Consider the following 55090-nt stretch of genomic DNA (forward strand, 5'->3'; position numbering starts at 1 on the left):
GCGGGCTCGGAAGTCGCCTTCGGCGACCTGTCAGAAGTCGCCTTCGGCGACCTGGAGGACGGTGAGGCCCAGCGCCCGCCAGGCCTCCACGACCTGGTCGCGGTCGTCCAGGACGCAGGTCACGTCGTAGGCGTCGCGCACGTGGGCGTCGAAGAGCTCCAGCTTGACGATGGAGTCGCGCCGGTTGTCGCCGTGCGCGCGCATGTGCAGCCCCTCGAACGGGACGGCCACGTGCTTCTTCAGCCACGTCTCCGTCTCGGCACGGCATTTGTCCGAGCGCCCGGACAGGAACACCACCCGGTGGCCTGCCGCGTGCATGGCGCGGACGACGGTGATGACGGGGGCGTTCGGCAGGTCCTGGTGCACCCGCGTGTGGTCGTAGGGACCGCGCCCGGAGATGATGGCGGTGGTGCCGTCGATGTCGACCAGGACGGCCTTCGGCGTGCCCTGCCGGGGCTCGTAGGGCACCAGATCGAGCGAAGGCCGCTCATCGGGAACCGGCAGCGGCAGCTTCCGGCCCGCCAGGAACCTCATGTGCAGGTCGCGGATGCGCTCCTCGCCGACGGGTTCCGCGCGGGCGGCGTCCCGCTCCAGGCACGTCTCCAGCGGGACGTGCGTGAAGTCGTGCACCTCGAACTCCGCGCCCGCGCCCCGCGCCAGCTTCGCCAGGGCGCGGACGTTCCACTGCGGCAGGTTCGTGTCGTCGCAGACGACGTCGTAACCGCTCCGCAGGAGGCGGGTGAGCGCCTCGTCCCGGACGGCCAGGACCCGCTGCTCGGTCACGCCCTTGAGATGGACGCCGTCGTCGAGCATCCGGCGCAGCTCGTCGCGGTTGACCCGGGCGCGGTGCTCCCGGTCCTCGGCCGCCCACGCGCGGGCCCAGGTCGTCTTCCCCGAGGCGGGCAGGCCGCGGGTGATGTGCAGGGTGGTCATGTCAGGAGACGTCCTCTGAGGGGGTGAAGGGCCGGTCGTCGCCGGCGGGCCTGAGCGTCTGCCAGATCCGCGCGGACGGGTCGCGGCCGTCCAGGACCTGGAACAGCCAGCCGCGCAGCGGGGAGCGCGAGGCCACCGCCGCGTAGTCCTTGCGGCTCCACCCGTCGGGCAGCGCCGCGACGATCGCCGCGTGCTCGGCCTCGATCCGCGCCAGCAGCTCGCGCCGCCGCCCGTCCAGGTCGCGCGCGAGCGCGTTCACCCAGCCGTGGAACTCATCGGGCAGGCCCTCGCAGACGGCAGCGGTGTCCTCGCCCGCGCCCAGGCGCTCCCACACGACCCGGGCGTTCAGGCCGGTGATCATGCGGTGCAGCGCGAGGTAGTCCTCCTGCTTGAGCTTGACCATGAGGTCGCCGCGGCCGGGCAGCCGCACGATCAGCCCCTCGGCGCCGGGCCGGGGCGGCGCCGCCAGCGCCTCGCGCAGGGTGCGGTGGGCGAACGTCTCCGCGGCCGGGCCGGGCCAGCCGTCCACCTCGACCACGCGGCCGGTGGCGATGTCCACGCCGCCCAGCAGCACCAGGTCGTCCAGGCCGCCGTAGTCGCAGACGATGCGGTTGGCGGGGTAGATGATCTCGAACAGGCAGGTGACGCCCTCGGGCACCTTCATCCGGTCGGCGTACCGCTCCCGCCACACCGCGGTGGCGTGCAGCGCCTGGTCGCTGGCGAACGAGCCGCGCGTGGCGACGGCGTGCCCGTCCGGCGTCGGGTAGAGCAGGCCGAGCGACCCGTCCGCCTTGTCGGAGACGACCGCGGGCTCGTCGAGGTCGAAGGAGCCCTCGGGGTACTCGGCGTAGTTGAAGAACTTGGGGTAGGGGCGGGCGGCGACGCGGCCGTCCCCGTCCACCACCAGGCCGCGGCAGAGCCGGGTGACCTCGGTCCAGGCACGCTCGTACTGGGTCTTCTCGGTGTAGTTGAGGATCCGCAGCGGCAGCTCCGGATGGGTCTGCTCCTTGACGTATCCTCCGGCGACCGCCTCCGCCAGCCGGACGGGATCGAGCAGGTCGTCGATGTGGGGGCGCATCACGCCATAGTGCCGCAAAGAGCATCTTCAACTCATCCGATTAACCCCACCCGCCGAGCGGCGGGCGATCGAGTAAGATCGCGGCACTTTCCCGGAAGGCGACCCCATGCGCACAGGTGCCGCGACCCTCGTCCTCGGCGCCGTCCTCGTGAGCACCGACTCCGCGGCGCAGGCCGCCGCCCGGGGCCGCGGCGCCGAGCTGGCGGTGCGCGTCGCCGTCCTCACCGCCGAACCGCGGCGCGGCGCTCCGGTCGAGGCCGAGGTCCGGATCTCGGCCACCGGCGCCGCCGCGCGCAACACCATGCTGTTCCTGGCGGCCGGTCCTCCCGCCCGGCTCCGGGTCTCGGGGGTCTGCGCGCCCGCCGCGCCGGGCTACTGCGGGCTCGGCACGGTGGACTCCGCGGGGAGGGCGGTGCCCTTCACCGTCGAGGTGCCCGCCGGGAGCTCCCCGCTCACCCTCGACCTCGGCGCCTTCACCTGGGCCGACGGAAGGTGGCCCGCCGGGACGCACTCCGGGATCACGTTCGCGCCGTCACCGCCGGAGGGCGCGCCCTCGCCGCCGCCCACCGCCGACCCGCCGCCCGCGGCCCCCGTGGCGGCCGATCCCGTTCCCACCGACCCGCTCTGGCTTCCCCCGGTGCCGCCCGACGCGTCGCTTCCGGCGGCCCCGACCGGCTCTCCCGGCCCCTCGGGGCGGCCGGCCGCGGCGTCCTCCCCGCCGCCTCCCGGAGCCTCGACCACACTCGTCGTCGCCGAGGAGCCCGGTGCGGGCCAGAGCATCCGCCTGGGGGTGCTGCTGGCCGCCTGCGTCCTGACCTCCGCGCTGGCGTTCCGGCGCGGCGCGCGCATCCGGCGGCGGCCGGGGGGCTCCGGAAGGGGCTGAGGGGCGGGGGTCAGGACTTGGTGACCTCGACCATGTCGAAGTCCTCCTTGGCGGCGCCGCAGTCGGGGCAGCGCCAGTCCTCCGGGATGTCCTCCCAGCGGGTGCCCGGGGCGATGCCCTCGTCCGGCCAGCCCTGCTCCTCGTCGTAAATGAGGCCGCATACCAGGCATTCCCAGGTCTTGTATGGCATTACAGCTCCTCGAAGTCGATCTTCTCCCGAACACCGCAGTCCGGACAGCACCAATCATCGGGCACGGATGACCACGGGGTCCCGGCGGGGAATCCCTCGCGCGGCTCGCCTTCGGCCTCGTCATAGGCATATGCGCAGACCGGGCACCGGAACCGGCTCACGCGGCCACTCCATAACGATCGTGTCGCCCGGGCTGGATGTTGGCCCTGGCGAGGTCCCCGCCGTAGTGGGCCCGGACCCGCCCGTCCATGACGCGGCGCCACAGCGGCGGCACGTAGGCCAGGACGATCATCGTGGCGTAGCCCGAGGGCAGCTCGGGCGCCTCGTCGAAGTGGCGGAGCGCCTGGTAGCGGCGGGTGGGGTTGGCGTGGTGGTCGCTGTGCCGCTGCAGGTGGTAGAGCAGGACGTTCGAGGCGATGTTGTTGCTGTTCCAGCTGTGCTGGGGCGTGCACCGCTCGTACCGTCCGCCCGCGGTCTTCTGGCGCAGCAGGCCGTAGTGCTCCAGGTAGTTCACCACCTCCAGCAGCGAGAACCCGAAGGCCGCCTGGACGGCCAGCAGCACCGCGACGCCCGGCCCGAAGACCGCGATGAGGACGGCGAACAGCACGGCGGTCATCGCCCAGGCGTTGAGGACGTCGTTGCGCCACGTCCACGGGCCCCGCCCGGTGCGGGCCAGCCGGGCCTTCTCCAGAGCCCAGCCCGACTTCAGGCTTCCCAGCACGCTGCGCGGCAGGAAGCGCCAGAACGACTCGCCGAGGCGGGAGCTGGCCGGGTCCTCGGGGGTGGCGACGCGCACGTGGTGGCCCCGGTTGTGCTCGATGTAGAAGTGCCCGTAAGCGGTCTGCGCGAGTGCGACCTTCGACAGCCACCGTTCGAGCGCCTCCTTCTTGTGGCCGAGCTCGTGCGCGGTGTTGATGCCGATGCCGCCGACGGCTCCGACCGTCAGCGCGAGCCCCAGCCTGTCGACGGCCGACAGGTCCCCGTACGTCCACACCGCGCAGGCCATGACGAGGCCGGCGTACTGCAGCGGCAGGAACAGGTAGGTGCACCAGCGGTAGTAGCGCTGCGCCTCCAGCCACTCCAGCACGCTCTCGGGCGGGTTCGCGGCGTCCTTGCCGACCAGCTGGTCCAGCAGCGGGAAGATCCCGAACAGCAGGATCAGCCCCGACCACCAGAAGACCCCCAGGCCGGTGAGCGCGACGAGCCCCCAGGCGGCGAAGGGGAAGGCTGGGACGATCAGCCCGAGCAGCCACAGGTACTTCTTCCCGTCCGCCCAGGGCGGCGCCCCGGCCTTCTCCGGTGCCGCGGTGTTCTCCATGACGACCTCCACTGGACGTTTTTTTATAAACTGTCCAGTATTGAGACAGAAGTGGGGAGAACTGTCAAGAGCCGTTAGGATCACCTGCGATGACCGGATACCGGGAGTCCGTCCGCTCCCTCCTCAAGGACCGGCTGCTCGACGCCGCCTACGAGCGGGTGACCGCCGACGGCTGGGACAGGCTGCGCATGGCGCACATCGCCGCCACCGCGGGCGTCAGCCGCCAGACCGTCTACACCGAGTACGGCTCCAAGGACGCCATCGGCCAGGCGCTGGTGATGCGCGAGGTCGAGCGCTTCCTCACCGGCATCCGCGAGCACCTGGACGGCCACCGCGCCGACCCCCGCGAGGCGGTCCGCGACGCGGTGCTCTTCACCCTCACCGCCGCCGCGGACAACCCCCTGCTGAAGAGCATCCTCACCAGCTCGCGCGGCGGCGAGGACGACCTCCTGGCCCATCTGACGACCCGGTCCGAGCCGCTCCTGGACACCGCGGGCGCCATGCTGGGCGACTACGCCGCCCGCGCCTGGCCGTTCATCGAGCCCGCGGCCCGCGACCTGGCCGTCGAGACCGTCGTCCGCCTCACCGTCAGCCACATCGTCCAGCCGGGCGCCCCGCCCGAGACCACCGCCGCCCGCGTCGCCCTCGTCCTGGCCCGCATCGCGCTCCTTCCCGAGGAGTGACGCCGGGCCTCCGGCGGGCACGCGAAAAGGGGGACCGGGGACGTCCGACGTCCCCGGTCCCCCGCCGTGCCGCCGCGGGCTACCCCTGGATCGAGGACGCCTCGTCGAGCAGGGCCAGGTCGCGGGCGGTCAGCTTCAGGTCGGCGAAGGCCAGCAGCGGCGGCAGCTGCTCGGGGGTGCGCGCGCTGGCCAGCGGGGCGGCCACCGTCGGCTGGGCGGCCAGCCACGCCAGCGCCACCGTCGCCGGTTCCACGCCGTGCCCGGCCGCCACCTCGTCGAGCGCCTCGAGCACCTTCACGCCCCGCTCGGTCTCCAGGTGCCCGGCGACGGAGGCCGGGCGGCCGCTGTCGGCGGTGGCGCCCGGGCGGTACTTGCCCGTGAGGAAGCCCGACGCCAGGGCGAAGTAGGGCAGGCACGACAGGCCGTGCTCGGCCGCCAGGTCCGCGCGGGGGCCCTCGTAGGTGTCGCGGGAGACCAGGTTGTAGTGCGGCTGGATCGCCACGTACTTGGACAGGCCCTCCCGGTCGGAGAACTCCAGGGACGCCTTCAGCCGCTCGGGCGAGATGTTCGAGACGGCGATGTGGCGCACCTTCCCCGAGCGCACCAGCGCGTCCAGGGTGGTGATGATCTCCTCCACCGGCACGCTCTCGTCGTCGGCGTGCGTGTAGTACAGGTCGATGCGGTCGGTGCCCAGGCGGCGCAGCGACGCGTCCGCCGCCCGCCGGATCGTCTCGGGGCTCAGGCCCTTGAACTCGGGGTGCTGGCCGACCTTGGTGGCCACCACGACGTCGTCCCGGTTGCCGCGCGCGGCCGTCCAGCGTCCGATGATCTCCTCGGACTCGCCGCCGGAGTGCCCGGGCACCCACGCCGAGTAGGAGTCGGCGGTGTCGATGAAGTTGCCGCCGGCCGCCGCGTAGGCGTCCAGGACGGCGAAGGACGTCTGCTCGTCGGCCGTCCAGCCGAAGACGTTCCCGCCCAGGTTGAGCGGGGAGACGAGCAGATCCGAGGTACCGATGCGATGCAAGGTCATAACCGCTCGAACCCCATCGGGCTCGCCGTTCATTCCCCGTCGGGGGATCTTCTTCGGCGCCCGCGGCGCGGCCTTCAGGTGAGCTCGTCCGCCAGCAGGTCCATGAGCAGGCAGTCGTGCCAGGTGCCGTCGGGTCCGCGCTCGTACCGGCGCATCACGCCCACCGGGCGGAAGCCGACCTTGCCGTAGGAGGCGATCGCCGCGGCGTTGTCGGCCGCCGGGTCGATGATGAGGCGGTGGTGGCCGTGGTGGGCGATCAGGTGCCGTGCCATGGTGCGCACGGCGTCGGTGCCCAGGCCCCGCCCCCGGATGCCCGGGTCGATGAAGACGTCGAGCCCCGCGCTGCGGTAGTCGGGGTCCTTCTCCTGGTACCACTGGATCGCCCCGGCGACCCGGCCCTCGTAGAGGATCGCGAACACCTCGACGTCCGGATCGTCCAGGCCGGCGCGCACCTCGGCCTCCAGGGACGCGCGGTCGGCGCCGCCGCCCCACCAGCGCCTGATCTCCGGCTCGTCCCGGATGGCCGCCAGCCGCGGCACGTCGTCCCCGGTGGCCGGGCGCAACGTCACCCTCTCCCCGCGCAGGTCCATCTTCCCCCCCCCGGAAAAGTCCTGCCCGCAGGGCCCTCAGGAGAGTCTGATCCTGATGCCCACGGTGCCCTCGTCGCCGCGTCGGAGGCGGCTGCCGAACAAGGTCAGCGTACCCATCAGGCCGTATTTGCTGCGGATGAGCGTGCGGTAGACGGCGGTGTCCTCCTGGCTGCACACCTCGGCCGTGCCCGGCAGCGCCTCGCCCGTGGGGTTGCCCCGCACGTCGCAGGGCGCCACCAGCACGTCGGGGCGGTTGCGGACGCGTTTGACCTTGCCCGAGTCCGCCACCGTCCAGACGCCCAGCGCGTCGCCGTCCCTGACGACCCACACGGGGGTGGGCACCGCCCGCCCGTCCTTGCGGTAGGTCGTCACCAGCACGTACTTCTCGCTCGCGAGCCGTACCAGCGGAGATTGATCCATCTCCGCATCATAGATCCCCCCGGTCGGCGGCCAGCCGGGCGTGCAGGTGGGTGTCGTGCAGCAGCCCGTCGCCGCCGCGGAACGCCGCGCGGTGCACGCCCTCCAGCAGGTAGCCGTTCTTCTCGGCGACCCTGCAGGAGGCGTCGTTGCCCACCGAGTGCGCCAGCGTGATCCGCTCCAGGCCCAGGACGCCGAACGCCCAGCCGGTGACGCAGCGGACCGCGGTGGTGGCCGCGCCCCTGCCGCGCGCCCAGGGGGCGACGCGGTAGCCGATCTCGGCGGCGGAGTTCTCCGCGTCGAGGTCGAAGACCATGACGTGGCCGGCGTACCGCTCGGTGGTGGACTCCAGGATCGAGAAGACGGCCCTGCCCTCCCAGGCGGCCCACTCGCGCAGCTGCCCGCGCGCCTCCTCCTCGGTGGACATCCGGTTGAGCCTGGGGGTGTACAGCCGCACCTCCGGGTCCGCCGTCAGCTCCAGCAGGTCGGCGGCCTCGCTCTCGCGGGGCGGCCTCAGGTGCCACAGTCCGGCGGTGATCTCGGTGCGCTCGATCTTCTCCACGTCAGGGATTGTGCCACCACCGCCCGGTTCGGGGTCGGGCGTCGACCTCCGGGAGAATTGCGGTTCACCCTACGAGCATTTCTTCCGCCTTTCTGTGAGCAAATAATGACCTGCACGACATCACCGTCGATAATCTCCGCGACGAGTCACGAGAAAACGCCGCGCTCCCCCGGTCACCGCCTCGCCGCCCAGCCATACCTGCATGTCAGACACTACAGACAAAGCGGAACTATCATGACTCGTACGATTCGCAGGAATACGTAGTCAGATGATCCAATGCCCGCGAAAAACACGGCGCGGAATCACGGATCTCTTTCGCGGCGCCCCGCCCACGGCCCTATTTTGAGAGGTCGCTAGAAGGAGGCAGCGGCATGTCGTCGACGACCACACGGGGCTGGCAGATCCCGGGTTACACCGAGCTCGGGGAACTGGGCTCCGGCGCGTTCGGGCGGGTGATCCTCGCCGAGCGCAAGGAGGACCGGGAGCAGGTCGCGGTGAAGTACCTGTCGGAGCCGCTGGTCACCGACGAGCGGTTCCGCTCGGAGTTCCGGGCCGAGGCGCGGCTGCTGTCGGGCCTGGACTCCCGCCACGTGGTGCGGCTGCGCGAGTACGTCGAGACCCTCGACGGGGCGGCCATCGTCATGGACTTGGTCGACGGGGTGTCGCTGCGCCAGCTGCTGGACCGCAGCGGCGCCACCGTCCCCGAGGCGGCGCTGGCCGTCCTCAAGGGCTCGCTGCTCGGGCTGGCCGACGCGCACGCCGCGGGCGTCGTCCACCGCGACTACAAGCCCGAGAACGTCCTGGTCTCCAAGGCGGGCGTCTCCACCCTGGTGGACTTCGGCATCGCGGTGCGCTCGGGCAGCAGGCCGCGGGCCGCCGGGACCCCCTCCTACATGCCGCCGGAGTTGTGGGAGAACGGGACCGCCATCCCCGCGGGCGACATCTACTCGGCCACCGCGGTGTTCTTCGAGTGCGTGACCGGCCGCCGCCCCTTCCGCGCGCCCTCCATCGAGGCGCTGGCCGTGCAGCATCTGAAGGCCGCCATCCCCGACAAGGACGCGCCGGGGCCGGTGCGCTGGCTGATCCGGCGCGGGCTGGCCAAGGACCCGGTGGAGCGCCCGCAGAGCGCGGTGGCCTTCGTCGAGGAGCTCCAGGTGGTCGCCGAGGCCGCCTACGGCAAGGAATGGGAGCACCGCGCCCTGGTCTTCCTGGCCTCCGCCGTCGCCACCGCGCTGAGCACCCCGGAGCAGAACCACACGGTGCCCGAGATCGGCGGCCCCGGCCAGGTCTCGCACGTGGTGACCCGGCTGCGCTCCGTCCGGCGGCGGCCGTCCCTGTCCGCCCTGCCCGTCCTGTCCTACCGGCCGTCCCGCGCCGTCCTCGGCAGGACCGCCGGGGTCGTCCTCGTGGGCGGGGCGCTGGTGGGCGGGGTGCTGGTCGCGGTGAACGACTCCGAGTCCACCGACCGGCGGTCCCAGCCCGCCCCGACCTACACCAGCACCGACGAGGTCAAGCCCCCGCCCGCCGCCGCGCCCGCCGCCGCCCCCGGCCGCACCACCACGGTGCCCGCCGTCGTCGGGCTGGGCCAGATCACCGCGCTGCAGCGCGTCCGGGAGGCGGGGCTGGTGGCCCGGGTCGAGGGCGCGGACTCCCGGCGGCCGCCCGGCACCGTCATCGCCTCCACCCCCCGCTCGGGCGCGCGGGTTCCGCGGGGCTCCACGATCGTGCTCACCGTCGCCCAGGTCGCCCCGGGCGAGCAGGTGAGCATCCCGCCGATGCGGGGGCTCACCTACGAGGAGGCCGTCAGCGCGCTGAAGACGCTCAAGCTCGTCGCGGCCTGGACCGTCAAGGAGACCGACGAGGTCAAGCAGGGCCTGGTGCTCGCCACCGACCCGCCGGCCGGGAGGCTGCTCGACCAGGGCGGCCGGGTGCTGCTCACCATCGCCAAGGCGCCGCCCCCCGCCAAGGTCAAGCTCCCCGACCTCGCCGGCAAACCGGTCGAGGAGGCCGAGGCGGCGCTGCGGAAGCTGGACCTGAAGGTCTCCCGCACGCCGCAGGAGACCCGCGAGCACCCGCCGGGGCTGGTGCTCTCCAGCACGCCGAACGCGGGCTCGACCGTCACCGCCGGATCCACGGTGTCCCTGGCCGTCTCCCTGGAACCCGACCAGGTGCTGGTGCCCGACGTCACCGGGCTGACCCCCGCGGAGGCCTCCGCCGTGCTGCGCCGCGCCGACCTCGGGATGCTCCGCACGACACGCGAGACCTCGGACGTGCCCGAGGGCCGGGTCGCCGCCTCCACCCCCGCCGCCGGACGGCCGGTCGACCCGGGCAGCCGGGTGACCGTCCACGTGGCGCGGGCGCCCCGCGTGCAGGTGCCGTCGGTGCGCGGGCTGGGCTGGGAGGAGGCGGCGCGGCAGCTGAGCACGGCCGGGCTCGAACCGGTGCGCCACCCGGTGCCCAGCGACCTGGCCGAGGGCACCGTGCTGGGCACCGACCCGGGGGCGGGCGCCCAGGTCGCGCCGGGCTCGCGGGTGACCGTCGACGTCGCCAGGCCCGTACCCGTGACGGTGCCGGACCTGACGGGACTGGGCGCCCAGCGCGCCCGCGCCGTGCTCCGCCACCGCAACCTGGTCGGCCAGGCGAACGGCGAGGACTGCGCGGGCTGCACCGTCAAGGGGCAGTCACCGGCCGCGGGCACGGCCGTGCCCAAGGGCACGACCGTCACCTTCACGCTGGCCGCGCCGCCACCCTCGCCCAAGCCCGAGCCCAAGCCCGAACCCGAGCCCACCAGGGAGCCCAAGCCCTCGGAGGCCCCGCCGGCCACCGAGCCCGCCGGCTGACGGGCGGCCGCGGTCAGACGTTGCGCCGGTACTGGCCGCCCACCTCGAAGAACGCCTCGGTGATCTGCTGGAGGGAGCAGACGCGGGAGGTCTCCATGAGCTCGGCGAAGACGTTGCCGCCCTCGCGGACCACCTGCTTCAGCCGTGCCAGGGCGGCCTCGGCCTCCGGCCGGCGGCCGTCCTGGAAGGAGCGCACCCGCTCGAGCTGCGAGCGCTTCTCCTCCTCGGTGGCACGCGCCAGCTCGATGACGGGCGGGGAGGCCGGGGCGTCGGGGGCGCGGAAGGTGTTGACGCCGATGATCGGCAGCGTCCCGTCGTGCTTGCGCTGCTCGTACAGCAGCGACTCGTCCTGGATGCGGCCGCGCTGGTAGCCGGTCTCCATCGCGCCCAGCACGCCGCCGCGCTCGCTGATGCGGTCGAACTCGGTCAGGACGGCCTCCTCGACGAGATCGGTGAGCTGGTCGATGACGAACGAGCCCTGCAGGGGGTTCTCGTTCATCGCCAGGCCCCACTCCCGGTTGATGATCATCTGGATGGCCAGGGCCCGGCGCACCGATTCGGTGGTGGGGGTGGTGACGGCCTCGTCGTAGGCGTTGGTGTGCAGGCTGTTGCAGTTGTCGTAGATGGCGATGAGCGCCTGCAGGGTGGTGCGGATGTCGTTGAAGTCCATCTCCTGGGCGTGCAGGGAGCGGCCCGAGGTCTGGACGTGGTACTTCAGCTTCTGGGAGCGCTCGCCGGCGCCGTAGCGCTCGCGCATGGCCACGGCCCAGATACGGCGGGCGACGCGGCCGAGGACGCTGTACTCGGGGTCCATGCCGTTGGAGAAGAAGAACGACAGGTTCGGCGCGAAGTCGTCGATGTCCATGCCGCGCGCCAGGTATGCCTCGACGTAGGTGAAGCCGTTGGCGAGGGTGAAGGCGAGCTGGCTGATGGGGTTCGCCCCGGCCTCGGCGATGTGGTAGCCGGAGATGGACACCGAGTAGAAGTTGCGCACCTGGTTGGCGATGAACCACTCCTGGATGTCGCCCATCATCCGCAGCGAGAACTCGGTGGAGAAGATGCAGGTGTTCTGGCCCTGGTCCTCCTTGAGGATGTCGGCCTGCACCGTGCCGCGCACCGTGGACAGCACGCCGGAGCGCACCTCGGCGGCCTCCCGCTCGTCCGGCTCGCGCCCGTGCTCGGCGCGGAAGGCCTCCAGGCCCTGGTCGACGGCGGTGTTGAGGAAGAACGCCAGGATCGTCGGGGCCGGTCCGTTGATCGTCATCGACACCGACGTCGTCGGCGCGGCCAGGTCGAACCCGTCGTAGAGGGCCTTCATGTCCGCCAGCGTGGCCACCGACACCCCGGAGGTGCCGACCTTGCCGTAGACGTCCGGGCTCTCGCCGGGGTCGCGCCCGTACAGGGTGACGGAGTCGAACGCCGTGGACAGGCGGGTCGCCTCGCCGTCGGCCGAGAGCAGCTTGAAGCGCCGGTTGGTGCGGAACGGGTCGCCCTCGCCGGCGAACATGCGCGCCGGGTCCTCGCCGTCGCGCTTGAACGGGAACACCCCGGCGGTGAACGGGAAGAAGCCGGGCAGGTTCTCCGCCCGCAGGAAGCGCAGCAGGTCGCCGTGGTCGGCGAAGCGCGGCAGCGCCACCCGCGGGATCGGGTTGCCCGACAGGGACTCGCGGGTCAGCGCCACCCGCACCTCCCTGCCGCGCACCGTGAAGACGTGCTCGTCGCCGGTGTAGGAGGCGGCGCGCGCGGGCCACTCGGCCAGGAGGGCGGCGCACTCCGGCGCGACGTCCTCCTCCGCCGCGGCGATGAGCTCCTCGACCTGCCCGGCCGCGTCCGCTCCGGCGGCCTCCAGCGCGGCCCGCGCGGTGCCCAGGTGCTGGACCCTGCGGACGGCCTCGGCCTGCCGCTCGGTCGCGGCGTGGTAGCCGCGCACGGTCTCGGAGATCTCCGCCAGGTAGCGCACCCGGGCGGGCGGGATGATCTGCGCGGTGCGGGTGCTGGCCTTGACCTCCACCCGGGGCAGCACGCCTTCGGCGACCGGCAGCCCCTTGTCGGCCAGCAGCCCCAGCAGGTGCTGGTAGAGGGCGGTGACGCCGTCGTCGTCGAAGGTCGCGGCGCTGGTGCCGAAGACCGGCATGTCCTGGGGCCGCGCGCCGAAGTCCTCGCGGTTGCGGATCATCTGCCGCGCGACGTCGCGCAGCGCGTCGGCGGCGCCGCGGCGCTCGAACTTGTTGATCGCCACCACGTCGGCGAAGTCCAGCATGTCGATCTTCTCCAGCTGCGACGCGGCGCCGAACTCCGGCGTCATCACGTACAGCGAGACATCGACGTAGGGCACGATCGCGGCGTCGCCCTGGCCGATGCCGGGGGTCTCCAGGATCACCAGGTCGTGGGTGGCCCTGCAGGCGGTGACGATCTCCTCGATGTGCTCGGGCAGCTCCCGGCCGCCCCGGGTGGCCAGGGAGCGGAAGAAGATCCGGTCCCCGTCCAGGGAGTTCATCCGGATGCGGTCGCCCAGCAGCGCGCCGCCGCCGCGCCGCCGGGTCGGGTCGACGGCCAGCACCGCGACGCGCAGCTTGTCCTGCTGGTCCACGCGCAGCCGGCGCAGGAACTCGTCCGTCAGGGAGGACTTGCCCGAGCCGCCGGTGCCGGTGATGCCCAGGACGGGCGCCGGGCGGGCCGCGGCGGCGCCGGCCAGCGCGGGGTCCGGCGGCAGGCCCGCCTGGAGGCCGGTGAGGGTGCGCGCCAGCGCGGCGCGGTCCCCCGCCAGCACCGCCTCGGCGGCGGCCGGGGCCCGGGCCAGGTCGACGTCGCACTCGCGGACCAGCTCGTTGATCATGCCGGGCAGGCCCAGGCGCTGCCCGTCCTCGGGGGAGAAGATGCGCACCCCGGCCGCCGACAGCCGCTCGATCTCGGCCGGGATGATCACTCCGCCGCCTCCGCCGAAGACGCGGACGTGCCCCGCCCCCGCCTCCCGCAGCGCCCGGGCCAGGTACTCGAAGTACTCCACGTGGCCCCCCTGGTAGGAGCTGACGGCCACGCCCTGGACGTCCTCCTCCACCGCGGCCGCCACGACCTCGCGCACCGAGCGGTCGTGGCCCAGGTGCACCACCTCGGCGCCCTGGGACTGCAGGATGCGGCGCATGATGTTGATCGAGGCGTCGTGCCCGTCGAACAGCGCGGCCGCCGTCACGAACCGCACCGGATGCCGCGGCCTGTGCATCTCCATCGTGAAGCCTCCGCCTCAGTCGTTCCCAGTAGAGCTTTGAAGTCCAATATTTGGAAGCTAAAATAATTCGGGTGCGGCCGGTACGTCAACCGGCCCCTTCCCCTACGGTGGTGCCGTGTCCTTCGATCCCCTCGCCGAGGCCCACCGCCAGTGGAGCGCCCGCTGGCCCGACCAGGCCGACCACATGGCCGCGGTCACCTCGGTCATGCGCGCCCAGCAGCTGCTGCTCAGCCGCATCGAGAGCCTCCTCAAGCCGCACGGGCTGACCTTCGCCGCCTACGAGGCGCTGCGCCTGCTGGCCTTCAGCAGCACCGGCTCGCTGCCCATGGGCAAGATGGGGCGGCGCCTGCTGGTGCACCCCGCCAGCGTCACCAACGTGATCACCCGGCTGGAGGCGCGCGGCCTGGTCACCCGCGCCCCCGCCCCGCACGACCGCCGTGTCGTGCTGGCCTCCCTCACCCCCGAGGGCCGCGCCCTGGCCGAGGAGGCCACCGAGACCCTGCACCGCGACCGCTTCGCCCTGGCGGAGCTCAGCGCGCGCGACGCGCGGGCCGTCACCGACGCCCTCCACGCGCTGCGCGTCTCCCTCGACGACATCGACTGAGCCCGCCTTCCCGCGGGGCCGCCCCCGGGCCCCCGGACCATCGATACCCGAGAGGGAGGTGTCGACCCCCCTGAGGACCAGACGGCGTTTGGTCCTCGCGACCGGTCCGCTCCCGGCCGTCGGCTCCGTAGCGTCGGGGTCTCCCGCCCCGTTGAGGAGACCCATGACGACGACCGAGTTGCCCCCCGCCCGGACCAAGGGCAGCGACTTCACACCGCTGGCCAGGCAGGTGCGCGAGAGCGGGCTGATGCGCCGCCGCACCGGCTACTACACCGCCTCGATCGCCCTCAACCTGCTGGGCACCGCCGCGGTCTGGGTCGGCGTGGCGATGACCGGCTCGTGGTGGTCGGTGCTGCTGGCGGTCCCGGCCGCCCTGCTGTCGGCGCGGACGGGCTTCCTCGGCCACGACGCGGGGCACAAGCAGATCGCCTCCTCCGCGCGGACCAACCGCAGGCTGGGGCTGCTGCTGGGCGACCTCATGCTGGGCATGAGCCACGGCTGGTGGAACGCCAAGCACAACCTGCACCACGCCCACCCCAACCACGCCGAGCGCGACCCCGACGTCGGCGCGGGCCCCCTGGTGTGGACGCCCGAGCAGGCCGCCGAGCGGCACCCGGCGCTGGCCTGGCTGAGCCGCAACCAGGCATGGCTGTTCTTCCCGATGCTGACGCTGGAGGGCCTGAGCCTGAAGGTCTCCAGCATCGGCGACCTGAAGAACCGCGACCCGCGCGACCGCTGGATCGAGGGCGCCCTGCTCGCCGCCCACCTGGTGGGCTACCTCGCCCTGGCCTTCCTGCTGATGCCCCCCGCCGTCGCCCTGGTCTTCATCGCCGTCCACCAGGCGGTGCTCGGCGTCCACCTGGGCTGCGCCTTCGCCCCCAACCACAAGGGCATGCCGATGCCCGGCCCCGACGACGACTGGGACCACCTGCGCCGGCAGGTGCTCACCTCCCGCAACATCCGGGGCGGCCGGATCACCGACTGGATGCTCGGCGGCCTCAACTACCAGGTCGAGCACCACCTCTTCCCCGGCCTGCCCCGCCCCGCCCTCAGCGAGGTGCAGCCCATGGTCCGCGCCCACTGCGCGAAGCTGGGCCTGCCCTACACCGAGACGGGCCTGATCGACTCCTACGCCCAGGCGCTGCGCCACCTGGACTCCGTCGCCTGACCTCAGGCGACCGGAAGCACGTCACGGCCCCGCTCCCCCTCCGGGCGGGGCCCGAAGATGCGGCGCTCGTCCGCGCGGATGGGCACGTCGTTGATGCTCGCCTCCCGGCGCCGCATGAGGCCCGCCTCGTCGAACTCCCACTGCTCGTTGCCGTAGCTGCGCCACCAGCGGCCCTCGGCGTCGTGCCACTCGTACTGGAACCGCACGGCGATCCTGTTCTCGCCGTACGCCCACAGCTCCTTGCGCAGGGCGTAGTCGCGCTCCTTCTCCCACTTTCGGGTGAGGAACTCCACCACCCCGGCCCTTCCGGTGACGAACTCCGAGCGGTTCCGCCAGCGGGTGTCCGGGGTGTAGGCGTGCGCGACGCGCTCGGGATCCCGGGTGTTCCAGGCGTCCTCGGCCGCCTGGACCTTGGCCCGGGCGGTCTCCTCGGTGAACGGGGGCTGCATGCGCTGCTCCTTCGACGGATAGAGAACGTGCGTTCTCCGGTAGCCTAGAGAACGAACGTTCTCCAAGGCAAGGGCGCAGCACATGGACCAGGCGGACCACGAGACACGCATCCTGGACGCCGCCGAGCGGCTCTTCTACGCCCGCGGCATCCAGGCCGTGGGCATGGACGAGCTGCGCACGGCGGCCGGGGTCTCGCTCAAGCGGCTCTACCAGAGCTTCCCGTCCAAGGACGAGCTGGTCGCCGCCTACCTCGACCGGCGCGACGAGCGCTGGCTGTCCTCGCTGCGCACGTTCGTCGGCGACGGCGGGGTCATCGAGCTCTTCGCCTGGCTGGTCCAGTGGTTCTCGACCGAGGACTTCCGCGGCTGCGCCTTCCTCAACGCCTTCGGCGAGCTGGGCGGACGGGTCTCCCCGCCGGTCCTGCGGCACAAGGACCGGCTCCACGCCCTCCTGCGGGAGCTGGCGGTCCGGGAGGGCGCGCCCGACCCCGATCTGCGCGCCGACCAGCTGCTCATCCTGGTGGACGGGGCGACGGTCACCGCGATGCTGGGCCGCACGAACGCCGCGGGGGCCGCCCTCCGGCTGGCGCTGGCCGACGTGCGAGGATGACCTATCCGATTCGCGGCTTTTGGTAATGAAGCAGGTGACAAGGTGCGCGCTGAGCAGCACGAACCCCTCCCCGAGGGCAGGGCGGAGCTCTGGAAGGAGTTCTTCAACGGGGAGCACAACCAGAAGTTCTTCGCGGGGGTCGTGGGCCTGGTCATCGAGGACGTGCGGGCCGACTACGCGCGGATGCGGCTGCCCTACCGGCCGGAGCTGAACCAGCCGGCGGGCGTGGTGCACGGCGGGGCCATCGCCACGCTCATCGACACCGTCGTGGTCCCGGCGGTGGCCAGCCCCTACGACCGGGTGCCGGTCATGCTCACCATCGACATGCAGCTGCGCTACCTGAGCGCGGCGCGGGAGCGCGACCTGATCGCCGAGGGGTGGATCACGCGGCGCGGCAGGTCCACGGTGTTCTGCCAGGCCGAGGTGCGCGACACCGAAGGCGAGCTGATCGCCGAAGGCTGGCATGTCTATCGGGTGATTCCTGCCAAGAACGGGTAAAACCTCCTCGTCGACGAGGAGGAGGCGGGCGTGCCGGACGGGAACTGGCCATGGATCATCGCGATCGGCGCCGTCGTCGTGCTGGTCACCTTGTACATCGTCGTCCGCGTGCTGGGGCGGCTGCACAGGCTGCGGGGGTTCGTGCGCTCGCCGGACTCCCCCGGCACCGCCAAGGCCGCCTACTACGCGGCCTGGGTGTACGCGCTCAGCCCGATCGACCTGCTGCCCGACCCGATCCTCATCGACGACATCGGCGTCGTCCTGGCCTGCGTCGCGGCGCTGGAGCAGATGGCGCGGCGGCGGCGCGGCGCGCTCAGACCGTGACCGCCGCCGACCTGGCGATCCGCCCGCGCACCGCGCCGAGGAACCGGCCGTCCGGGCCGAGGGCGCGCACCTCCACCTCGTCGCCGTCCTCCAGCCAGGTGCGGACCGAGCCGTCGGGCAGCACGAGGCCCTGCTCCCCCCCGCCGGTCAGCTCGATCAGCGACCCCGCCTGTTCCGGCTCGGGGCCGCTGACCGTCCCGGAGGCCAGCAGGTCGCCGGGGCGCAGGCAGGCGCCGTTGGCGGTCAGATGCGCCAGCATCTGGGCCGGGCTCCAGTGCATGGCGGCGTACGGCGGCCGGGAGACCACCTCGCCGTTCAGCCGCACCTCCAGCGTCAGGTCCAGGCCCCGGTCCTCGCGCTCGCGCAGGTAGGGCAGCAGCGGCGTCCGGCCGGAGGGGGCGGGCACGCGGAAGCCGTCCAGCGCGGCGAGCGGCACCACCCACGGGCTGACCGAGGTGGCGAACGACTTGCCGAGGAACGGCCCGAGCGGCACGTACTCCCAGGACTGCAGGTCGCGGGCCGACCAGTCGTTGACCACGCAGATCCCGAAGACGTGCTCGGCGAAGTCCTCCACGGGCACCGGCACGCCCATCGGGCTGGGCGTGCCGACGACGAAGCCCAGCTCGGCCTCGAAGTCCAGCCGCCGGGTCGGGCCGAAGAACGGCGCGACCGAGCCCTCCGGCCGGAACTGCCCCGACGGGCGGTGGATCTCCGTCCCGGAGGCCACGACCGTCCCGGCGCGCCCGTGGTAGGCGATCGGCATGTGCATCCAGTTGGGGGTCAGCGGATGCCTTCCCGGGCGGAAGATGCGCCCCACGTTGGTGGCGTGGTGCTCGGAGGCGTAGAAGTCCACGTAGTCGGCGACGGTGAAGGGCAGGTGCAGCGTCGCCTCCGACATCGGCACGTACGGGCCGCCCACCCCGGCCAGCAGCGCCTCGCGCACCGTGTGCCACACCTCGGGTCCGGCCACCAGGAACGGGTCGAGGGTGCCGTAGGCGAACAGCGCCGGATGCGGCACGCGCGCCTGCGACAGGTCGAGGATCCGGTTCTCCACCGCGACGCCCACGCGGCGGATCCCGGGCCGGTCCAAGGTGGTGAAGACCCCGTAGGGCAGCGTCTCAGCGTCGAACATTCGTCCATGTCCATGCGTAGTCGGGGTCCGCGCAGGCCGCTCCGCCCTCGCCCAGCTCCAGCGGGGCGAAGGTGTCGACCATCACCGCGAGCTCGTTCACGGCTTCGAGGCCCAGCGCACGTTCACGCACCCCCGGATGCGGGCCGTGGGTGTGCCCTCCCGGGTGCAGCGAGACGGACCCCCGCTCGATCCCCGAGCCCCGGCGTGCCTCGTAGTCTCCTCCGCAGTAGAACATGACCTCGTCGCTGTCGACGTTGGAATGCGCATAAGGGACTGGAACGGCCAGCGGATGGTAGTCGACCTTGCGCGGCACGAAGTTGCAGACCACGAAGTTGCGGCCCGCGAACACCTGGTGGACGGGGGGCGGCTGGTGGACGCGCCCGGTGATGGGCTCGAAGTCGTGGACGCTGAGGGCGTACGGGTACAGGCAGCCGTCCCAGCCGACCACGTCGAAGGGGTGCGTGGCGTGGACGTGGACCGTCCCGCCGCCCCGGTGCCTGACGTGGACCTCCACGTCCCGCCCCTCCCGCAGCAGCGGCTCGGCCGGGGCGCGGAGGTCGCGCTCGCAGTACGGGGCGTGTTCGAGGAGCTGGCCGTACCGCGACAGGTAGCGGGACGGCGGGGCGATGTGGCTCGCCGCCTCGATGCAGTAGAGCCGCACCTGCCCGGACGGGACCCAGCGGTGGATCATCCCCCGGGGAAGCACCACGTAGTCGCCCGGCCCGGCGCTCAGCGCGCCGAACACCGTCTCGACGACCGCCTCCCCCTCTTCCACGTAGACGCACTGGTCGCCGATCGCGTCCTTGTAGAGGGGCGACGGCTCGTCGGCCACGGCGTAGGAGAGGCGCACGTCGGCGTTGCCCAGCAGGACGCGCCGCCCCGTCACCGCGTCCACGCCGTTCTCCCCCTCGGGGAAGAGCGCGTAGGGGCGCAGGTGGCGGGGCAGCAGGGGGTGGTTGCGGCGGTAGTCCTCGGCGGGGGGCTCCCAGGGGCGGGCGTCCGTCAGCGCGGAAGGGCTGTCGCGGTGGTAGAGCAGGGAGGAGTCGGAGCTGAAGCCCTCCTCCCCCATGAGCTCCTCGTGGTAGAGAGACCCGTCGGGGGCCCGGTGCTGGGTGTGCCGCTTGTCCGGGACCTCGCCGAGTCTCCGGTAGTACGCCATGGGCCGCTTCCCTCGTCTCCAGGGTCCGCGCGGGGTCTAGAGGTTCCCCCGTCTCGCCTGCTCCCGTTCGATCGCCTCGAAGAGCGCCTTGAAGTTGCCCTTCCCGAACCCGAGCGAACCATGCCGCTCGATGAGTTCGAAGAAGACCGTCGGCCTGTCCTGCACGGGCTTGGTGAAGATCTGCAGGAGGTAGCCGTCCTCGTCGCGGTCGGCCAGGATGCGCAGCTCCCGCAGTGTGGAGACGGGCACCCGGGTCTCGCCGGCCCACTCGCCGAGGGTGTCGTAGTAGGCGTCGGGCGTCTCCAGGAAGCGCACACCGCGCGCCCGCATCTCCCGGACGGCCGTCACGATGTCGGAGGTCGCCAGGGCGATGTGCTGGACGCCGGGACCGCCGTAGAACTCCAGGTACTCGTCGATCTGCGACTTGCGCTTGCCGAGGGCGGGCTCGTTGAGGGGGAACTTCACCCGGTGGTCGCCGCTGGCGACGACCTTGGACATCAGCGCCGAGTACTCGGTGGCGATGTCGTCGCCGATGAACTCCTTCAGGTTGGTGAAGCCCATGACGCGTCGGTAGAAGTCCACCCACTCGTCCATCTTGCCGAGCTCGACGTTGCCGACGCAGTGGTCGACGGCCTGGAAGTAGTGGCCCGCCGGCTCCGGGACGAGCGGGTCCGCCGGGACGAAGCCCGGCAGGAAGGGACCCGAGTAGCGGGACCTGTCGATCAGGGTGTGGCGGGTCTGGCCGTAGGCCGCCAGGGCGGCCATGCGCACGACGCCGTGCTCGTCGGACAGCTCGTACGGCTCCTCCAGGACGCGCGCGCCCTGGCCGCGGGCGTACGCCACGGCGGCGTCCACGTCGGTGACCTCCAGCGCGAGGTCGCCGACCCCGTCGCCGTGCGCCGCGACCGAGGCGCCGACCTCGGTGCCCGCGCGCACCTCCCCCGTGATGCGGAAGCGGGCGCTGCCCGAGGCCAGGACGTACTCCGCGTGGTCGCGGCAGCCCGTCTCGGGGCCCCGGTAGGCCACGCAGCTCATGCCGAACGCGGTGGAGTAGTAGTGGGCGGTCTGCCGGGCGTTGCCGACGAGGAACCTGACGTGGTCCAGGCTCCGCACCGGGAAGGGATCCGCGGAGAAGTCGTGGGGAACGGCCCCGACGAGGACGTCCTCGTCGACGGGCCTGCTCAGCTGGGTCATCTGGCGCGCCTCCTCGCCCCTCGGATGCCATCACCTTGACTCCGGCCTACCCACGATGACAAGGTTTCCGTCATCAGCTGTACAGAATGGTAAGTAAAAGTCGGTTCAGGTGGTCACAAGATGCCCGATCAGCCAACCACCCTCGACCAGCTCGACATCCGGCTGCTGCGCGCCCTGGCCGACCACCCCCGCGCCGGGTTCCTGGAGCTGTCACGGATCACCGGCACCTCGAGGGTGACCGTCCAGGCGCGGCTGGAGCGGCTGGAGGAGGCCGGCGTCATCCGCGGGCACGCCCCGCAGGTCGACCTGCCGAAGGCGGGCTACCCCGTGCTGGCGTTCGTGACCCTGCAGATCTCGCAGGGCGCGCTGGCCGAGGTCGCCGACCACCTGCGCGCCCTGCCCGCCGTCCTGGAGGCCCACGCCACCACCGGCCAGGACGATCTGCACTGCCGGCTGGCCGCCCCCTCCCACGAGGGGCTCCAGGAGGCGCTGCTGGCGCTCAACCGCATCCCCGCGGTGGTGCGCACGACCAGTGTCATCGCCCTGTCGGAGCTCGTGGCGCCTCGCGTCCTGCCCCTCCTGGAGTCGGTGGAGCGCCCCGAGCCCTCCCGCGTCCCGGCCTTCCGCCGCGACGCCCGCGACGCCCGCGACGTCAGGTAGCCGTGACGAGCGTCGCCGCGCCCGCGCCGATGAGCGCCACCGCCCACACCCGGTCCAGGTTGAACCAGGCGCGCCGCAGGACCGCCAGCCCCACCACCTCGTAGACGATCACGGCCACCGCGCCCGCTGCGGCGAACATCGCCAGCGTGTGCACGCCGGTGACGAAGACCGCCGCGCTGACGGCGTCGCCCGCGCCCGCGCCCAGCCCGTGGTCGTGCGCCCCGCCGCCGCCCTCCATCGAGGTGAGGACGGGCAGCAGCATCAGTCCCGCGCCGTGCGCCGAGGACATGAGGAACGACCAGAAGGCCAGCTGCCACAACGACAGCCGCATCCCGACCCAGCGGAAGTGCCGCTGCGACAGCAGCCTCCACAGTCCGAAGCCCGCCAGCAGCGCCCCTCCCGCGATCGCCACCGCCTGGGTGGCGACCACCGAACGGGTCAGGGAGACCAGCACCGCCACCACCGCGACGGAGGCGGCGTGCCCCGCCGCGATGGCGGGCAGCGACGCCAGCATGCGGGCGCGGGAACGCTCCTGCAGGCCCCGGGCGACCGCGAACAGCCACCCCATGCCGGGATTGAGTCCGTGGAAGGCACCCAGGGCCAGCAAAGACGCGAGGGTCACGGGAAGCAATAAGAGTCGGAGGAGGCGTCGCCGCCCTGGAGCCGCACCTGGTGGGGGCGCCGGCCCCGGAAGTCCTCTCCGTGCGGGAAGAAGCGCTCGTCGAACGTGAACTTCTCGCCCGAGTCGAGCTTGGCGGCCCAGGCTCCCACGCCGTCGGGGTAGAACTGGTCGTCCCAGGAGCCGTACAGGGAGTTGGTGACGTAGACGCGCTTGCCGTCGCGGCTGACCTCGACCATCTGCGGCCCGCCCGCCAGCGGAAGATCGGGCTTCGCCGGGTGCGGAGTGCGGTCGACGATGCCGCCGATGCGCACCGACCCGGCCTCGACGGGGTTGAAGGGGTCGCTGACGTCGTAGCGCTTCAGCTCGCCGGTCCCCCAGGCCGAGACGTACAGGTACTCGTCGTCCACGGACAGGTCGATGTCGGTGATCAGAGGCGGGACGGCGCCGAAGGGGGCGATGACCGGCGGGAGCGAGGCCGGGTCGGCGGGCTCGGCGGGGATGGTGATGACCTTCTTCACCGCGAACTCGGCGCCGTCCTTGTACCAGAGCCACACCGAGGCCGACAGGTCCTCCACGTCCACCACGACGCTCGCGAACCCGTACTGCTTGGTGGGGTCGTGAGCGGGGCGCAGTTCCAGGGCCATCTGGTACTGGTCGCCCAGGTCGATGGTCTGGATGTGGCGGCGCTTGCGCAGGTCGAAGAAGTGCAGGGAGTGCCCGTACTTGCGGCCCAGCAGCAGCTCCCCGACGACACCGTCCTCGATCATCGACGGTGTGCCCCACTCGGACGTCACCAGGACGTCGTGCGCGATGTGCCACCAGAAGTCGTAGGCGAAGTGCTGCGGGCCGCGGTCGACCTCCCAGCGGCCCAGCACCTCGAACGAGGTGTGGTCGAGCAGCGCGATGCCGCCGGGGCCGTCCTCTCCACCGGCCCCGCCGAGCGCGGAAACGTACAGGCCCTCGGGGCCGCAGTGCACGGTGTGGGGGCGGGAGTAGCCGGCGCGCTCGGCCAGCTCCTCGGGCTCCAGGACCTTGACGACCTCCGGTGAGCGCGGGTCGGCCTTGGTGTCGATGACGTAGATCCGCGAGGAGCGCAGGCCGGGGACGATGAGGTAGCGGCGTTCGACGTGCGGGTGGGGGGCGCCGGGGCACAGGGCGCTGCTGCAGGCGTTCCACCCGAAGTGGTGCAGCTCGTCGCCGAGGTGGGGCAGGTCCGTCCAGCCCACGACCCGGCCGTAGGAGGAGGAGTCGGGGTCGGTGTCCAGGACGGCTATCGCGTCGGGTTTCTCGGCCGCGCGGTCGAAGGCGGCGACGTAGGCGAGCTTCTCGGGCGGGGCGGAGGCCGCGTCCCGGGGGGATGGGTAGAAGGTGGGATCGGGCTTCCACAGCGCCATAGGTGGCTCCTCGCAGACGGTTGCGCAGATTCTATACTTTCCCAGTATGGAATACCATCATGGTCCGCGGGGACCTAGGTCCCTGGCGCGCCGGGTAACAGCTCGGTAGTCTTCAATGTCACGCTCCATTTACATCTGCCGGGTAGTGTTGCCCCGCGGGTAAACGATCATGTAGGAAAGCAAGCGCATTCCCCCGATCAGGCAGGTCTCGTGTGAACGCTTCAGCGAGTCTTCCGGACCATCCGGAGGGCCATATCTCTCCGCTCGACGGCGGGCCCACCGTGCTGCGCATGATGCTCGGCGCCCAACTGCGGAGACTGCGTGAGGAGCAGGGCATCTCCGCGGAGAAGGCCGGATACACCATCCGCGCCTCCCACTCCAAGATCTCCCGAATGGAGCTCGGCCGCGTCGGCTTCAAGGAGCGCGACGTCGCCGACCTCCTCACCCTCTACGGGGTGCTGGACACCGATGAGCGCGCCCCGATCCTGGACCTGGTGAGCCGCGCCAACGAACCCGGCTGGTGGTACAGCTACAACGACCTGCTGCCCAGCTGGTTCGAGGTCTACATGGGCCTGGAGGGCGCGGCGTCCATCATCCGCACCTACGAGCTGCAGTTCATCCCCGGGCTGCTGCAGACCGAGGACTACGCGCGGGCCCTCATCCCGCTGGGCTTCCCGGAGATCTCCGCGGAGGAGCTCGAGCGCCGCGTCCAGCTGCGGATGCGCCGCCAGCGCAGGCTGCTCGCCGGCGACCTGCGGGTGTGGGCGGTCGTGGACGAGAACGCGCTGCGCCGCCCCATCGGCGGCAAGGCCGTCATGCGGGCGCAGGTCGAGCACCTCATCGAGCTGAGCGGCAGGCGGAACGTCACCATCCAGGCGCTGCCCTTCAACGCGGGCGGGCACGCCGCGGTCTCCGGCGCCTTCAGCCTCCTGCGCTTCCCCGAGGCGACGCTGCCGGACGTCGTCTACCTCGAGCAGCTCACCAGCGCCCTCTACCTCGACAAGCCCGCCGACATCGACCGGTACCTCCAGGTGATGAACCGGCTCGCCCTCGAGGCGGCACAGCCGGGCGACTCCCGCGAGATGCTCGCCAGGGTGCTGAACCGCTCCTCCTGAGGGCGTTCAGGCCGGCGCGGGCTCTCCCACCACCATGACCGGGCACGGGGCGTCCCGGATCAGCTCGCGGGTGGTGGCGCCCAGCGCGCGCAGCCGCCAGCCGGGCCGCTCGTGCCTTCCCAGCACCAGCAGCCCGGCCCCGGCCGCCGCCTCCAGCAGCACGTCGCGGGCGAAGCCCGGGACGACGACCGGTTCCGTGCCGGGCCAGCGCGACGTCCACGGCTCCAGCTCGCGGGCCAGGTGCCCGCGCACCCCCGCGAGCACGGACGTGGTGTCCAGCGGCGGGATCCAGGCGGGCGCGCCGAACCCCTCCACCGGGGGCTGGAACCAGGCGTGGACCAGGCGCGGGGGGCAGCCGCGCAGCCGCGCCTGGGCGTCGGCGGCCTCCAGCACCGCGGCGGACGGGTCCACGCCCACCCCCACCACGACGGGCGCGTCGTGCAGGGCGGAGGCGTCGGACTTGACCAGCACCACGGGGACGGGGCAGCAGCCGGCCACGGCGAGCGCGGCGGAGCCCGCCACCAGGCTGCCCACCGCGCCGTGGCCGTGGGTGCCCAGCACCACCAGGCCGGCTCCGGCCACCCGCTCCAGCAGCACCTGGCCGGGCTGTCCGGGCACGGCCTCGATGACGAGGTCGGCCGGATAGGCGACGCGGTGGGCCCGGGCGGCGGCGGTCTCCAGCAGCTCGTGCCCGCCCGCGGCGACGGGGACGTGCAGCAGCCTCAGCCGCGCGCCGTGCCGCCCCGCCTCCACCGCCGCCCACTCCAGCGCGGCGTTCCCGGGCTCCGACCCGTCCACGCCGACCAGGATCTCCTCCATCGGCTCCCTCCCGTCTCCGCTTCTTCTACCCAGCGGAGACGGGAGGGATCAGGCGACGGACGACCGCAGCGCAGCGAGGATCGGCCATCGCCCCTTCGGGGGCCTGGGGGTCGCCCCCCAGACGAACACCGACGACCGCAGCGCAGCGAGGATCGGCCGCCGCCCCCTCGGGGGCCCGGGTGGGGCTCCCGGACGGTCAGGTCGTGGCGGCCTCGGCGATGACCGTGTCGACCTCCTCGCGGCGGGCCGTCTCCTCGGCCGCGAAGCGCTCGGCGTCGAGGCGGTCGGCGAGCTCCTCGTCGTGGGCCATCAGCGCCTCCAGGTCCGCCTTGGACATCTCCAGGACGCCCATGTCGGCGTAGGCGTTCTGGACGCGCTCGCTCCACAGGCCGATGTCCTTCACGCACGGGACGATGCGGCTGAACAGGAGGCTCTGGAAGATCCGCATGTACTCCGATTCGAGCATCAGGCCGCTCGCCTCGTCCTTGGGGATGCCGAAGTTCTCCCAGACCTCCAGCGCCTGGAAGCGGTCGCGCATGAGGTAGCAGCCCTCGATGACGAACTCCTCGCGCTCGCGGCGCTCGACGTCGGTGAGCTCGCGGTAGTGGTCGCGCAGCGCGAGGCGGCCGAAGGCGACGTGGCGCGCCTCGTCCTGCATGACGTAGGTGAGCATCTGCTTGGGGAGTTCGACCGTCGTCATGTCCCGTACGAGGCCGAAGGCGGCCAGCGCCAGTCCCTCGATGAGCACCTGCATGCCCAGATAGGGCATGTCCCACCGGCTGTCGGTGAGCGTGTCGTTGAGGAGCGTCCGAAGGTTGTCGTTGATCGGGTAGACCAGGCCGATCTTCTCGTGCAGGAACTTGCCGAACAGCTCGACGTGGCGCGCCTCGTCCATGGTCTGGGTGGCGGAGTAGAACTTGGCGTCGAGGTCCGGGACGGTCTCCACGATCCGGGCGCCGGTGATCATCGCGCCCTGCTCGCCGTGCAGGAACTGGGAGAACTGCCAGGAGGTGAGGTGCCGCCGCAGCTCGCCCCGCTCCTTGTCGTTCATCTTCGCCCAGTAGGGGGTGTTGTAGATGGCGTTGGCCTGGTCGGGCAGGCCGAGCGGGTTGGCGGGGTCGACGTCAAGGCTCCAGTCGATGCGCTTGACGGCGTCCCACTGCTTGTCCTTGCCTTTCTGGTACAGGTTGAGGAGCTTGTCGCGGCCCTCGTCGTATTCCCAGGTGAAACGGCTGTCCCCGGCCAGCGGCACGTTCCAGGTCTCCTGGGGAACGGGGGTGGTGTAAAAGTCGTGGGTCGACACGTCTTACTCCCGTCTGTGACGTACAACGTACGTAGAACGTACGATGTACGTAAAGTCGCACAGGGCAGGAAAGGTGTCAACGGTTGCTCAGCAAGGGACGCATCATCGACGCGGCGATCGCGCTGGTCGAGCGGCACGGCGAGGACGCGCTCTCCATGCGGGCCGTCGCCGCGGAGCTGGACGTGGCGGTCATGTCCCTGTACAACCACGTCCCCAGCAAGGCGGCGCTGCTGGACGGCATCGCCCACCGGGTGATGGGCGGCCTGGAGCTGGACGAGGAGGCCGGTGCCGACTGGAAGGCCCAGGCCCGCACGCTCATCCGCGCCTTCCGCCGCGTCGCGCGCGACTACCCGGCCTGCATGAACCTCATCGTCACCCACAGCGTGGAGCTGCCGTTCGGCATCCGGCCGATCGAACGGGCGCTGGTCATCGCGGCCTCCGCCGGGTTCGACGGGCCCACCTCGGTCAGGGTGATGCGCGCGATCATCGCCTACGCGCTCGGCGCCCAGCTGCGCGAGACCGACATGGTGAAGATGCTGGACTACCTGCCGGCCGACCCGGCGGCGGCGTTCGCCGAGCTCGACCCGGTGGAGTTCCCCCACGTGACGGCGCTGGCCAAGGAGCTCACCGCGCACGACCCCGAGTCGGACTTCGAGTTCGGCCTGGAGTTGTTCATCGGCGCGCTCGACACGCTGCCGCGTTGACACCAGGCGCGGACGGCCGGGGTGAGGCTCCTGCGGGGATCCTCCGCTCACCCGCCTGGAGCGGTCCACGAACGGTCCGTCCGCGCCGCGGGGTGAATCAGCCGGAATGCTTGGCGCTGGCGGCCCCGCGCAGGCCCACCGTTCCCGGCCGGTGAATCAGGATCTTCTTCATGGGGGTTCCTCCTGGAGAATGACAACCCGGACGGGAGACAACAATTCCATGCTTTCTATCAGAAGTGCGACTTCGGTCTCGGAAGGTGAGACAAATAACCCTGCACGTCTACCGCCGATACCTCCGTTTACTTCACACGATCACCATTGAAACGCACATTTGTCCCCCATCAGGAGGTATGTCATGAAAGTCCTTATTCTTGGGGGCACTGGGTTCGTCGGGACGGTTGTGGCGCAGGAGGCGGCCTCCCGTGGCCACCGGGTCACGGTGTTCAACCGGGGCAGCCGCCCCGCCCCCGCCGGAGCCTCCCTGCTGACCGGCGACAGGCTCGGTGATCTGAGCGCGCTGCGCGCCGGCTCCTGGGATCTGGTGGTCGACACCTGGAAGGGCGCGCCCAGCGCCGTCCGGGAGAGCGCACGCCTGCTGTCCGGGCGCGCGGGCCACTACGCCTACATCTCGTCCCGGTCCGTCTACGCCCAGCCGGCCCCGCCCGGAGGCGACGAGAACAGCCCGCTGGTCGACGGCGCCTCCCCCGGCGCCGGGGAGGTCCCCTACCCGCAGGCCAAGCTCGGCGGGGAGATGGCCGTCGCCGAGTCCTTCGGCGACCGCGCCCTGTTCGCCCGCGCCGGCCTGGTGCTCGGCCCGCACGAGAACGTCGGCCGCCTCCCCTGGTGGCTGGACCGGGTCTCCCGGGGCGGCGCGATCCCCGCGCCGGGCCCCGCCGACCTGCCCCTGCAGTTCGTCGACTGCCGCGACCTGGCCCGGTTCGTCCTGGACCACCCCGCCACCGGCGGCGCCTTCGACCTGGTCGGCCCGCCCGGCCACACCACGACACGCGACCTGCTGGCCGCCTGCGCCGAGGCGACCGGCGCCTCCCCCGACCTCCGCTGGCTCTCCCCCGAGCAGATCGCGGCGGCGGGCGTGGAACCCTGGTCGGACCTGCCGATCTGGCTGCCGCCGGGCGAACTCCACGACACCATGCACTCCGGCGATCCGGCCAAGGCCCTCGCCCACGGCCTGGCCTGCCGCCCCGCCGCCGAGACCGTCGCCGACACCTGGACCTGGATGCGCTCCTCCGGCTGGACCGCCCCCGACACCGTCTTCGGCCGCCGCGTCGGCCTCTCCCCCGCCCAGGAGCAGGCGCTGCTCTCCGCCTAGACGGACCCCACGTACACCCAGTCGCCGTCGACGCGGACGAACTTGCTGTTCTCGTCCATCCGCCCCCGCCGCCCCCGCTCGACGTAGTGGGCGCGGAACCGCACGGTCCCCTCGTTGTCGAAGGGCCCGCCCTTGGCGGTCTCCAGCACCTCCAGCCCCGTCCACCGGGTCCGCCGGTCGACCCCCGTGTCAGCGGGCCGGGTGGCGGGATGCCAGGAACGCTCCAGGTAATCCGCGTCGCCCACGGCGAACGCGCTGTACCGCGAACGCATCAGCGCCTCCGCCGTGGGCGCCGTCCCCTCGCCCTTGTGGAACCGGCCGCAGCACTTCTCGTAGGACTCGGGGAGCCCGCACGGGCACTTCGAAGACATTCCCTCATTGTCCCGCCTTCCCCGCGCCTCCCGTCCCGTCCACCAGCGCGTCCCCCAGCGCCGTGCGCTCGTAGAGGACCCGCCGCCGATACCTGCGTCCGACGACCAGCCCCGCCTCGTAAAGCACCTTCACATGGGCGGAGACGTTCGCGGGACTCAACGAGTGCCGCGCCGCCAGATCCTTCGTCGCCGCCGGAATCACCAGGTCCGCCAGCAGGAGCGCCCGCGTTCCCCCGAGCAGCCGCCGCAGCGCGCCGCTCGGCACGGGCGGCCCGCTCCACAGCTCGGCGATGCCGCGGGCGGGGTAGATGAGGGCGGGCCGGTCCGCTCCCTCGCCGCGGATGGCGCGGCCCGGCCAGATGAAGGCGCTGGGGATCAGGACCACTCCCGTACCGGCCAGCTCGTAGGCCTCCGCACCGGGCGCGTCGATGAGCAGGGTCCGGTCGCGCCACAGGAAGGCCGCGTCGAGCTCGGGCACCAGGCGGCCGAGGCCGCTCTCGGCCAGCAGCCGGGCGTGGTGCGCGAGGTCCGCCCGCAGGAGGTCGTGCAGGCGCGGCCAGTACGGGGCGACCAGGACCTGCCAGGCCAGCTCCAGCGTGTCGGCCAGGACCTCGCGTGCCCGGACGGGATCGGCCGCCAGCTCCCCCGCCACCGCCTTCAGCCGCGGATCGTCCTGGTCGTCGCGGGCGCGCAGGAGCTCGGCGCGGACCCGGCGGGGGTCCGCGGCCCGGACCGCGGCCAGCTCGTCGCCGATCCGGGCGCCGGGCCCGACCGGAGTGGGCGCGAGGAAGTCGGGGGTCCAGCCGCGCAGGGGCTGGACGGCGACCAGCGGGGTGAGGTCGAGGCCGTGGCCCGCCACCCGGCGGCGCCACGGCAGGTGGTAGCTCCGCCGGACCGGGTCGTGCAGCGACCGCACCGCCAGCGACGTCTCGAACAGCGGCGCGATCGCGAAGCGGCAGCGCAGCAGGTCGTCCGGTGTGAAGTGGAACTCGTACATCCCCGTGGATTCGTTCTGGAGCGAATCATTCGTCCCGGCCAGGGTAGAAGGCCGACCTTGGTGCCATGTCCTCCGCAGCCACCGAGACCCGCCAGCGCTACCGCGACGCCCTCGCCTCGGGCGAGTTCCGCGCGATCTTCGCCGCCCAGGCCATCGCCATGGTCGGCATGATGGCGGCCGACTTCGCCACGACCGTCCTGGTGTACCGCCGCACCGGGTCGGCGCTGCTCAGCGCCCTGGTCCTGGCGCTGGCGTTCCTGCCGCACCTGTTCTCCGGGGCGCTGCTGTCCTCCCTGGTGGACCGGGTGCCCGTCCGGCGGCTCATGACCTCCTGCTGCCTGCTCGTCGCGGTGCTGGCCGCGCTGATGGCGCTGCCCGGCATGCCGGTGGCCGGGCTGCTGGCGCTGGTGTTCCTCGTCGGCACGGCGGGGGCGGTCCTGGCCGGGGGCCGGGCGGCGACCCTGCCCCAGGTGCTCTCCGCCGAGGCGTACGTGCCGGGGCGGAGCCTGCTGCGGCTGATCGCCCAGGTCGCCCAGGTCGTCGGTTTCGGGCTGGGCGGCCTGCTGCTGACCGTCGTCACGCCGCGCGCCGCGCTGCTGATGGAGGCCGCCGCGTTCGTCGTGGCCGCCGCGCTGCTGCGCTGGGGCACGCGGGAGCGCCCGGCGGCCGGCGGCGGGGGCGGCTCGGTCTTCCGCGACTCCCTGGGCGGGATCCGCGAGGTCATGGCCGTCCGGCCCCTGCGGCGCAACCTGCTGCTCGGCTGGGCCGTCCCGCTGCTGGCCGTCTTCCCCGAGGCCCTCGTCAACCCCTACGCGGCGGAGCGGTCCATGACCACCGCCGAGCTGGGGCTCCTGGCCGCGGCGATGCCCTTCGGCTGCCTGGTGGGCGAGTTCGCGGGCATGCGGGCGCTGACGCCGTCGCGCCAGGTCCGCCTGATCGTGCCGCTGGCCGCCCTCTCCCTGGCCCCGCTGCTGGGCTACGCCCTGCGGCCGGGGCCCGCGGGGGCCGCGCTGCTGCTGTTCCTCGCCGGAACGGGCGTCATCCACCATCTCGGCCAGGATCATCACCTCATGCGGGTGACTCCCGCGCCCCTGAGGTCGCGGGCCCTGGCGGTGCAGACCGCGGGATTGATGTTCTTCCAGGGGGCGGGCGTCGCCGTCGCGGGTTTCGCCGCCGAGTTCGTCCGGGTGTCGGTGGTCGTGCCCGTCGCGGGCGCGGTGGGGCTGGCGGCGGTGCTGCTCCTGCGCCCCGCGCCGCCGCCTCAGGAGGCGGACTCGACCTTGTAGCCGGGGATGGAGGGCCAGCGGACGGTCATGACGACGGAGGCCTCCTCGGCGTACCAGGAGTGGTCGACGCCCCTGCCCCACACTACGTAGTCGCCCTGCTTGCTGAGGACGACGTCGCGGCCGGGGAACTCCATGCGGAAGCGGCCGCTGATGAGGACGAGGAGGGCGGTGCGGTGCTCGCCGCGCACCCACTCGGCGCGGGTGTCGCCGGGCGGGTGGGTGCCCCACTTGATCTCGACGTCGGTACTGTGCCGGGGGTCGCCCTCGGGCATGAAGCGCCCGAGGAGCCAGCCGCGCTCCTCCGGCGCGTCGACGCCCGCGTTGCCCACATAGATCTCGTCTGCCACGGGGATCGAGATTAGCGCGCGCCAGCCGCGGACAGCGCGCCGTAGGCAGGCGTCGGTCAGTGGAACGTTCAGCACGCGCCAGCGCGCATCAGCCACGGGCAGCACGCCGTAGGCGGGCGTCGGTCAGTGGAACGTTCAGCGCGCGCCAGCGCGCATCAGCCGCGGGCAGCACGCCGTAGGCGGGCGTGGATCAGTGGATCAGGGCGTGGTTCTCGGCGTCGGTGCGGCGGAGGCGGGCGGCGATGGCGTTGGCGATGGACCAGCGCAGGGAGTCGGCGAGGCGGGGGGAGTCGCGTTCGAGGCGGGCGAGTTCGCGGGTGGTCAGGACGAGGCAGGAGGTGGGGGATTCGGCGACGATGCGGTGGGTGTGCTCGGCGTCGTCGATGAGGGCGAGGCGGCCGACGGCGGTGCCGGGGCCCATGGAGGTCTCGCGGACGGGGCGGGGCGGGGTGCCGACCATGAACTGGCGGGCGAGGCCGCCGGAGATGATGAAGCACAGGGCGGCGACGTCCTCGATGAGGCGTTCGCCCGGTGCGTACTCGCGCGGTTCCAGGTAGGCCTCCAGGGCGGTGACCAGGAACGGGTCGAGGCTGCGGAGGAGGTCCTGCTCGGCCAGCGGCACGGTCATGCGGGAGGCGCCCTCGGCCTCCAGGAGGGCGTCCTCGCACCACTCCAGGGCGGCGTCACGGGTCTCGGAGATGACCGCGGAGGGGATGGTGACGCCCTGCTCGGTGTCGACGACGACCGTGGTGATGCCGCGCTCCTTCAGCTTGGCGGCCAGGCCTTCCAGGAGGGTCTCGGCGACCGAGGTGACGCGTCCGGCGCGTTTGAGGTCCAGGACGACCCAGCGGACGGAGCCGGTGTCCTCGCTGATCGTGCGCACGACCGCCTCGGCGCTGCTGAAGGCCAGGTCTCCGCGGAGGACGTACACGCGGATGGCGCTGCCGAGGCGGGCCAGGGCGGTGCGCTCGTCGTGGGCGCGGACCCGGGAGGAGTGGGCGGTGTCGCCGCGCAGGGTGCGGTGGAAGACCGGGCCGGAGCGTTCGGCGGGGCGCATCAGGTGCAGCCCGAACCGCTGCGACAGCTCCTCGCAGGCCGCGACGCCGCGCACGCTGTTGCCGCGCGGGTCCAGGCGGGGGCTGAAGAGGCCGAGGCCGAGCTGGGAGGGCAGCGCGGCGATGAGGCCGCCGGAGACGCCGCTCTTGGCGGGCAGCCCGGCGCGGACCAGCCATTCGCCCGCGTAGTCGTAGGTGCCGCAGGTGGCCATGACGGTCAGCGCGTGTGCCGCGGCCTCCACCGACACGACGGTCTCGCCGGTCAGCGGGTTGATGCCGCCTCCGGCGAGGGTGGCGGTCATGACGGCGAGGTCGGTGGTGGTCACCAGCGCCGCACACTGCTCGAAGTACAGCCGCAGCGACTCCTCGACGTCGCAGGTGAGGGTGCCCGCGCCGTGCATGAGGTAGGCCAGGGCGCGGTTGCGGTCGCCGGTCGCCGCCTCCGAGTCCATCACCTTGTGGTCGACCACCAGTTCCCGGCCCGCGAAGGCCGACAGGCCGGACAGGATGCGCTCCCTGCGCTCCTCGTAGGTGTCGCCGCCGACGAGGGTGGAGGTGACGATGGCGCCCGCGTTGACCATCGGATTGTAGGGGCGGCCGGTGTAGGGCTCGAGGCGGACGGCGTTGAAGGCGTCGCCGGTGGGTTCGACGCCGACCTGCTTGAGCACGTCGGGCAGTCCGCGGTCCTGCAGGGCCAGGGCGTAGACGAACGGCTTGGACACCGACTGGATCGTGAACGGCACGCGGCTGTCGCCCGCCTCGTAGACGGTGCCGTCGAGGGTGGCGACGGCGAGGCCGAACCATTCGGGGTCGGCTTTACCCAGTTCCGGGATGTAGGTGGCGACCTCACCGGCGCGCTGCTCGATGAGGCGGGCGTGCAGGTCGTCCAGCAGATCCTGGATCGGGCTGACAAATGGTGCGTTCACTCCGACAGGGTAACGAGAACGCTCACCCGCCGAGATCACCGGCGTCCGCGTCCGGGCGCGCCGCCGCCCCGGCCAGGAGCGCCGCCTCGGCCATGCGGCGCAGCAGGCGCGCCATGTCCGCGCGGTCCAGCTCGCCGGCGCTGTGCGGGGTGGAGTTGAGCAGCCCGAACACCGCGTGGACGGCCGCGCGCGCCTCGTCCTCGGGGCGGGGCCACCGCTCGCGCGCCACCCGCACCCATTCCTCGACGTAGGCGCGCTGGAGGCGGCGGATCTCCCGGCGCGGGGCCTCGGGGACGTTCTCCAGTTCGCGCTCGTGCACGACGATGAGCGCCGGGTGGTCCAGGGCGAAGGAGATGTGCCACTCCAGGAGGGCGCCGAGCGGGTCCTCGGCGGCGGCGGCGCGCCGGAACCCCTCGTCGTGGAGCCGGGCGCTGATGTCCAGCAGGATCTCGGCCAGCAGCGCCTCCTTGCCGGCGAAGTGCCGGTACAGCGCGGGCCCGGTGAGCCCGACGGACGCGCCGAGCTCGCCGATGGACACCCCGTGGAAGCCGCGCCGGGCGAACAGCTCGGCCGCGGCGGCGAGGATCTGCGCCCGCCTCGCCCGGGTATCGATCTCCATGGCCCCAGTGTAGACGACGCTGTTAATGATGATTAACATCGTTGTTAGTGCTCATTAACATGAGGAGGGACGCGTTGGCAGTGCTGCCGAGCCGCACGGACGTCGCGGGCGAGCCCTACAAGCGCAACGCGGCGGCGAACACCGAGCTCGCCGCCCGGCTGCGGGAACGGCTGGCGGCCACCGCCCTGGGCGGGTCCGCGCGGGCCCGCGAGCGGCATGTCTCCCGGGGCAAGCTCCTGCCCCGGGAACGGGTCGACCGGCTGCTGGATCCGGGGTCGCCGTTCCTGGAGCTGTCCCCGCTGGCCGCCTGGGGCCTGTACGGCGACCAGGCGCCGGGCGCCGGAATGATCACCGGCGTGGGCCGGGTGTCCGGCCGCGAGTGCGTGGTCATCGCCAACGACGCGACGGTCAAGGGCGGGACGTACTTCCCGATGACCGTCAAGAAGCATCTGCGGGCGCAGGAGGTGGCGCTGCACAACCGGCTGCCGTCCATCGCCCTGGTCGACTCCGGCGGCGCGTTCCTGCCGATGCAGGACGAGGTGTTCCCCGACCGGGAGCACTTCGGCCGGATCTTCTACAACCAGGCCACGCTCTCGGCCCTGGGCGTGGCGCAGCTGGCCGCCGTCATGGGCTCGTGCACCGCGGGCGGGGCGTACGTGCCCGCCATGAGCGACGAGAACGTCATCGTCCGCGAGCAGGGCACGATCTTCCTGGGCGGCCCGCCGCTGGTGAAGGCGGCGACCGGCGAGGTCGTCACCGCCGAGGAGCTGGGCGGCGGCGACGTGCACTCCCGCGTCTCGGGCGTCACCGACCACCTGGCCGAGGACGACGCCGACGCCCTGCGCATCCTGCGGGAGATCGTCGCGACGCTCGGCCCGCGCCCGCCGCGCCCCTGGGAGGTCGCGACGCCGGTCGAGCCGCTCCACGACCCGTCCGAGCTGTACGGGATCGTCCCGGCCGACGCGCGCACGCCGTACGACGTGCGGGAGGTCATCGCCCGCGTCGTGGACGGCAGCGAGTTCACCGAGTTCAAGAAGGAGTACGGGGCGACGCTCGTCACCGGCTTCGCCCGGATCCAGGGCCACCCGGTGGGGATCATCGCCAACAACGGCATCCTGTTCGCCGAGTCGGCGATGAAGGGCGCGCACTTCATCGAGCTGTGCGACCGCCGCTCCATCCCGCTGGTGTTCCTGCAGAACATCACCGGCTTCATGGTCGGCCGCGACTACGAGCACGGCGGCATCGCCAAGCACGGCGCCAAGATGGTCACCGCCGTCTCCTGCGCCCGGGTGCCGAAGTTCACCGTGATCATCGGCGGCTCCTACGGCGCGGGCAACTACGCCATGTGCGGCCGGGCGTACTCGCCGCGGTTCCTGTGGATGTGGCCGAACGCCCGGATCTCGGTGATGGGCGGCGAGCAGGCCGCCTCGGTGCTCACCACCGTCGGGGACGCCGACGCCGACGCCATCCGCGAGCAGTACGAGACCCAGGGCGAGCCGTACTACTCCACCGCCCGCCTGTGGGACGACGGCGTGATCGACCCCGTGGACACCCGCCGCGTCCTCGGCCTGGCCCTGTCCGCCGCCGCCAACGCCCCCCTCGACGACGTCGGCTACGGCGTCTTCCGGATGTGAGGCCCATGTTCACCACCGTCCTCATCGCCAACCGCGGCGAGATCGCCGTCCGCGTCCAGCGCACCCTGCGCCGCCTGGGCGTGCGCTCCGTCGCCGTGTACGCGCCCGACGACGCCGGCTCCGTCCACGTGCGCGGAGCCGACGAGGCCGTGCGGATCCCGTCCTACCTGGACGGCGCGGCCATCATCGAGGCCGCGCGCGCCACCGGCGCCCGGGCCGTGCACCCCGGCTACGGGTTCCTCGCCGAGAACGCCGCCTTCGCCCGCGCCTGCGCCGAGGCGGGGATCGTCTTCATCGGCCCGCCGCCGGAGGCCATCGAGGCCATGGGCGACAAGATCGAGGCCAAGCTGACCGTCGCCGCCGCCGGGGTGCCGGTCGTGCCGGGCCGCGACGAGCGGGGGCTGAGCGACGAGCAGCTCGCCGAGGCCGCCCTGGAGGTCGGCCTGCCGGTGCTGCTCAAGCCGTCCGCGGGCGGCGGCGGCAAGGGCATGCGCCTGGTGCGCGCCGAAGAGGAGCTGGCCGAGGCGATCGCCTCGGCGCGGCGCGAGGCGCGCGGCGCGTTCGGCGACGACACCCTGCTGGCCGAGCGGTTCATCGACGGCCCCCGCCACATCGAGGTGCAGGTCTTCGCCGACGCCCACGGCAACGTCGTGCACCTGGGCGAGCGGGAGTGCAGCCTCCAGCGCCGCCACCAGAAGATCGTGGAGGAGGCTCCCTCTCCCCTGCTGGACGCCGCCCAGCGGGCCGAGATCGGCGCGCACGCGGTGAACGCGGCGCGCTCCATCGGCTACGTCGGCGCGGGCACCGTGGAGTTCATCGTGGCGGGCGAGCGCCCCGACGAGCGCTACTTCATGGAGATGAACACCCGCCTCCAGGTCGAGCACCCGGTGACCGAGCTGGTCACCGGCCTGGACCTGGTCGAGCTCCAGCTGCGGGTGGCCGCCGGGGAGCCGCTGCCCTTCGCCCAGGACGACGTGGCGCTCACCGGGCACGCCGTCGAGGCCCGCGTCTACGCCGAGGACCCGGCGCGGGGCTTCCTGCCGACCGGCGGCCGCGTCCTGGCGCTCGCCGAGCCCCCGCAGGCGCGGGTGGACTCCGGGGTCGGGGCGGGCGACGAGATCGGCAGCAGGTACGACCCGATGATCGCCAAGGTGGTCGTGCACGGCCGCGACCGGGCCGAGGCGCTGCGGGCGCTGGACCGCGCCCTGGCGGAGTACTCGCTGCTGGGCGTGCACACCAACGTCGCCTTCCTGCGCAAACTGCTGGCCCGGCCCGAGGTCGTCTCCGGCGACCTGGACACCGGCCTGGTCGAACGCGTCCTGCCGGAGCTGAACGCCGACGCGTCCGTCCCCGAATGGGTCCTCGCGGCCGCCGCGCTGGAGCGGATGAACGCGGTCACCCCCGCCGGGGACGACCCGTGGGACGCCATGGACGGCTGGCGGGTCGGCGAGGCCGCGTGGGCCCCGCACGCGCTGGTCGTCGACGGCGGCGAGCCTGTCGAGGTGCGCACCCGGGGCGCCGAGGTCGCCGTCGGGGACGGGGAGCCCCGGCGGGCCGTCCTGTCCGAGGACGCCCTCGTGCTCGACGGCCGCCGCCACCCGCACCGCCGCGTCACCGGCCGCGACGGCGCGGTCTGGATCGGCGCCGAAGGCCGCGCCTGGTCGGTGCGGGAGCGGGAGCGGCTCGCGGGCGGCGGCACGGCGGCCGCGGCGGGAGGCGTCCTGCGCAGCCCGATGCCCGGCACCGTCCTGGCCGTCAAGGTCGCCGAGGGCGACGCGGTGGCCGAGGGCCAGCCGGTCGTCATCGTCGAGGCGATGAAGATGGAGCACACGGTCGTGGCCGCCGTCGCCGGGACGGTCGCCCGGCTGCCGGTCCGCGCGGGCGACCAGGTGGCGCTCGACGCCGTGCTGGCCGAGATCACGCCCGAGGAGGCGCAATGAACCTGCCCGAACAGGTCACCATCTACGAGGTCGGGCCCCGCGACGGCCTGCAGAACGAGAAGTCGGCCATTCCCGTGGCGGTGAAGGCCGAGTTCATCGACCGGCTCGCCGACGCCGGGCTGACCGTCGTGGAGGCGACCAGCTTCGTACGCCCCGAGTGGGTGCCGCAGCTGGCCGACGCGGACGAACTGCTGAAGCTGATGGACCGCAGGCCCGGCGTCACCTACCCGGTGCTGGTGCCCAACGAGCGCGGCATGGACCGCGCGCTGGCCGCCGGCGTCGAGGAGATCGCGATCTTCGCCAGCGCCACCGAGTCCTTCGCCCGCAGGAACCTCAACCGGTCCATGGACGAGCAGTACGCCATGTTCGAGCCGGTCGTCGCCCGCGCGCTGGCCGAGGGCATGCGGGTGCGCGTGTACCTGTCGATGGCCTTCGGAGACCCGTGGGAGGGCGACGTCCCGGTCCCGCAGGCAGCCGCGGCCGGGAAGCGGCTGCTGGAGATGGGCTGCTACCAGCTCAGCCTCGGCGACACCATCGGCGTCGGCACCGCCGGGCACGTCCAGGAGCTCATCGCCGCCTTCGGCGACCCCGCACCGCTCGCGGTGCACTTCCACGACACCTACGGGCAGGCCCTGGCCAACACGCTGGCCGCCCTCCAGGCGGGCGTCACCACCGTGGACGCCTCCGCGGGCGGCCTGGGCGGCTGCCCGTACGCCAAGAGCGCCACCGGCAACCTCGCCACCGAGGACCTGGTGTGGATGCTCGACGGCCTGGGCGTCCGGCACGGCGTGTCCCTGGACTCCCTGGTCGAGACCAGCACCTGGATGGCCGGGAAGCTCGGCCGTCCCTCCCCCTCTCGCGTCGTCACCGCAAGGAGCAGCTCATGATCGATCTCACTCTCACCGAGGAGCAGGCGGCGCTGAAGGAGAGCGTCGCGGCCTTCGCCCGCGAGGCGGTCGCGCCGGTGATCGGCGGCCACTACGAGCGGGGCGAGTTCCCCTACGAGCTCGTCGCCGGCATGGGGAAGATGGGTCTGTTCGGCCTGCCCTTCCCCGAGGAGCACGGCGGCATGGGCGGCGACTACTTCGCCCTGTGCCTGGCGCTGGAGGAGCTGGCGCGGGTGGACTCCTCGGTCGCCATCACCCTGGAGGCCGGCGTCGGCCTGGGCGCGATGCCGATCTTCCGGTTCGGCACCGAGGAGCAGAAGCGCCGGTACCTGCCGAAGCTGCTGTCGGGCGAGCGGCTGGCCGGGTTCGGGCTGACCGAGCCGGGCGGCGGATCGGACGTGCCGGGCGGCATGCGCACCACCGCGCGGCTGGAGGACGGCCAGTGGGTGGTCAACGGCTCGAAGTCCTTCATCACCAACTCCGGCACCGACATCACCGAGTTCGTCACGGTCACCGCGCTGACCGGCGAGAACGAGATCTCCACGATCATCGTGCCCAACGGCACGCCCGGCTTCACCGTCGGTCCGGAGTACTCCAAGGTCGGCTGGCGCTCCTCCGACACCCACGAGCTGTTCTTCGACGACGTGCGCGTGCCCGAGGAGAACCTGGTCGGCCCGCGCGGCCGGGGTTACGCCCAGTTCCTGCGCATCCTGGACGAGGGCCGCATCGCGATCGCCGCGCTGTCGGTGGGCCTGGCGCAGGGCTGCGTCGACGAGTGCCTGCGCTACGTCAAGGAGCGCCGGGCGTTCGGCCGGGCGATCGGCGAGTACCAGGCGATCCAGTTCAAGATCGCCGACATGGAGCGGCGGGTCTGGACCGCCCGCGTCGCCTACTACGCGGCGGCCGCCAAGATGCTGGCCGGGGAGCCGTTCAAGAAGGAGGCGGCGATCGCCAAGCTGACCGCCTCCGACGCGGCGATGGACAACTCCCGCGACGCCACGCAGGTCTTCGGCGGCTACGGGTTCATGAACGAGTTCCCGGTGGGCCGCTTCTACCGGGACGCCAAGATCCTGGAGATCGGCGAGGGCACCTCCGAGGTCCAGCGCATGATCATCGCACGGCAGCTGGGGCTGTCGTGATCACCTTGAACCGGCACGGGCACGTCGCCGAGATCGTCCTGGACCGGCCGGAGGCGCACAACGCGCTCTCCACCGCGATGGCCGTACGGCTCGCCGCCGTGTGCGCGGAGGTCGCGGATTCCGACGCGCGCGCGGTCGTCCTGTCGTCCGCCGCTCCGCGGTCGTTCTGCGTGGGCGCGGACCTCAAGGAGCGCGCGTCGATGACCGACGACGACCTCATGCGCCAGCGTCCGGTCTTCCGCAGCGCCTTCGGTGCCGTCCTTCACCTGCCGCAGCCCGTCGTCGCGGCCGTCCACGGCTTCGCCCTGGGCGGCGGCACGGAGTTCGCGCTCTCCTGCGACCTCGTCGTCGCCGACCTGACGGCGGTCTTCGGCCTGCCCGAGGTCGGCGTCGGGCTGATCCCGGCGGGCGGCGGCACCCAGCTGCTGCAGCGCAGGGTGGGCACGGCCAAGGCGGCCGACCTCATCTTCACCGGCCGCAAGGTCGGCTTCGACGAGGCCGTCGCGCTGGGCCTGGTGGACCGCGCCGCGCCCGAGGGCGAGGACCGCGCGACCGCGCTGGAACTGGCCGCGGCCATCGCCGCCAACTCCCCGGTCGCCCTGCGCGCCGCCAAGCGGGCGCTGCGCCACGGCGCCCCGCTGGACCTGGCCGCGGCCCTGGACGTCGAGGACGCCGCCTGGCGCACCACCGCGCTGTCCGGCGACCGCCGCGAGGGCATCGCCGCCTTCAACGAGAAGCGCAGCCCGGACTGGCCGGGGCTGTGAACTTGTGACGTGGTGTTCCTGATAAACCTGATACGTACTGGAAACGCCGTTTCGAAATAGCTGGAGGCCGTCGTGCAGGAGGGCACCACCCTGTGGGAGCCGTCGCAGGAGACCGTCGAGCGGGCGCGGATCACCGCGTTCATGCGGGCGCTGCCGTCGCGGCCCCGCACCTACGACGAGCTGTGGCGCTGGTCGGTGACCGACCTCGACGGCTTCTGGCAGACGGTCTGGGACCACTTCCAGATCGTCGGCGACCGGGGTGACGGGCCGGTGCGCGAGGGCGGGCCGACACCGGTGGACGGGCTGCGCTGGTTCCCCTCGGCGCGGTTGAACTACGCCGAGAACATGCTGCGGCACGCCGCCGAGCTGCCCGACCGCACGGCCGTCGTCTACCGCACCGACGACGGCGCCACGGTGGAGATCACCTGGGCCCGGCTGGCGGAGCAGGTGGCCGGGGCGCGGGCGGGACTGGCGGCGCTCGGCGTCGGCCGCGGCGACCGGGTGGCGGCCTACGTGCCCAACCGGCCGGAGGCGCTGGTCGTCATGCTGGCCGCGGCCTCGCTGGGCGCGGCGTGGTCGTCGTGCTCCCCGGACTTCGGGGCGCCCAGCGTCATCGACCGGTTCCAGCAGATCGAGCCGAAGGTCCTGCTCGCGGTGGACGGCTACGTCTACAACGGCAAGGCCTTCGACCGGCGCGGAACGGTCGAGGAGATCCGCGCGGCGCTGCCGACGCTCGCCGCGACCGTGCTGATCGACGCCGTCCCCGGCGAGCCGATGGCGGACGTGCTCCCCTACGCCGGGCTCGCCCGGCCCGCCGAGCCCGCCTTCGACCGGGTGCCCTTCGACCAGCCGCTGTGGATCCTGTACTCGTCCGGGACCACCGGCCTGCCCAAGCCGATCGTCCACGGGCACGGCGGGATGGTGCTGGAGCACGTCAAGTCGCTCGCCCTGCACCAGGACCTCGGGCCGGACGACGTCTTCCTGTGGTTCACCACCACCGGCTGGATGATGTGGAACTACCTGGTCAGCGGCCTGATGCTGGGCGCGACCATCGTGCTGTTCGACGGCGCGCCCGCCGGGGACGTGCTGTGGCGGCTGGCCGCCGAGACCGGCACGACCCACCTGGGCCTGGGCGCCCCGTACATCATGGCCTCCCGCAAGGCGGGCCTCACGCCGGGCGCGAGCCTCGACCTGTCGGCGCTGCGGCTGATCGGCTCGACCGGCTCGCCGCTGCCGCCCGAGGGGTTCTCCTGGGTGTACGAGGAGGTCGAGCGGGACGTGCTGCTGGGCTCGCTGTCGGGCGGCACGGACGTGTGCTCGGGGTTCGTGGGGCCGGTGCCGCTGCTGCCGGTGCGCGCCGGGGTGATCCAGTGCCGTGCGCTCGGCGCGAAGATCGAGGCGTTCGACGAGGCGGGCCGCCCGGTCGTGGACGAGGTCGGCGAGCTGGTGCTGAGCGAGCCCATGCCGTGCATGCCGGTCGGGTTCTGGAACGACCCGGGGAACGCGCGCTACCGGGAGGCCTACTTCGAGGACTTCCCCGGCGTGTGGCGGCACGGCGACTGGGTGAAGGTGCTGCCCGACGGCGGCTGCGTCATCTACGGCCGGTCGGACTCCACCCTCAACCGGGGCGGCATCCGGATGGGCACGAGCGACTTCTACCGGGTGGTGGAGTCGTTCGAGGAGATCGCCGACAGCCTGGTCATCGACACCGGGAAGCTGGGCGCGGAGGGCGAGCTGATCCTGTACGTGCAGCTCGCGCCGGGCGCGGAGCTGAGCGAGGAGCTGCTGGGCCGGCTGCGCGGCGCCCTGCGCGCCGACCTGTCGCCCCGGCACGTCCCCGACCGCTTCGTCACCGTTCCCGGCGTGCCGCGCACGCTGTCGGGCAAGAAGCTCGAAGTCCCCGTCCGCAAGATCCTCCAGGGCGCCGACCCGGACAAGGCGGTCAACCGCGGCGCCCTGGCCGACCCGTCGGTCCTGGAGCACTACCTGCCGCGTCCGGCGGAATCCGCCTGACCCGGAGCCGCTCGACCGCGGGCCGCGGGAGGCGGCAGACTGCTGCGCATGAGAACAGAACGTGATTCGGCCGAGGGCCTGCGGGCACTGCGGACCGAGGTCGGGGCCTTCCTTCGGGAGTGGCGGGAAGAGGGGCGTTTCACCCCTCGGTGCGACTCCTGGCTGCGCGACCACGACCCGGCCTTCTCCCGCGCCCTGGCCGAACGCGGCTGGATCGGCCTCACCTGGCCCCGCGAGTACGGCGGGGCGGAGCGTTCCCACCTCGCCCGGCTCGTCGTCACCGAGGAGCTGCTGCGGGCGGGCGCCCCGGTCGCCGCGCACTGGATGGCCGACCGGCAGATCGGGCCCGCGATCCTGCGGCACGGCTCGGCGGAGCTGAAGCGGCGCTTCCTGCCCGGCATCACCCGCGGCGAGACCACCTTCTGCGTCGCGATGAGCGAGACCGAGGCGGGCAGCGACCTGGCGGCGGTGCGCACCACCGCCGCCCTCACCGGCGAAGGGTGGCTCCTCAACGGGCGCAAGGTCTGGACGAGCCACGCCCACCGCTCCTCCCACGCCTACGTCCTGGCGCGCACCGACGCGTCCGGACGCAAGCACGAGGGGCTCAGCGAGTTCCTGCTGGACCTGGCGACGCCCGGCGTGACCGTCCGGCCCCTCTTCGACCTCTCCGGGGAGCACCACTTCAACGAGGTGTTCTTCGACGACGTGCTCATCCCCCACGACCAGCTGCTCGGCGTCGAAGGCCAGGGCTGGAAGCAGGTCACCGAGCAGCTGTCGTTCGAGCGCGGCGGCGCGGAACGGGTGCTCAGCACCTATCCCCTGCTCGCGGCGTTCGTCTCCGGCGTCGAGCCCGGCGACTCCCTGGCCGTCCAGGCCGCCGGGGAGCTGACCGCGCGGCTGTCCGTGCTGCGGGCGATGGCCTGGCGGGTGGCCTCCGACATGGACGGGGGCCGCGCGCCCATCCGGGAGGCCGCCCTGCTCAAGGCGCTCGGCACCGCCTTCGAGAAGGACGTCGTGGAGACCGTCCGGCGGGTCCGCGGCACCCTGCCCGACCCGGCGGGCGGCGATCTGGAGCGGCTGATGGCCCGTGCGGTGCCCGCCGTCCCCGGATTCAGCCTGCGCGGCGGCACCACGGAGATCCTCGGCACCATCGTCGCCAAGGGCCTCACCTCGGACGCGCCCGCCCGGCCGGGCAGAACCCCGCTCGGCGAACTGGCGGCGGACGTTCTGGACGGACGCGGACAGGATCCCGGGTTGTGGGAGGAACTGCGCGAGCTGGGCTGGTCGGGCGCGGGCCTGCCGGAGGAGCTCGGCGGCGGCGGAGGCGCTCTGCAGGACCTGCTGACCCTGCTGGAGGCGGTCGGCGAGCACGGCGCGGCCGTCCCGCTCCTGGAGACCTCCCTGGCCTGCTGGCTGCTCGTCCGGGCCGGACGCCCCCTCCCCGCCCGGATGACCGCGACGGTGGCCCTGCCCGGGGCCGGCCTGCGGACGGGCGAGACGCTCGACGGGACGATCGAGCGCGTGCCCTGGGCGGCCGCGGCCGAGCTCGTCATCGTGCCGCTCGACGGTGAGCTGGTGCTGCTGGACGCCGCCGTCCCCGGCTGGCGCGTCGAGCCCGGACACAACCTGGCCGGCGAGCCGCGCGACACGATCCACCTGGACGGGTGCCGGATCCCGCCCGGCCACCGGATCGCCTGCGACCTCACCCGCGAGACCGTCCTGGAGCGGACCGCCCTGCTGCAGGGCGCCCAGATCGTGGGGGCCCTGCGCACCGCGCTGCGGCTCGCCGCCGACCACGCCCGCACCCGCGAGCAGTTCGGCCGGCCCCTCGCGGCGTTCCAGGCGGTCTCCCTGACGCTGGCCGAGGCCGCCGCCCGGGTCGAGGGGGCCGAGACCGCGCTGGCGCGGGCCGCCGAAGCCGGAGCGGGCGCCCCCGTGGCCGCGCTGCGCCTGTGGCTGGCCGAGGCCGCCGGGGAGGTCGCCGCGGCCGCCCACCAGGTGCACGGCGCGATGGGCATCACCCGCGAGCACCCCCTGCACCACACGACCCGCAGACTGTGGGCGTGGCGGGACGAGGGCGCGGACGCCCGGCACTGGGCCGGGACGCTCGTCCGCGCCGTCGGGCAAGGGCCCGGCGACGACGCGCTGTGGCGGACGACCGGCGTGGACACCGCAGATGGACAGGACGACCGAGGAGGACGGGCATGAGCGAGTGGAAGACGCTGCGGCTGGAGAGCCGCGACGACGGGGTGCGGGTGCTGACGCTGGACGACCCGGCGCGGCACAACGCCATCAGCTTCGCGATGCGCGACGAACTCGTCGACTGCGCCGCCCGGCTGCGCGCCGACCGCGACGCGCGGGTCCTCGTCGTCACGGGAGCGGGCCGCTCGTTCTGCTCCGGCGCCGACCTGGGTGAGCTGTTCGGCGCCGAGGACCTGCCCGTGCGGGAGGTCCGCGACGACGCCACCCGCATGTACGAAGCCTTCCTCGCCGTGCGGGACCTGCCGCTCCCCACGATCGCCGCGGTGCAGGGCCACGCGATCGGCGCCGGCCTGAACCTGGCGATGTCCTGCGACATCCGCCTGGCCGCGCCGCAGGCGAAGTTCAGCGCGACGTTCAGCCGGATCGGCCTGCACCCCGGCGGCGGATGCACCTACTTCCTGGTGGAGGCCCTGGGCCGCCAGCGCGCCCTGGCCGTCCTCCTGGAGGGCGGCACCCTCGCCGGAGAGCAGGCGGTCCGCCACGGCCTGGCCCTGGAACTGCACGACGACCCCCTGGCCGCCGCCCTGGAGATGGCCCGCAGGTTCGCCTCCGTGCCCCCCGGCCTGGCCCGCGACATCAAGAACGCCGTCGGCCTCGCCGCCACCCAGGGCTTCGAGGCCACCCTCGCCTTCGAGGCCTGGGCCCAGGCCGACTCCTCCACCCGCCCCGCCACCCGGGAGAACCTGAACCGCACGTTCCGCAGGCCCTGAACGCCGCCCGCGGCGGCGAGCGGGTCGCGGCCCCTCCCGCGGGCCGGAGGGAGGTCCGGGGAGCGCGGCCGTCGTCCACAGGCGCTGCGCCCCGGCCCTCGCCGATCAGGGAGAATGGACTTTCAGGGAGCGAGCCGAAGGAAGGCGAAGGACATATGGCGCAGCGTGTACGCGGGGTCATCGCACCCGGGAAGAACGAGCCCGTGCGGGTGGAGACGATCATCGTTCCGGATCCCGGGCCGGGCGAGGCCGTGGTGAAGGTGCAGGCGTGCGGGGTGTGCCACACGGACCTGCACTACAGGCAGGGCGGGATCAACGACGACTTCCCGTTCCTGCTGGGGCACGAGGCCGCCGGGATCGTGGAGTCCGTCGGCGAGGGGGTCACCGAGGTGGCACCCGGTGACTTCGTGGTGCTCAACTGGCGGGCGGTGTGCGGGCAGTGCCGCGCCTGCCTGCGCGGGCGGCCGTGGTACTGCTTCAACACCCACAACGCGAAGCAGAAGATGACGCTGGAGGACGGCACGGAGCTGTCCCCGGCGCTGGGGATCGGGGCGTTCGCCGACAAGACGCTCGTGGCGGCCGGGCAGTGCACCAAGGTCGACCCGGCCGCCAAGCCCGAGGTGGCGGGGCTGCTGGGCTGCGGCGTCATGGCGGGGATCGGCGCGGCCATCAACACCGGCGGCGTGACGCGCGGCGACTCGGTGGCGGTCATCGGCTGCGGCGGGGTCGGCGGGGCCTCCATCATGGGCGCGCGGCTGGCGGGGGCGCGGCGGATCATCGCCGTGGACATCGACCAGCGCAAGCTCGACAAGGCGCTCGAGCTGGGCGCCACCCACACCGTGAACTCGCGGGAGACCGACGCGGTCGAGGCGGTCCGCGAGCTGACCGAGGGCAACGGCGCGGACGTCGTCATCGAGGCTGTGGGCCGCCCCGAGACCTACGAGCAGGCCTTCTACGCGCGCGACCTCGCCGGGACCGTGGTGCTGGTGGGCGTGCCGACGCCGGAGATGAAGATCGAGCTGCCGCTGCCGGAGGTCTTCGGGCGGGGCGGGGCGCTGAAGTCGTCCTGGTACGGCGACTGCCTGCCCTCGCGGGACTTCCCCATGCTCATCGACCTGTACCTGCAGGGCCGCCTCGACCTCGGGGCGTTCGTCACCGAGACCATCGGCATCGACGGCATCGAGGCCGCGTTCGAGAAGATGCACCACGGCGACGTGCTGCGCTCGGTGGTGATCCTGTGACCGCCGCCATCACCCACCTGGTCACCTCCGGCACCTTCAGCCTGGACGGCGGCACCTGGGACGTCGACAACAACGTCTGGATCGTCGGCGACGAGCACGAGGCGATCGTCATCGACGCCGCGCACGACGCCGCCGCCATCCGCGACGCGCTCGGCGGACGCGCCCTCAAGGCCATCGTGTCCACCCACGCCCACAACGACCACATCGACGCGGCGCCCGTCCTCGCCGACGCCGCGGACGCGCCGATCCTGCTGCACCCGGCCGACCTGCCGCTGTGGGACATGACGCACCCGGACCGGCGGCCGGACGGGGAACTGGCCGACGGGGAGGTCCTGACCGTCGGCGGGATCGAGCTGCGGGTCCTGCACACCCCGGGCCACGCGCCCGGCGCGGTCTGCCTGTACGCGCCGGAGCTGGGCGCGGTCTTCACCGGCGACACCCTCTTCCAGGGCGGGCCGGGCGCGACGGGGCGCTCGTTCTCGGACTTCCCCACCATCATCGGCTCGATCCGGGAGAAGCTGCTCGCCCTGCCCGGCGACACGAAGGTCTACACCGGGCACGGCGACTCCACCACCATCGGCGGCGAGGCCCCCCACCTGGAGGAGTGGATCGCCCGGGGCCACTGAGCCGCCCCCGCCGCGAGGACGACGCCCGGACGGCGCCCCCGCCGCCGGCTGAGCGTCGCCCGCGGTCTCGGGGGTCGCGGGTCGAGGCGGGTGATCGCCGGGCGGGGCGGGGCGTGAAAGCATCGGGCCATGGAACTGCTCGAGGCTCTGCGCGGCACCGCCGCCATCAGGGAGTTCACCGACGAACCCGTCTCCGACGCCACCGTGCACCGCATCCTGGACACCGCGCGGTTCGCGCCCAGCGGCGGCAACAAGCAGGGGTGGCGGGTCGTCGTCGTCAAGGACCCCGCGGTCCGCGCGGGGATGCGGGACCTGTACCTGCCGGGCTGGCGGGACTACCGGGCGCTGGGCGAGGCGGGGCTGCGGGCGTGGTCGCCGCTGGCCGACCGGGAGGCCGAGGCCGCGGCGCTGGCCCGGGAGCCCGCCGACGACCACCGCGCCGAGTTCGCGCGCCACCTGGACGAGGTGCCGGTGATGCTCGCGGTGTTCGCCGACCTGAACGAGCTGGCGGCCGTCGACCGCGACCACGACCGCTACACGTTCGCGGGCGGCGCCTCGGTCTACCCGTTCGTGTGGAACCTGCTCCTGGCGGCGCGCGAGGAGGGCCTGGGCGGGGTGATGACGACGATCCACATCCGCGAGGAGGAGGGCGTGCGCGAGCTGCTGAAGGCCCCGGAGGGCGTCGCGCTGGCCTCGGTGGTGTTCCTGGGCCATCCGGTGCGCAGGCCGACGAGGCTGCGGCGGACGCCCGTCGCGGAGTTCGCCACGTTCGACTCCTTCGATGGGAGCCCCGTCACACCGCCAGATGTTACTGACCAGTAAGATACTTTCCCGTGAGCTACCTGTACTGGGAGAGCGTCCCGACCCGCTGGAACGACAACGACGGCTACGGCCACATGAACAACGTCGTCCACTACGAGATGATGGACACCGTGGCCAACACCTGGCTCATCCGCGAGGCGGGCTTCGACCCGTTCCACGGTGAGACCATCGGCATGTGCGTGGCCTCTCGCTGCGAGTATAAGGCCGAGGCCCGCTTCCCCGAAGTGATCAGGGTGGGGTTGCGCATCGGCAGGCTCGGCACCTCCAGCGTCAGGTACGAGATCGGCCTGCACCGCGCCGACGGCGAGACCCTCATCGCGCACGGCGACTTCACCCATGTCTTCGTCGACCGCCGGACCCGGCGGCCCGTGCCGATCACCGGGCGGATGCGCGAGGCCATGGAGAAGCTGGTGGTGGCCTCATGATCAGGACCCGCGTCTCGGTGCTGACCGAGGCCGGCCGGGAGGCGCCCTACGCCGAGTCCCGGCCGCTGGAGGTCACCGAGGTGGAGCTCGCCCCGCCGGGGCCCGGCGAACTGCTGGTGCGGATCGGCGCGGCGGGCCTGTGCCACTCCGACCTGTCGGTGATCAACGGGTCGCGGGTGCGGCCGCTGCCGATGGCGCTGGGGCACGAGGCCGCCGGCGAGGTCGTCGAGGTCGGCCAGGGCGCGGAGTTCTCCGTCGGCGACCGTGTCGTGCTGGCGTTCGTGCCCGCCTGCGGGCGGTGCGGCCGCTGCCGGTCCGGACGGCCCGCCCTGTGCGCGCAGGGCGCCGCCGCCAACGGCGCGGGCACCCTGCTGGGCGGCGGGCGGCGCATCGACGGCGGGCGGATCCACCACCACCTGGGCGTCTCGGCGTTCTCCGACCACGTCGTGGTCTCCCAGCAGTCGGCGGTCAGGGTCGACGCCGGGCTGCCGTTCGAGATCGCGGCGCTGTTCGGCTGCGCGGTGCTGACCGGTGCGGGCGCCGCCCTGCACAGCGCGCAGGTCGTCCCCGGGGACAGCGTGGCGGTCTTCGGGCTCGGCGGCGTCGGCCTGTCGGCGCTGCTGGCGGCCAAGGCCCTGGGCGCGGAGTCGATCGTGGCGGTCGACGTCGTACCCGCCAAGCTGGAGCTCGCCCGCGAACTCGGCGCCACCCACACCGTGGCGGGCGGCCCGGACGCCGTCGCGGAGCTCAGGGAGATCACCGGCGGCGGCGCGGACAAGGTCATCGAGACCGCGGGCGTCGTGCCGGTGCTGCGCCAGGCCTACGACGCGGCGGCCCCCGGCGGCACCACCGTCACCGTCGGGCTCCCCGCCCCCGGCAAGGAGCTGGCGCTGCCCGCGCTCGGCCTCGTCGCCGAGGAGAAGACCCTGCGCGGCAGCTACCTGGGCTCCTGCGCGCCCCGCCGCGACGTCCCCCGCTTCATCGAGATGTACCGCCAGGGCGTCCTGCCGGTGGACCGGCTGCTGTCCGGCACCCTGCCGCTGGAGGAGATCAACGCGGGCTTCGACCGGCTGCACACCGGCGAGGCCGTCCGCCAGGTCGTGGTCTTCTAACGGTCGTTGTCCTCCGGCGGTCGTGCGCTTCCGGCGGTCGTGGTTCCAACGGCCATAGTCTTCCGGCAGTCGCGGTCTTCCAACGGCCGCGATCTTCCGGCGGCCATGGGCTTCCCACGGCTGTGGGCTTCCGGCGGTCACGTCTTCCGGCAGCCATGGGCTTCCGGCGGCCACAGCCTTCCGGCGGCCACGGTCTTCCGACAGCCGTGGGATTCCAGCGGCTGTGGGATTCCCACGGCCGTGGGCTTCTGGTGCTCGCCTCCCGCTCGGGGGAGGCGAGCCTCCGTCAGCGGGAGGCGAGCATGCGCAGTGCCAGGTCGGCGTAGGCGGCGGTGATCTGGGCCGAGGTGCGGCTGCGCTGGCTGGGATACCAGCGGGCCACGTCGATCGCCAAGGACATGATCGCCGTGGTGGCCATGGGCGCGGCCGCGGCCTCGAACACGCCGGCCGCGACGCCCTCGTCGATCGCCTCGCGCAGGAAGGCCTCGGTCCGCCGCCGGATCCCGATCAGCTCCCGCTGGTGGGCCGAGGCCAGCGAGGCGTGCTCGTACTGCACCACCCGGCCCAGGGTGTGGTGCTCGGCGTGGAAGGTGACCATCGCCTCGACGATGGCGCGCACCCGCTCCGCCGGATCGGGATGCTCGGCGCAGGCCCGGCGTACCCGCTCGTGGTTCACCTCGTGCCCGGTGCGCGCGATCTCGTACAGGATCGCTTCTTTGGTGGCGAAGTGCATGTACATCGCGGCCGGGCTCATTCCCGCTCGCAGTGCCACCTGGCGGGTCGAAGTGCCGTGATACCCCTGCTCACCGAAGGCGTCCAGGGCCGCCATCAAAAGCCTCTGCGCCGTCGGCGGCAGGTCCGCCCAAGCCTCCTGGACGGTCTCCGCCGCCATGCGCCGCCACTCCCGTACTCGCGCTTCACCGTCCCGGCACCGGCCGGGGCAACCAGAGACTAGGCGACCGTCAGGCCGCCGTCCACGGGGATCACGACGCCGTTCACGTACGATCCGGCGCGGCTGGCCAGGAACACCGCAGCGCCCGCCATGTCGTCGGGGCGGCCGATGCGCCTGAGCGGCACCGCCTGGGCGATGGCGTCGCCGAACGCGTCGAGCGTCGCGGCCATCATCTTGGACTCGAACGGCCCGGGCGCGATCGCGTTGACGGTGATCGCCTCCGGCCCGAGCTCCTTGGCCAGCACCCGGGTGAGCTGGTGGATCGCGGCCTTGCTGGAGGTGTAGGAGTAGCGCTGGCCCGGCGTCATGATCCCGTCGATCGAACCGATGTTGATGATCCGCGCCGGGTCGTCGGCGGTGGCCGCCTCGCGCAGCCGCGGCATCAGCGCCTTGGTGAGGTAGAAGGGCGACTTCAGGTTGAGGTCGATCACCTTGTCCCACGCCGAGGAGGGGAACTCCTCCAGCGGCGCGCCCCAGGTGGCCCCGGCGTTGTTGACCAGGATGTGCAGCGGCCCCTCGATCGTCCCGGCCAGCCGCAGGCACTCCTCCTCGGTGGACAGGTCGGCCGGCACCCCGACGACCTCCCCTCCCCCGGCCTTGGACAGCTCGGCGACGGCCTGCTCCACCGCGTCGGCCTTGCGGGAGCTGATGACCACCCTGCCCGCCCCGGCCTCCAGCAGCCCCCGCGCGATCATCAGCCCGATGCCCCGGGTCCCCCCGGTGACCAGCGCGGTCTTGCCGTCCAGCCGGAACAGATCCATGAAGAGCTCCCGGTACGTCGTGAGAGGTCCGATACGAGACCAGCAGTCTACCGGCGCACGGCTTCGGCGCCGCCGGGCGTCGGCGCCTGCGGCCCGGTCCGGCGCTGGTAGGCCGGGGTGCACAGGGCGAGCGAGGCGCCCAGGCCGGCGAAGGCCAGCCCCCCGACGACTCCCACCCAGGGCGACCAGCCCTCGGCGTCGCCCGCGGTGAGGCCGAAGGGCGCGGCCGCCATGGTGGCCAGGCCGTACGGGGTCAGCAGGAGCGCGCCGGCCCAGCCGGGGACCAGCAGCGACCAGCGGGGCGGCCGCCTCCCCCGGGAGAGGACCAGAACGGCCAGGAGCACCATGCCGGCGAACGCGCCCAGGACGGTGAAGTCGAGACCGTGCTGCTCCATCCGCACCAGCACTTCGGGAGCTCCGTTCTCCCGGAACCGCGCGGCCAGGTCGCCCGACGGCCTGCCGGCCGTTCCGCCGAACGCCCAGTAGGTCTTCATCGCCGTGTAGGGAAGCAGGGACGCCGCTCCGGCCCAGGCGGCCGTCGAAGGTTTCACGTTCACACCGGAGACCCTGGCAGCCGCCCGTGGAATCCGCTTCCCGCCGGAGAGCGAACCCGCTCCCTCCGGCGGGTGATCCATCTCGGGAGCCGGGAGTAGGCCTCAGGCGCTACAGGGGGCGGGTGGCCAGGGCCCGGTCGAGGCGGGCTCGGGCGCGGGCGGCCTGGCGGGCGCGGTAGGCGATGGGCATGTAGCGGAGGCGTTCGGGGAGGTGGGGGGTGGTGCGCGCGATGGCCTGGCCCACGGCGTGCAGGAGGCGTTCGTCGCGGGGGGTCCAGGTGAGGCCGAGCCTGTCGCGGGCGGCCGGGGGGAGGGTGCCGACGGTGATGAAGCGGCCCAGGTTGCCGACCGCGGCCATCAGGGGGGCCAGGGCGGGGCGCAGCGGGGCGGGGATGCCGGGGGGCACCTTGTCCATGGCGGCCAGGACCTCGAGTGCCACCTTGTGGGGGACGAGGGTGTCGGCGACCATCGCGTCGAAGTACTTCCAGTAGTCGGGGATGGTCCGGGGGAGCATGCGCTCGGGCACGCGCAGGATGCGCCCCAGCTGGATGAACTCGTCGAAGATCTGCTGTTCCTTCTGGAGGGTGAGGGGTTCCGTCCCGAAGTAGCGGGGGGCGGTGACGGCGGCGTAGAAGCCGGTCAGGTGCACCCAGGCCCAGGGTTCGGCGGACAGCGCGTGGTGGCGGACGCCGTCCTCGTCCACGGCGCTGAGCGGCTTGTGCATCTCGCGGAGGCGCCGGCCCTCCTCGATCGCGGTCTCGCCGCCGTAGACCCAGGTCTGCACGGAGGCGAAGCTGCGCCTGGCGCGCCCCACGGGGTCGGTGCGGAAGCTGGACATCTGGTCGACGACGGTGCCGATCGCCGGGTGCATGGTCTGCAGGATGAACACGCTGTTCCCGGCCAGCGCCGAGGTGTACAGGCCCATCTGGTCCCACAGCAGGGAGCCGGGCCCGAACGGCTCGGGCTCCCGCTCCGCGGTGTCCGGGGTGAGGCTTTCCTGGATCTTGCCCACCGCTCCTCCTCAGGGGTGACGGCTGAAGGATGTCCCCCTAAGCTAAACGCGAATAAGTAGTCGCTTACAAGTCGCTTCCGGAAGGTGACGGACAATGCCTCCCCTGCCTGCGCATTCACCGCGGAAGGTGCCCCGGCAGGAGCGTTCGCGCCGCACCATGGAGCGCATCCTGGACGCCGCTACTCGCGTTCTGGCCGAGCGCGGCTACGACGGCGCGTCCACCAACCGCATCGCGGCCGCCGCCGGGCTCAGCAACGGCTCCCTCTACCAGTACTTCCCCAACAAGGACGCGATCGTGGTGGCCGTCCTGGACCGCTTCGCCGACCACCTCGCCGAACGGCTGGGCGCGGAGATCGAGGCGGCCATGTCCGAGCCCTGGCAGACCGGCGGCCGCTCCCTCCTGGAGGCCCAGATCCGCCTCCTGGAGGAGAACGCCGACCTCCTGCGCGTCGTCGTCGAGCACGTCCCCCGCCTGGGCCCCTTCGGCAAGCTCGACGCCCTCCGCCAGCGCCTCGCCGACCTGGTCCGCATCTACCTGCTGCTCAACCGCGACCGCTTCCGCCCCGGCCTCGACGTCGACGCCGCCCTGTGGATCATCACCGAGACCGTCGGCCAGCTCGCCATCCGCTACGTCCTCGACCGCCCGCCCATCCCCCACGACCGCATGGTCGACGAACTCGCCGAACTCATCATCCGCTACATCAGAAGCGAGCCGGCGCCGTGACCTGCAGGCAGGGACGACGGTCCGCCGCAAGGTCTTGGACAGCCCATCCAGCTGAGATCTCAACGTAGCCGATCACAAACAGATAGTAAGATCCCGGTGTGCGGCTCCGGTTCAACTTCCGTCTCTACCCGACATCCCATCAGCAACAAGCGCTGGCGAGAGCGTTCGGGTGCGCGCGAGTGGTGTTCAATGACGCCCTGCGTGCCCGGCAGGAGGCGCATGCGACCGGGTCGGCGTATCCCTCGGACGGGGAGTTGTCCAAGCAGGTCATCACGCAGGCGAAGAAAACCCCTGAGCGGGTATGGCTGGGCGAGGTTTCGACGGTCGTCCTCCAGCAGGCACTGGCCGATGCGAACGCCGCCTATCGGAACTTCTTCGCCTCCCTGTCCGGCAAGCGCAAGGGCCCGAAGACGGCGCGTCCCCGGTACAGGTCTCGCAAAGACCATCGGCAGGCGATCCGGTTCACCCGCAACGCACGTTTCACGGTGCTGGACAACGGGCGGCTGCGGCTGCCGAAGATCGGGGATATCCCCGTCCGCTGGTCGCGGGACCTGCCCTCGGAGCCGTCATCGGTCACCGTCATCAAGGATGCCCGCGGCCGGTACTTCGCCTCTTTCGTCGTCCAGACCACGGACGCACCCCTGCCCGAGACGGAGCACGAGGTGGGGATCGATCTGGGGCTGGCGTCGTTCGCAGTCCTCTCAGACGGCACCGTGATCGACAACCCGCGTGTACTGCGCCGGGCCGAACGCCGCCTGAAGAAGGCGCAGAGGGCCCTGTGCCGCAAGGCCAAGGGCTCGAAGAACCGTGCGAAGGCCCGTCTACGGGTCGCCGAACTCCATGCCAAGGTGGCTGATGCCCGCCGGGACCACGCCCACAAGGTCTCCACGAAGATCATCCGCGACAACCAAGCGGTCTATGTGGAGGATCTGTGTGTGAGGGGCCTGGCCCGTACCCGGCTGGCCAAATCCGTGCATGACGCGGGCTGGTCGCAGTTCGTGAACATGCTGGAGTACAAGGCCGCCCGATACGGCCGGTATTTCGCGAAGATCAACCGGTTCGAACCCACCTCGCAG

General features: G+C 72.6%; 55 protein-coding genes (1 of these 55 running past the window's edge). 28 read left to right on the forward strand and 27 right to left on the reverse strand.

The features are described 5' to 3' along the window. Positions 1-30: 30 nt before the first annotated feature. Positions 31-933, reverse strand: a complete 903-nt coding sequence (locus tag ABD140_RS28445; protein WP_344244096.1) for a phosphatase domain-containing protein — start codon at positions 931-933, stop codon at positions 31-33. A 1-nt stretch (position 934) separates the two neighbouring features. Beyond that, positions 935-2011 carry an RNA ligase gene (locus ABD140_RS28450; RefSeq protein ID WP_344244097.1) on the reverse strand — a complete coding sequence of 359 codons (1077 nt, stop codon included), beginning with the start codon at positions 2009-2011 and terminating at the stop codon, positions 935-937. Between the two features lie 106 nt (positions 2012-2117). Between ABD140_RS28450 and ABD140_RS28455 the strand changes: the two genes are divergently transcribed. Continuing rightward, a complete protein-coding gene (locus tag ABD140_RS28455) occupies positions 2118-2894 on the forward strand; it encodes a hypothetical protein (RefSeq protein WP_344244098.1) in 777 nt (258 codons plus the stop codon). A 10-nt stretch (positions 2895-2904) separates the two neighbouring features. Here ABD140_RS28455 and ABD140_RS28460 read toward each other — a convergent pair whose 3' ends face one another. From ABD140_RS28460 to ABD140_RS28470, 3 genes are read right to left on the reverse strand one after another with little or no spacing between them, the layout of a single operon-like run. Beyond that, on the reverse strand, positions 2905-3084 hold the full coding sequence (locus ABD140_RS28460) for a rubredoxin (RefSeq protein ID WP_344244099.1): 180 nt from the start codon (positions 3082-3084) through the stop codon (positions 2905-2907). Next, positions 3084-3347 carry a rubredoxin gene (locus ABD140_RS40220; protein WP_425544160.1) on the reverse strand — a complete coding sequence of 88 codons (264 nt, stop codon included), beginning with the start codon at positions 3345-3347 and terminating at the stop codon, positions 3084-3086. The genes ABD140_RS28460 and ABD140_RS40220 overlap by 1 nt, the downstream gene beginning before the upstream one ends. Further along, positions 3242-4402 carry an alkane 1-monooxygenase gene (locus ABD140_RS28470; RefSeq protein WP_344244101.1) on the reverse strand — a complete coding sequence of 387 codons (1161 nt, stop codon included), beginning with the start codon at positions 4400-4402 and terminating at the stop codon, positions 3242-3244. The genes ABD140_RS40220 and ABD140_RS28470 overlap by 106 nt, the downstream gene beginning before the upstream one ends. An 89-nt stretch (positions 4403-4491) precedes the next feature. On the opposite strand from ABD140_RS28470, the gene ABD140_RS28475 reads away from it, so the two are divergent. Further along, complete coding sequence (locus tag ABD140_RS28475; RefSeq protein WP_344244102.1) at positions 4492-5085, forward strand: TetR/AcrR family transcriptional regulator; 594 nt, start codon at positions 4492-4494, stop codon at positions 5083-5085. 79 nt (positions 5086-5164) lie between these two features. Here ABD140_RS28475 and ABD140_RS28480 read toward each other — a convergent pair whose 3' ends face one another. From ABD140_RS28480 to ABD140_RS28495, 4 genes are all read right to left on the reverse strand, one after another. Continuing rightward, on the reverse strand, positions 5165-6115 hold the full coding sequence (locus ABD140_RS28480) for an aldo/keto reductase (protein ID WP_344244103.1): 951 nt from the start codon (positions 6113-6115) through the stop codon (positions 5165-5167). A 74-nt stretch (positions 6116-6189) separates the two neighbouring features. Then, positions 6190-6705 carry a GNAT family N-acetyltransferase gene (locus ABD140_RS28485; protein WP_425544161.1) on the reverse strand — a complete coding sequence of 172 codons (516 nt, stop codon included), beginning with the start codon at positions 6703-6705 and terminating at the stop codon, positions 6190-6192. Positions 6706-6741: 36 nt separating this feature from the next. Continuing rightward, the gene (locus ABD140_RS28490; protein ID WP_344244105.1) at positions 6742-7125 is read right to left on the reverse strand and encodes a PPOX class F420-dependent oxidoreductase; all 384 of its coding nucleotides are present in this window, start codon (positions 7123-7125) and stop codon (positions 6742-6744) included. 7 nt (positions 7126-7132) lie between these two features. Continuing rightward, a complete protein-coding gene (locus ABD140_RS28495; protein WP_344244106.1) occupies positions 7133-7684 on the reverse strand; it encodes a GNAT family N-acetyltransferase in 552 nt (183 codons plus the stop codon). Positions 7685-8055: 371 nt separating this feature from the next. On the opposite strand from ABD140_RS28495, the gene ABD140_RS28500 reads away from it, so the two are divergent. After that, a complete protein-coding gene (locus tag ABD140_RS28500) occupies positions 8056-10524 on the forward strand; it encodes a PASTA domain-containing protein (RefSeq protein ID WP_344244107.1) in 2469 nt (822 codons plus the stop codon). A gap of 13 nt (positions 10525-10537) precedes the next feature. On the opposite strand, the gene icmF is transcribed toward ABD140_RS28500, so the two are convergent. Then, a complete protein-coding gene (icmF, locus tag ABD140_RS28505) occupies positions 10538-13744 on the reverse strand; it encodes a fused isobutyryl-CoA mutase/GTPase IcmF (protein ID WP_344244150.1) in 3207 nt (1068 codons plus the stop codon). Between the two features lie 121 nt (positions 13745-13865). Between icmF and ABD140_RS28510 the strand changes: the two genes are divergently transcribed. Continuing rightward, positions 13866-14354, forward strand: coding sequence for a MarR family winged helix-turn-helix transcriptional regulator (locus tag ABD140_RS28510; protein WP_344244108.1), 489 nt, complete (start codon positions 13866-13868; stop codon positions 14352-14354). 163 nt (positions 14355-14517) lie between these two features. After that, entirely contained in the window at positions 14518-15522 is a 1005-nt protein-coding gene (locus ABD140_RS28515; protein ID WP_344244109.1) for a fatty acid desaturase family protein, read from the forward strand. Between the two features lie 2 nt (positions 15523-15524). Here the strand turns inward: ABD140_RS28515 and ABD140_RS28520 are convergent, their stop codons facing one another. Then, on the reverse strand, positions 15525-15971 hold the full coding sequence (locus ABD140_RS28520) for a nuclear transport factor 2 family protein (RefSeq protein ID WP_344244110.1): 447 nt from the start codon (positions 15969-15971) through the stop codon (positions 15525-15527). An 82-nt stretch (positions 15972-16053) separates the two neighbouring features. On the opposite strand from ABD140_RS28520, the gene ABD140_RS28525 reads away from it, so the two are divergent. From ABD140_RS28525 to ABD140_RS28535, 3 genes are read left to right on the forward strand one after another with little or no spacing between them, the layout of a single operon-like run. After that, entirely contained in the window at positions 16054-16581 is a 528-nt protein-coding gene (locus ABD140_RS28525; protein WP_344244111.1) for a TetR/AcrR family transcriptional regulator, read from the forward strand. A gap of 42 nt (positions 16582-16623) precedes the next feature. Next, a complete protein-coding gene (locus ABD140_RS28530; RefSeq protein ID WP_344244112.1) occupies positions 16624-17079 on the forward strand; it encodes a PaaI family thioesterase in 456 nt (151 codons plus the stop codon). 30 nt (positions 17080-17109) lie between these two features. Beyond that, the gene (locus ABD140_RS28535; RefSeq protein ID WP_344244113.1) at positions 17110-17403 is read left to right on the forward strand and encodes a YkvA family protein; all 294 of its coding nucleotides are present in this window, start codon (positions 17110-17112) and stop codon (positions 17401-17403) included. Here the strand turns inward: ABD140_RS28535 and fahA are convergent. The 3 genes from fahA to hppD are packed head-to-tail and all read right to left on the reverse strand — an operon-like array spanning position 17393 to position 20888. Beyond that, positions 17393-18535 (reverse strand): fumarylacetoacetase, encoded by a 1143-nt coding sequence (gene fahA / locus ABD140_RS28540; RefSeq protein WP_344244114.1) that lies wholly within the window; start codon positions 18533-18535, stop codon positions 17393-17395. The genes ABD140_RS28535 and fahA overlap by 11 nt on opposite strands. Further along, the gene (locus tag ABD140_RS28545) at positions 18522-19694 is read right to left on the reverse strand and encodes a homogentisate 1,2-dioxygenase (protein ID WP_344244115.1); all 1173 of its coding nucleotides are present in this window, start codon (positions 19692-19694) and stop codon (positions 18522-18524) included. The genes fahA and ABD140_RS28545 overlap by 14 nt, the downstream gene beginning before the upstream one ends. A gap of 36 nt (positions 19695-19730) precedes the next feature. Next, positions 19731-20888 carry a 4-hydroxyphenylpyruvate dioxygenase gene (hppD, locus tag ABD140_RS28550; RefSeq protein WP_344244116.1) on the reverse strand — a complete coding sequence of 386 codons (1158 nt, stop codon included), beginning with the start codon at positions 20886-20888 and terminating at the stop codon, positions 19731-19733. 120 nt (positions 20889-21008) lie between these two features. Between hppD and ABD140_RS28555 the strand changes: the two genes are divergently transcribed. Then, a complete protein-coding gene (locus ABD140_RS28555; RefSeq protein WP_344244117.1) occupies positions 21009-21548 on the forward strand; it encodes an Lrp/AsnC family transcriptional regulator in 540 nt (179 codons plus the stop codon). Here ABD140_RS28555 and ABD140_RS28560 read toward each other — a convergent pair. Together ABD140_RS28560 and ABD140_RS28565 are read right to left on the reverse strand one after the other, a co-directional pair. After that, positions 21541-22179 (reverse strand): hypothetical protein, encoded by a 639-nt coding sequence (locus ABD140_RS28560; RefSeq protein ID WP_344244118.1) that lies wholly within the window; start codon positions 22177-22179, stop codon positions 21541-21543. The two genes, ABD140_RS28555 and ABD140_RS28560, sit on opposite strands and share 8 nt — an antisense overlap. Further along, the gene (locus ABD140_RS28565; RefSeq protein WP_344244119.1) at positions 22167-23564 is read right to left on the reverse strand and encodes a selenium-binding protein SBP56-related protein; all 1398 of its coding nucleotides are present in this window, start codon (positions 23562-23564) and stop codon (positions 22167-22169) included. Before ABD140_RS28565 ends, ABD140_RS28560 begins: the two co-directional genes overlap by 13 nt. A 212-nt stretch (positions 23565-23776) precedes the next feature. Here ABD140_RS28565 and ABD140_RS28570 point away from each other — a divergent pair, with 212 nt between their 5' ends. Continuing rightward, positions 23777-24679, forward strand: coding sequence for a helix-turn-helix domain-containing protein (locus ABD140_RS28570; protein ID WP_425544162.1), 903 nt, complete (start codon positions 23777-23779; stop codon positions 24677-24679). 6 nt (positions 24680-24685) lie between these two features. Here ABD140_RS28570 and ABD140_RS28575 read toward each other — a convergent pair whose 3' ends face one another. Beyond that, on the reverse strand, positions 24686-25498 hold the full coding sequence (locus ABD140_RS28575; protein ID WP_344244120.1) for a universal stress protein: 813 nt from the start codon (positions 25496-25498) through the stop codon (positions 24686-24688). 196 nt (positions 25499-25694) lie between these two features. Next, a complete protein-coding gene (locus ABD140_RS28580) occupies positions 25695-26801 on the reverse strand; it encodes a ferritin-like domain-containing protein (RefSeq protein WP_344244121.1) in 1107 nt (368 codons plus the stop codon). 83 nt (positions 26802-26884) lie between these two features. On the opposite strand from ABD140_RS28580, the gene ABD140_RS28585 reads away from it, so the two are divergent. Both ABD140_RS28585 and ABD140_RS28590 read left to right on the forward strand, forming a co-directional pair. Further along, positions 26885-27505, forward strand: coding sequence for a TetR/AcrR family transcriptional regulator (locus tag ABD140_RS28585; protein ID WP_344244122.1), 621 nt, complete (start codon positions 26885-26887; stop codon positions 27503-27505). A gap of 355 nt (positions 27506-27860) precedes the next feature. Then, positions 27861-28835: an NAD-dependent epimerase/dehydratase family protein gene (locus ABD140_RS28590; protein ID WP_344244123.1), complete on the forward strand. Its 975-nt coding sequence runs from the start codon at positions 27861-27863 to the stop codon at positions 28833-28835. On the opposite strand, the gene ABD140_RS28595 is transcribed toward ABD140_RS28590, so the two are convergent. Next, complete coding sequence (locus ABD140_RS28595; RefSeq protein WP_344244124.1) at positions 28832-29206, reverse strand: YchJ family protein; 375 nt, start codon at positions 29204-29206, stop codon at positions 28832-28834. The two genes, ABD140_RS28590 and ABD140_RS28595, sit on opposite strands and share 4 nt — an antisense overlap. A gap of 4 nt (positions 29207-29210) precedes the next feature. Next, positions 29211-30203 carry a DUF5937 family protein gene (locus tag ABD140_RS28600; protein WP_344244125.1) on the reverse strand — a complete coding sequence of 331 codons (993 nt, stop codon included), beginning with the start codon at positions 30201-30203 and terminating at the stop codon, positions 29211-29213. Between the two features lie 65 nt (positions 30204-30268). On the opposite strand from ABD140_RS28600, the gene ABD140_RS28605 reads away from it, so the two are divergent. Beyond that, on the forward strand, positions 30269-31489 hold the full coding sequence (locus ABD140_RS28605) for an MFS transporter (protein ID WP_344244126.1): 1221 nt from the start codon (positions 30269-30271) through the stop codon (positions 31487-31489). Here the strand turns inward: ABD140_RS28605 and ABD140_RS28610 are convergent. From ABD140_RS28610 to ABD140_RS28620, 3 genes are all read right to left on the reverse strand, one after another. Continuing rightward, positions 31465-31836 (reverse strand): signal peptidase I, encoded by a 372-nt coding sequence (locus tag ABD140_RS28610; RefSeq protein WP_344244127.1) that lies wholly within the window; start codon positions 31834-31836, stop codon positions 31465-31467. The genes ABD140_RS28605 and ABD140_RS28610 overlap by 25 nt on opposite strands. 190 nt (positions 31837-32026) lie before the next feature. Next, positions 32027-33817, reverse strand: a complete 1791-nt coding sequence (gene glsA, locus ABD140_RS28615; RefSeq protein ID WP_344244128.1) for a glutaminase A — start codon at positions 33815-33817, stop codon at positions 32027-32029. Positions 33818-33839: 22 nt separating this feature from the next. Further along, the gene (locus tag ABD140_RS28620; protein WP_344244129.1) at positions 33840-34436 is read right to left on the reverse strand and encodes a TetR/AcrR family transcriptional regulator; all 597 of its coding nucleotides are present in this window, start codon (positions 34434-34436) and stop codon (positions 33840-33842) included. Between the two features lie 80 nt (positions 34437-34516). On the opposite strand from ABD140_RS28620, the gene ABD140_RS28625 reads away from it, so the two are divergent. From ABD140_RS28625 to ABD140_RS28685, 13 genes are all read left to right on the forward strand, one after another. After that, positions 34517-36070, forward strand: a complete 1554-nt coding sequence (locus ABD140_RS28625; protein ID WP_344244152.1) for a carboxyl transferase domain-containing protein — start codon at positions 34517-34519, stop codon at positions 36068-36070. A 5-nt stretch (positions 36071-36075) separates the two neighbouring features. After that, positions 36076-38010, forward strand: coding sequence for an acetyl/propionyl/methylcrotonyl-CoA carboxylase subunit alpha (locus ABD140_RS28630; RefSeq protein WP_344244130.1), 1935 nt, complete (start codon positions 36076-36078; stop codon positions 38008-38010). Next, positions 38007-38897, forward strand: coding sequence for a hydroxymethylglutaryl-CoA lyase (locus tag ABD140_RS28635; RefSeq protein WP_344244131.1), 891 nt, complete (start codon positions 38007-38009; stop codon positions 38895-38897). The genes ABD140_RS28630 and ABD140_RS28635 overlap by 4 nt, the downstream gene beginning before the upstream one ends. Beyond that, positions 38894-40036, forward strand: coding sequence for an acyl-CoA dehydrogenase family protein (locus ABD140_RS28640; protein ID WP_344244132.1), 1143 nt, complete (start codon positions 38894-38896; stop codon positions 40034-40036). Before ABD140_RS28635 ends, ABD140_RS28640 begins: the two co-directional genes overlap by 4 nt. Further along, positions 40033-40800: an enoyl-CoA hydratase/isomerase family protein gene (locus tag ABD140_RS28645; RefSeq protein WP_344244133.1), complete on the forward strand. Its 768-nt coding sequence runs from the start codon at positions 40033-40035 to the stop codon at positions 40798-40800. Before ABD140_RS28640 ends, ABD140_RS28645 begins: the two co-directional genes overlap by 4 nt. A 72-nt stretch (positions 40801-40872) precedes the next feature. Continuing rightward, complete coding sequence (locus ABD140_RS28650; protein ID WP_344244134.1) at positions 40873-42813, forward strand: acetoacetate--CoA ligase; 1941 nt, start codon at positions 40873-40875, stop codon at positions 42811-42813. Between the two features lie 48 nt (positions 42814-42861). After that, positions 42862-45021, forward strand: a complete 2160-nt coding sequence (locus ABD140_RS28655; protein WP_344244135.1) for an acyl-CoA dehydrogenase family protein — start codon at positions 42862-42864, stop codon at positions 45019-45021. Further along, positions 45018-45785: an enoyl-CoA hydratase gene (locus tag ABD140_RS28660; protein ID WP_344244136.1), complete on the forward strand. Its 768-nt coding sequence runs from the start codon at positions 45018-45020 to the stop codon at positions 45783-45785. Before ABD140_RS28655 ends, ABD140_RS28660 begins: the two co-directional genes overlap by 4 nt. A 155-nt stretch (positions 45786-45940) precedes the next feature. Continuing rightward, the gene (locus tag ABD140_RS28665; RefSeq protein WP_344244137.1) at positions 45941-47026 is read left to right on the forward strand and encodes an S-(hydroxymethyl)mycothiol dehydrogenase; all 1086 of its coding nucleotides are present in this window, start codon (positions 45941-45943) and stop codon (positions 47024-47026) included. Then, positions 47023-47652: an MBL fold metallo-hydrolase gene (locus tag ABD140_RS28670; RefSeq protein WP_344244138.1), complete on the forward strand. Its 630-nt coding sequence runs from the start codon at positions 47023-47025 to the stop codon at positions 47650-47652. The genes ABD140_RS28665 and ABD140_RS28670 overlap by 4 nt, the downstream gene beginning before the upstream one ends. A gap of 129 nt (positions 47653-47781) precedes the next feature. Continuing rightward, positions 47782-48474 (forward strand): nitroreductase family protein, encoded by a 693-nt coding sequence (locus tag ABD140_RS28675; protein WP_344244139.1) that lies wholly within the window; start codon positions 47782-47784, stop codon positions 48472-48474. An 11-nt stretch (positions 48475-48485) separates the two neighbouring features. Next, on the forward strand, positions 48486-48899 hold the full coding sequence (locus ABD140_RS28680) for an acyl-CoA thioesterase (protein ID WP_344244140.1): 414 nt from the start codon (positions 48486-48488) through the stop codon (positions 48897-48899). After that, complete coding sequence (locus ABD140_RS28685) at positions 48896-50011, forward strand: zinc-binding dehydrogenase (RefSeq protein WP_344244141.1); 1116 nt, start codon at positions 48896-48898, stop codon at positions 50009-50011. Before ABD140_RS28680 ends, ABD140_RS28685 begins: the two co-directional genes overlap by 4 nt. A 286-nt stretch (positions 50012-50297) precedes the next feature. Here the strand turns inward: ABD140_RS28685 and ABD140_RS28690 are convergent, their stop codons facing one another. The 4 genes from ABD140_RS28690 to ABD140_RS28705 form a co-directional block, all read right to left on the reverse strand. Then, positions 50298-50903, reverse strand: a complete 606-nt coding sequence (locus tag ABD140_RS28690; RefSeq protein WP_344244142.1) for a TetR/AcrR family transcriptional regulator — start codon at positions 50901-50903, stop codon at positions 50298-50300. 59 nt (positions 50904-50962) lie between these two features. Beyond that, a complete protein-coding gene (locus tag ABD140_RS28695) occupies positions 50963-51724 on the reverse strand; it encodes an SDR family oxidoreductase (RefSeq protein ID WP_344244143.1) in 762 nt (253 codons plus the stop codon). A gap of 47 nt (positions 51725-51771) precedes the next feature. Continuing rightward, positions 51772-52281: a hypothetical protein gene (locus tag ABD140_RS28700; protein WP_344244144.1), complete on the reverse strand. Its 510-nt coding sequence runs from the start codon at positions 52279-52281 to the stop codon at positions 51772-51774. A 106-nt stretch (positions 52282-52387) separates the two neighbouring features. Beyond that, on the reverse strand, positions 52388-53290 hold the full coding sequence (locus ABD140_RS28705) for an oxygenase MpaB family protein (RefSeq protein WP_344244145.1): 903 nt from the start codon (positions 53288-53290) through the stop codon (positions 52388-52390). A 94-nt stretch (positions 53291-53384) separates the two neighbouring features. Between ABD140_RS28705 and ABD140_RS28710 the strand changes: the two genes are divergently transcribed. Together ABD140_RS28710 and ABD140_RS28715 are read left to right on the forward strand one after the other, a co-directional pair. Next, positions 53385-54014, forward strand: coding sequence for a TetR/AcrR family transcriptional regulator (locus ABD140_RS28710; RefSeq protein ID WP_344244146.1), 630 nt, complete (start codon positions 53385-53387; stop codon positions 54012-54014). Between the two features lie 98 nt (positions 54015-54112). Further along, positions 54113-55090, forward strand: partial view of an RNA-guided endonuclease InsQ/TnpB family protein gene (locus ABD140_RS28715; protein ID WP_344244147.1) — the 5' portion only. The gene runs 234 nt beyond the window's last position; the window shows 978 of its 1212 coding nt (coding positions 1-978); its start codon is at positions 54113-54115; its stop codon lies beyond the right edge, outside the window.

This window comes from Actinocorallia libanotica (assembly GCF_039525175.1).
GTDB classification, from domain to species: domain Bacteria; phylum Actinomycetota; class Actinomycetes; order Streptosporangiales; family Streptosporangiaceae; genus Actinocorallia; species Actinocorallia libanotica.

What these genes read in the sequence shown, in the direction of transcription:
- ABD140_RS28445 (WP_344244096.1), bottom strand. Translation starts at nt 933, where the DNA reads ATGACCACCCTGCACATCACCCGCGGCCTGCCCGCCTCGGGGAAGACG.
- ABD140_RS28450 (WP_344244097.1), bottom strand. Translation starts at nt 2,011, where the DNA reads ATGCGCCCCCACATCGACGACCTGCTCGATCCCGTCCGGCTGGCGGAG.
- ABD140_RS28455 (WP_344244098.1), top strand. Translation starts at nt 2,118, where the DNA reads ATGCGCACAGGTGCCGCGACCCTCGTCCTCGGCGCCGTCCTCGTGAGC.
- ABD140_RS28460 (WP_344244099.1), bottom strand. Translation starts at nt 3,084, where the DNA reads ATGCCATACAAGACCTGGGAATGCCTGGTATGCGGCCTCATTTACGAC.
- ABD140_RS28470 (WP_344244101.1), bottom strand. Translation starts at nt 4,402, where the DNA reads ATGGAGAACACCGCGGCACCGGAGAAGGCCGGGGCGCCGCCCTGGGCG.
- ABD140_RS28475 (WP_344244102.1), top strand. Translation starts at nt 4,492, where the DNA reads ATGACCGGATACCGGGAGTCCGTCCGCTCCCTCCTCAAGGACCGGCTG.
- ABD140_RS28480 (WP_344244103.1), bottom strand. Translation starts at nt 6,115, where the DNA reads ATGACCTTGCATCGCATCGGTACCTCGGATCTGCTCGTCTCCCCGCTC.
- ABD140_RS28485 (WP_425544161.1), bottom strand. Translation starts at nt 6,705, where the DNA reads ATGGACCTGCGCGGGGAGAGGGTGACGTTGCGCCCGGCCACCGGGGAC.
- ABD140_RS28490 (WP_344244105.1), bottom strand. Translation starts at nt 7,125, where the DNA reads ATGGATCAATCTCCGCTGGTACGGCTCGCGAGCGAGAAGTACGTGCTG.
- ABD140_RS28500 (WP_344244107.1), top strand. Translation starts at nt 8,056, where the DNA reads ATGTCGTCGACGACCACACGGGGCTGGCAGATCCCGGGTTACACCGAG.
- icmF (WP_344244150.1), bottom strand. Translation starts at nt 13,744, where the DNA reads ATGCACAGGCCGCGGCATCCGGTGCGGTTCGTGACGGCGGCCGCGCTG.
- ABD140_RS28515 (WP_344244109.1), top strand. Translation starts at nt 14,518, where the DNA reads ATGACGACGACCGAGTTGCCCCCCGCCCGGACCAAGGGCAGCGACTTC.
- ABD140_RS28520 (WP_344244110.1), bottom strand. Translation starts at nt 15,971, where the DNA reads ATGCAGCCCCCGTTCACCGAGGAGACCGCCCGGGCCAAGGTCCAGGCG.
- ABD140_RS28525 (WP_344244111.1), top strand. Translation starts at nt 16,054, where the DNA reads ATGGACCAGGCGGACCACGAGACACGCATCCTGGACGCCGCCGAGCGG.
- fahA (WP_344244114.1), bottom strand. Translation starts at nt 18,535, where the DNA reads ATGTTCGACGCTGAGACGCTGCCCTACGGGGTCTTCACCACCTTGGAC.
- ABD140_RS28545 (WP_344244115.1), bottom strand. Translation starts at nt 19,694, where the DNA reads ATGGCGTACTACCGGAGACTCGGCGAGGTCCCGGACAAGCGGCACACC.
- hppD (WP_344244116.1), bottom strand. Translation starts at nt 20,888, where the DNA reads ATGACCCAGCTGAGCAGGCCCGTCGACGAGGACGTCCTCGTCGGGGCC.
- ABD140_RS28555 (WP_344244117.1), top strand. Translation starts at nt 21,009, where the DNA reads ATGCCCGATCAGCCAACCACCCTCGACCAGCTCGACATCCGGCTGCTG.
- ABD140_RS28565 (WP_344244119.1), bottom strand. Translation starts at nt 23,564, where the DNA reads ATGGCGCTGTGGAAGCCCGATCCCACCTTCTACCCATCCCCCCGGGAC.
- ABD140_RS28575 (WP_344244120.1), bottom strand. Translation starts at nt 25,498, where the DNA reads ATGGAGGAGATCCTGGTCGGCGTGGACGGGTCGGAGCCCGGGAACGCC.
- ABD140_RS28590 (WP_344244123.1), top strand. Translation starts at nt 27,861, where the DNA reads ATGAAAGTCCTTATTCTTGGGGGCACTGGGTTCGTCGGGACGGTTGTG.
- ABD140_RS28595 (WP_344244124.1), bottom strand. Translation starts at nt 29,206, where the DNA reads ATGTCTTCGAAGTGCCCGTGCGGGCTCCCCGAGTCCTACGAGAAGTGC.
- ABD140_RS28600 (WP_344244125.1), bottom strand. Translation starts at nt 30,203, where the DNA reads ATGTACGAGTTCCACTTCACACCGGACGACCTGCTGCGCTGCCGCTTC.
- ABD140_RS28605 (WP_344244126.1), top strand. Translation starts at nt 30,269, where the DNA reads ATGTCCTCCGCAGCCACCGAGACCCGCCAGCGCTACCGCGACGCCCTC.
- ABD140_RS28620 (WP_344244129.1), bottom strand. Translation starts at nt 34,436, where the DNA reads ATGGAGATCGATACCCGGGCGAGGCGGGCGCAGATCCTCGCCGCCGCG.
- ABD140_RS28630 (WP_344244130.1), top strand. Translation starts at nt 36,076, where the DNA reads ATGTTCACCACCGTCCTCATCGCCAACCGCGGCGAGATCGCCGTCCGC.
- ABD140_RS28635 (WP_344244131.1), top strand. Translation starts at nt 38,007, where the DNA reads ATGAACCTGCCCGAACAGGTCACCATCTACGAGGTCGGGCCCCGCGAC.
- ABD140_RS28640 (WP_344244132.1), top strand. Translation starts at nt 38,894, where the DNA reads ATGATCGATCTCACTCTCACCGAGGAGCAGGCGGCGCTGAAGGAGAGC.
- ABD140_RS28655 (WP_344244135.1), top strand. Translation starts at nt 42,862, where the DNA reads ATGAGAACAGAACGTGATTCGGCCGAGGGCCTGCGGGCACTGCGGACC.
- ABD140_RS28660 (WP_344244136.1), top strand. Translation starts at nt 45,018, where the DNA reads ATGAGCGAGTGGAAGACGCTGCGGCTGGAGAGCCGCGACGACGGGGTG.
- ABD140_RS28665 (WP_344244137.1), top strand. Translation starts at nt 45,941, where the DNA reads ATGGCGCAGCGTGTACGCGGGGTCATCGCACCCGGGAAGAACGAGCCC.
- ABD140_RS28675 (WP_344244139.1), top strand. Translation starts at nt 47,782, where the DNA reads ATGGAACTGCTCGAGGCTCTGCGCGGCACCGCCGCCATCAGGGAGTTC.
- ABD140_RS28685 (WP_344244141.1), top strand. Translation starts at nt 48,896, where the DNA reads ATGATCAGGACCCGCGTCTCGGTGCTGACCGAGGCCGGCCGGGAGGCG.
- ABD140_RS28690 (WP_344244142.1), bottom strand. Translation starts at nt 50,903, where the DNA reads ATGGCGGCGGAGACCGTCCAGGAGGCTTGGGCGGACCTGCCGCCGACG.
- ABD140_RS28695 (WP_344244143.1), bottom strand. Translation starts at nt 51,724, where the DNA reads ATGGATCTGTTCCGGCTGGACGGCAAGACCGCGCTGGTCACCGGGGGG.
- ABD140_RS28710 (WP_344244146.1), top strand. Translation starts at nt 53,385, where the DNA reads ATGCCTCCCCTGCCTGCGCATTCACCGCGGAAGGTGCCCCGGCAGGAG.